This window comes from Carboxydothermus islandicus, assembly GCF_001950325.1.
In the GTDB taxonomy this organism is placed as follows: domain Bacteria; phylum Bacillota; class Z-2901; order Carboxydothermales; family Carboxydothermaceae; genus Carboxydothermus; species Carboxydothermus islandicus.
On record NZ_BDJL01000030.1, the window covers coordinates 57,672 to 115,132 of the forward strand.

Consider the following 57,461-nt stretch of genomic DNA (forward strand, 5'->3'; position numbering starts at 1 on the left):
GAAAATGCTGAAATGTATTACAAAAAGTACCATAAAGCAAAAAACGGGCTCATCTCAGCCCAAAATCAATTAAACCTCGCCCAGGAAGAATTAAATTACTATAAAACTATTCAATTTCAAATCGATGATGCCCAAAACTTAGAAGTATTAGAAGACATCAAGCAAGAGCTCGGTTTGGATGAAAATGTTAAAGTAAAAAAAACCAAAAATAATAAGCTGGACATTTTAACCTTTACTACCTCAACGGGTTTAAAAGTTTATGTAGGAAAAAGTAACCGGCAAAACGATTATTTAACTTTTAAAATAGCCAAAGAGAACGATATTTGGCTTCATGCTAAAAATATTCCGGGAGCGCATGTTATATTAAAAACTGCTGGCGAGCCGGATCACCAGTCGTTGCTGGAAGCTGCCATAATCGCAGCCACTTTTAGCCGCGCTCGCTACGGCAAAAAAATTCCGGTAGATTATACTTTGCGTAAACATGTCCAAAAACCAGCCGGAGCAAAACCGGGATTTGTAACATACCGTCAGGAAAAAACAATTTACGTTGACCCGGATCTATCACTACTTCATTTGCGACTTCCAGGCTTAACCACGGGAATTCCCTCAGCACAAAGAGGGCAGTTTTCCGGCGAATAAGTTTCTACATTTACTTTTAATAACGGGTAAAAAGGAACGCCAAAATCTACCTTGCCGCCGCTGCGGTCTACCAGGGAAGCTACCGCTACCACTTCACCACCCATGCTCTGCACTAAATCCATTACTTCCCTGGTGGATCCGCCGGTAGTAACCACATCTTCAACGACTAAAACTTTGTCATCAGGTTTTAACGTAAAACCTCGCCGAAGCCGCATTTGGCCCTCTTCCCTTTCGGCAAAAAAAGCTTTTACTTTTAACGCTCTGGCCATTTCGTAAGCTAAAATAATGCCCCCAATTGCCGGGCCGATTACAAGATTAGCTTCTATTTTATCAGCTCTAAGCTTTTGAGCAAGGGTTTCACATAGCATCTCAGCAATTTCCGGCTCGGCAGTTAATAATGCACACTGGAAGTATTTATTGCTGTGCAATCCTGATGACAATTTAAAATGCCCTTCTAAAAGCGCTTTCTTTTCTAAAAATAACTTATAAAGATCCATGCCAAACACCTTCCATCTCTTCCAAATATTTTTGGGCAGCCAATTTTCGGTTAGACGCAGCAGTAATTGGCCTTCCCACCACCAAGTAATCTGCCCCCAGTTCCAGAGCTTTTTTCGGCGTTAATACTCGCTTCTGGTCAAAATTAGCATCTTCAAACCGGCGAATTCCAGGGGTCACGGTGATAAATTCCGGACCGCAAATTTTTTTTATTAAAGAAACCTCCTGCGCCGACGCAACTACTCCGTCTAAACCTGCTTCTTTAGTTTCTTTAGCTAAAATTGCTACCAATTGGGTAAGTTCGATTTTAAAGCCAATTTGCTCCAACGTTTCCTGGTCCATGCTGGTAAGAACCGTTACCCCAAGAATTATTGGGGCTTTGCCTTTTCTTTTTAATGCCTCATCCTTTACCAGATATGCTGCTCTTAACATTTCTTTTCCACCCAGAGCATGGATGTTAACCATATCAATTTCCAAGTCTATTAAGTTTTTTAACGCTCTTCCTACGGTATTGGGAATGTCATGAAGTTTTAAATCCAAAAATACTTTCAGCCCCAAATTTTTTAGGTCAGATATTAATTTAGGCCCCTCCCGGTAAAATAACTCCATCCCAACCTTAAAAAAGGAAACCACATCCTTTAACTCTTCAACTATATCCATTGCTTTTTCCTTATCCGGAACATCTAACGCCACAATTAGTTTTTCAGACATTTTCTTCCCTCCGATGCGCAAGTCCAGTTAACTTAGCAATACCTTCAATATTTTCCTCCCGTAAATACTCTCCCAGTTCCCTTATAAGCCGCGGCATAAACCCCGGCTCGACAAAATTTTGGCTGCCGACCTGAATAGCCGTCGCTCCGGCCAGGAAAAATTCCAGGGCAGCCTCTTTGCTGTCTATTCCTCCCACCCCGATAAGGGGAATGGAAACCGCTTTAAAACAATCATATACCATCTTCACCGCCATAGGACGAATAGCAGGGCCCGAAACCCCCCCGTGTTTATTCCCCAAAACTGGTTTTTTGCTTTTAACATCAATTACCATACCGGAAAAAGTATTAATCAGGGTTAAAGCATCAGCTCCTGCATTTTCCGCAGCTTTAGCGTAAACGGTTATATCTGTAACATTGGGAGTTAGTTTTACTATTAAAGTTTTGCTGTATATTTTTCTAACGGAAGACACAATTTGTTTTAAAGCTTCCAAATCGGTCCCAAAAGCAATGCCACCCTTACTGACATTGGGACAGGACACATTTAATTCTAACGCTTTTATTTCGTCAAACCTTTGAGCTTCCCGAGCTAAATATTCAAACTCTTCAACACTCTCCCCGGCAATATTTAAAATTAAAATATCATTTAAGTCCTTTATTTGCGGCAAGATTTTTTCCCGAAAATAATCCCACCCGGGATTAGCCAGTCCAATCGAATTAATCATTCCGCAGGATACTTCATAAACCCGCGGCGGTCTGTTGCCCAACCGGGGATTTTTGGTAATAGTTTTTACCACTAACGCTCCTAAGTTTTTTAAGTCAAAAATATCTTTAAATTCTAAGCCAAAACCAAAGGTCCCCGAGGCTGGCATCACCGGATTTTTTAAAGTAAGCTCGTCAATTTTAACTTCTAAGTTCATAAAACCACTTCCTTAAAGTTAAATACAGGACCGTCTTTACATACTTTTTTATATTCAATTTCATTGTTGGAGAAAACTTTAACAACACATCCAAGACAAGCTCCAAAGCCACACGCCATATAGCTTTCCAGCGAAACTTCTACTAACCCTGAAAAGTTTTGCAAATACGGCTTTGCTGCTTGTAACATGACATTAGGACCGCAAAGGTAAATCTGGTCATAACTATTAATATCTTTGGCTTTAAGCCCGTCCAATACTAAACCTTTTTTTCCCGGTCCGGGAATTTCCGAGTATACCTCAATATTCTTAAAATTTTTGGTAATTTCCGGAATAAACATTGCTTCGTTTTTAACACCGTAAATAATACTTATTTCTCCACCTTTTTTAATAATTTCCCTGGCTAAAAAGTTTAACGGAGCAATCCCTATGCCCCCGGCAACCAGCAGGCTTTTACCGGGCATTACCGTAAAACCCCGCCCCAAAGGAAGCAGCATACTTATTTCCTGTCCGGGATGTATTTCCCGTAAAGCTCCTGTTCCCTTGCCCACCAATTTAATGTAAAAAGTAACCAAACCAGTCTTCAAATCCACATCGGCAAAGCTAAAGGGGCGACGCAAAAACACCCCTTTAGCTTCAATTTTCAACATGGCAAAACTTCCCGGAATAATTTCGGGCAAGATTTCCTCCGGTACGGAAATTTGCAGCTTATAGATTTCTTTTGTAAGAGGGATATTTTCCACCACTAAACCTTTTAGATCCTGCATAAACTCTCTCCTTAATGATAATCTTGAAGGGCATAAACTTTAATTTCTTCTTCTTTGTTGATTAAATACTCCAGCATATTGGCCATCGCCCGGGCCGTATCTAAGGATGTAAGACACGGAACACCCAGCTCAACAGCAGTACGGCGAATTCTAAAGCCTTCCTTTTCCGGCTGACTTCCAGAGGTAAGCGTGTTGATCACCAATTGAATTTGGTCATCCCGCAGTAAGTCAAGAATATTATACGTTCCCTCCGAAAGTTTTTTCACTTTAACCACATCTAACCCTTTGCTTGTCAGGAAGTTTGCCGTTCCTTCGGTGGCAAAAATTCTAAACCCTAAATCGGCAAATTTTTTAATGATAGAATATGCTTCTTCCTTATCCCGGTCGGCAATTGTAGCAAGGACGGTTCCTTTTAATGGAACTTTAATTCCCGAAGCAATCAAAGCTTTATACAATGCTTCGGGAAAAGTTTGGGCAACTCCCATGACCTCTCCCGTCGATTTCATTTCCGGTCCTAAACTTACATCTAAGTTGGTAAGCTTGGCAAAGGAAAATACCGGAGCTTTTACACCCCATAAATTTCTCGTGGGTAAAATTCCTCCCTGATAACCAACTTCTCGTAAGGTTTTCCCTAAGGATAACAGGGTAGCAATTTTAACCATGGGAACTCCGGTTATTTTACTCAAAAACGGTATCGTTCTACTTGCCCGGGGATTAACCTCAAGAACATATAGTTCGTTTTCGTAAACCACATACTGAATATTTAAAAGTCCTTTAATACCCAAGCCCAAAGCAATTTTACAGGTATACTCGTAAATTTTATCGATCATCTCGGCATCCAAATGTAATGTTGGATAAACAGCTATACTATCTCCGGAATGAACTCCCGCCCGTTCAATATGCTCCATAATCCCCGGTATAAACACTTCTTTCCCATCCGCTAACGCGTCCACTTCTATTTCCAGTCCTTCCAAGTAACGGTCAATTAAAACCGGATGCTCAGGAGAAATTTGGGTTGCCCACTTCATGTAATTTTTTAGTTCCTCTTCATTATAAACTATTTCCATGGCCCGGCCACCCAAAACGTAAGATGGGCGAACCACCACCGGATATCCAATTTCTTTAGCCGTTTGTACGGCTTCCGAAATAGCAAAAACACCTTTACCGGCAGGTCGTTTTAACCCCAAGGAGTTTAAAAAAGCGTCGAATTTTTGCCGGTCTTCGGCCGTATCAATAGCCTCTACACCGCTGCCAAACAGTTTGATCCCTGCCTGAGCAAGGGGTTTAGCTAAATTTATGGCAGTCTGTCCTCCAAACTGTACAACTACTCCTTCCGGTTTTTCATGATCAATGATATTTTTGACATCCTCAAAGGTTAAGGGATCAAAATAAAGGCGATCGGAAGTGTCAAAATCGGTACTGACCGTTTCGGGGTTGTTATTAATAATTACTGCTTTGTACCCTTCCTCTCTTAAGGTCCAGACCGCATGTACCGAACAGTAGTCAAACTCAATACCCTGTCCTATCCTAATAGGTCCGGAACCCAATACAAGAGCTTTTTTGCCTGAAGTTTCCTTGGCTTCATTTTCCTTTTCGTAGGTTGAATAAAAGTACGGAGTTTTGGCTTCAAATTCCCCGGCACAGGTGTCAACCATTTTATAAACCGGTTTTACCCCGTATTTTTCTCTTAAATTTCGAACTTCCCCTTCCGTTAAGCCTTTAAGTGCCGCAATTTCCCTATCGGAGAAATTCATTTTCTTTGCTTCTAATAAAAGTTCTGCTGTTAGGTCTTCGCGGGCGATTTTTTGCTCAAAACGTACAATATTTTCAATCTTTTTTAAGAAAAACTGGTCAATCCCCGTAATTTCCGAAAGCTTTTCAAGGCTATAACCCTGAATTATCGCTTCCCGCAGGTAAAAAAGCCGTTCATCATCGGGGTATTTTAACTTTTCCTCAAGCCTTGTAAGGTCTAAACCTTTCTTGGAAAGGCCATAAACTCCAATTTCCAGGGAACGTAATGCTTTGTTCAATGCCCCTTCAAAAGTTCGATCTATGGCCATTACCTCTCCCGTGGCTTTCATCTGGGTACCGATTCTTTTATCCATCGTCCGAAACTTATCAAAGGGCCAGCGGGGAATCTTTACCACCACGTAATCCAAAGCCGGTTCAAAAGCTGCTGTGGTTTTACCGGTTACCGCATTAGGTATTTCCGGTAAAGTTAAACCCACCGCAATTTTTGCAGCAACTTTAGCAATAGGGTAGCCGGTAGCTTTTGACGCCAGGGCACTGGAACGGGAAACCCGCGGGTTTACTTCAATAACATAGTATTTAAAACTTTTGGGATCTAAAGCAAATTGAACATTACAGCCCCCTTCTATCTTAAGAGCCCGAATTATTTTTAACGCAGCATTGCGCAAAAGCTGGTACTCTTTATCGGATAAAGTCTGGGAAGGAGCTACCACTATTGAATCGCCGGTATGCACGCCTACCGGATCGATATTTTCCATGTTACAAACTATAATGGCATTATCCATCGCATCTCTTATAACTTCGTATTCAATTTCCTTCCAGCCAGCAACACTTTTTTCTACCAAAACCTGTTGAATTAAACTTTGCTTAAGACCTCTCTGGCAAATTTCCTTAAACTCTTCATCATTATGGGCAATTCCGCCACCGGAACCTCCCAAAGTATAGGCAGGACGAATTATTACCGGATAGCCAATACTGCGCGCAAACTTAAGGCCATCCTCAACATTGGTTACAATGGTACTTTCCGGTACCGGTTCGCCAATGGCGAGCATGGTTTCCTTAAATAACTCCCGGTCTTCAGCTTTTTTGATAGCATCTAAGGGCGTTCCGAGGATCTGAACGCTCTCCCTTTGCAAAATTCCTCGCTCAAACAATTCTACCGTTAAGTTTAAACCGGCCTGCCCTCCTAAAGTAGCAACTATTCCCTGCGGCTTTTCTTGAATTATTACTTTTTCTAAAAATTCAACAGTTAATGGTTCAATATAGACCCTATCGGCAATATTAGCATCGGTCATAATTGTTGCCGGATTACTATTGACCAGCACCACTTCATATCCTTCTTCTTTTAAAGCTCTGCAGGCCTGGGTGCCAGCATAATCAAATTCCGCCGCTTGTCCAATGACAATTGGTCCTGAACCAATTACCATAACTTTTTGAATATCTGTTCTTTTAGGCATAGCCGTCCCCCTTGTCAATCATTTCTAAAAACAAATCAAAAATAAAGTCTGCATCATTGGGCCCCGGTGCCGCCTCCGGATGAAACTGTACCGAAAGAATTTTATCATGTCTACTTCGCAGGCCTTCAATGGTATTATCATTTAAATTGCGAAACCAGATTTCAAGCCCTGTTCCAACTAAGCTTTCTTCCCGCACAGCAAAACCGTGGTTATGAGAAGTTATGAAAACTCTTTTACTTTCCGTTTCGATTACCGGGTGGTTGCTACCTCTGTGGCCAAATTTTAGTTTGTAGGTTTGAGCCCCATGGGCCAAAGCTAAAAGTTGATGCCCAAGACATATTCCTAAAATGGGAAGCTTGCCGATTAATTGCCTGATGATAAAAATACTTTCCTGTAAATCCGCCGGATCACCAGGACCGTTAGAAAGTACTACCCCCTGGGGACCTAAGGCTAATATTTGTTCGGCAGGCATCAGGGGAGGTACAACATAAACCTCTGCTCCCCTTTTTAACAAAGAGTGTAAAATACTATTTTTGGCCCCGTAGTCCACCAGTACCACCCGCGGTTTTTGTCCCGGATAATAAAGGACTTCACTTCCCGCTACCTGGTAGGCAAGTTTTTGTCCGGAAATATCCGGGAGCAGCTTAACTTTTTCCTGATATTCCGTCCTTTTTTCGGGAAAAGCGGAAATGATTCCTTTCATAACTCCGTACAAGCGTAATTTCTTGGTAATTTCCCGGGTATCGACCCCCGCTAAAGTAACAATTTTTTCCTCATTAAGAAAGTGTTCTAATCGTTCTTTTTGACGCCAGTTACTGGGAAAATCACACAATTCCCGGACCACCAGCCCGCGTACAAAGCTTTTTTCCCGTTCCTTATCTTCGGGTATAAAACCGTAATTACCGATTAATGGATAAGTCATGACAACTATTTGTCCGGCATAGGAAGGATCGGTTAATATTTCCTGATAGCCGGTCATTCCCGTATTAAAAACTACTTCCCCAAAATTTTCCCCAGCATACCCGTAAATTTCTCCTTCATAGCAAGATCCGTCTTCTAAAATCAGTATCCCTTTTGGCAAGCTACTGCACTCCTTTCAATAGTCGCTGATAGGCCACTATACCCTGATAAATGGTCATTACTGGCCAACCGGTTAATGTTTTCCCGAGAAAAGGATTATTTTTTGACTTTCCAACCAGCAACTCTTCGCTTACCTTTAAGGTAAGTTTTGGATCTATTATTGTTAAATTTGCATAATTTCCCTTTTTTATATCTCCCTGCTTTGGCAGCTGCAAAATTTTTGCTGGATTAACCGTCATTTTTAAAAGGAGCTTTTCTAACGTAATCTTTTTCGTCAGCACCAGTTCGGTATAAAGCACCGGAAAAGCCGTTTCTAATCCTTCCATCCCAAAAGGTGCATCGTTAAACTCCACATTTTTTTCATAGGAAGCATGGGGAGCATGATCAGTAGCTATAACATCTATTACCCCTTCTAACAAACCTTTAAGTAAAGCTTTCTGCTCTTCTGCCTCGCGCAGAGGAGGATTTACTTTTAAATTAGTATCGTACCCGGCTAAAGCTTCATCGGTCAAAACTAAATGATAGGGTGTAACCTCAGCCGTTACTTTGAGGCCAAGTTTTTTCGCGGCCGCAACCAGCCGCACCCCTTCAGCGGTACTTAAATGGGCAACATGAAGTTTTGCTCCAGTTATTTTGGCAATTTCAATGTCCCGGTATATTGCTACATTTTCCGCAGCTTTGGGTATTCCCCTTAACCCCAGTACGGTTGACCAGTAACCTTCATTTATAACTCCCCGGTTGGCAATTGTCGGTTCTTCGGCATGAGTAATTACCAAGAGGTCGAGGGCAGCAGCATATTCCATTGCATGTCTGAATACAGCACCATTGGCAACCCAGTTCCCATCATCGGTAATGGCTACAACACCAGCTTCTTTTAATTCATGCAGTTTACTGAGCTCCTTCCCCGCTCTACCTTTTGTAATACATCCCGAAAAAAGGATATTTAAGGGGATATTTTTACTCTTCTCCTTCCAGTAATAAACTACCGTCGCGTTGTCCGGTGGCGGGTCGGTATTGGGCATCATTAAAACACCGGTAAACCCCCCGGCTAAAGCAGCTTTACTTCCGGAATGAATGTCTTCCTTGTGGGTATATCCTGGATCCCGGAAATGAACGTGCATATCAATTAATCCGGGAATTAAAAATTTTTCTTCAATGTCAATTACCTCGACATCATTGCGGTTGATTTCAGGGGAGATTTCCGCTATGATACCTTTGTCTATCAAGACATCCATTTTGCTTATTTTCCCGTCTTCAACCATTACCACATTACCGTTTTTAATCAACATTCCCACTTTCGTTCCCTCCGGCTAATAAATATAAAACCGCCATTCTAACCGCTACCCCATTGGTAACCTGTTCATTTACCACCGCATTAGGGCCATCGGCAACATAATCGTCAATTTCTACACCACGGTTCATCGGCCCCGGGTGAAGAATAAGCAATTTTTTACCTTTTAATTTTTCAAGCTTTTCCTGAGTTAAACCATACCAGTCGCGATATTCATCTAAGGTCGTTAAATATCCTGCATCCTGCCTTTCTCTTTGTATTCGTAACACATTGACAACGTCAGCCCACTCCAGAGTTCGCTGAAGATTTATTTCTACTTTTACCCCAAATTTTTCGATTTCCACCGGTATTAAAGAAGGAGGACCGCAAACGGTTACTTCTGCCCCCAATTTTATTAATCCCCAAATATTAGAGCGGGCCACCCGGCTGTGGTAAATATCACCAATTATTGCCACTTTTAAACCTTCAATTTTATCAAGCTTTTGCTTTATGGTAAATAAATCTAACAAGGCCTGGGTTGGATGCTCGTGAAACCCATCCCCGGCGTTAATAACCGACATTTTTGTATTTAAAGAAATAAACTTGGGAACTCCCGACTGCTGGTGACGTACGGCTATTATTTCAACACCCATTGCTTCCAAAGTCCGGATGGTGTCAATGAGCGATTCCCCTTTTTGCACACTGGAACTGCCAACGTTAATACTTAGTGTGTCAGCGCTTAAAAATTTGGCCGCCAACTCAAAGGAACTTCTGGTACGGGTTGAAGGTTCGTAAAAAAGGGTTGCAACCGTTTTCCCCCTTAATGTTGGAACTTTCTTTATATCCCGCATTATTATGTCACGCATCGGGCGGGCAATATCTAAGATAGTATTAATTTCTTCTTTACTTAATTCTTGAAGACCAAGCAAGTGCTTCCGTTTCATTTTATTACCTCCCTATAAAAAAACTCCCGGAGGCCTCCGGGAGTTAACAAAACCCGTCAACCCCTTTTAGGCCTCTCAGGACCTATTTAAAAGGGTCGCCATTTATTCGTCTTCTTTTTCCATTATATAAACCGCTTCATCCCCATCGATTTCAGCTAAATGCACATGAATTACTTCCTTTTTGGATGTTGGAACATTTTTACCTACATAATCGGCCCGAACCGGAATTTCCCGGTGACCCCGGTCGATTAAAACCGCCAGCTGCACTAACATGGGCCGCCCTAAATCCATTAAGGCATCTAATGCTGCCCTCACGGTACGACCGGTATACAAAACATCATCCACCAAAACAAGCTTTTTCCCCGTTACCGGAAAATTAATTTCCGTTTGGTGTACCACCGGCTGATGGCTTAACGACGAAAGGTCATCCCGATAAAGGGTAATATCCAGGATCCCCACAGGGACCTCTACCCCCTCAAACTGCTTAATTTCCTCCGCTATCCTCCGGGCAATAGGCACGCCTCTTCTTCTTATTCCAATTAAGCCTAAATTTTCTACACCATTGTTTTTCTCCACAATCTCGTGGGCAATACGCCGTATAGCCCTCCTAATCCCGTCTTCATCCATAATTTTAGCTTTAGTCTTTAAACCCATTTATACCCCTCCATATAAATTTAAAACCTGCACACGTGAGGCGTGTGCAGGTTTAGTATTGCCTTATTAAACCCTTACTAGCCTCACAGGACCAGTTTAAAGGTCATTCAGTTATACTAAGAGTAACAACTTTTTTTTTCTTTGTCAAGAAGGAAATTATCTCACAAAAGGCGAAAATAAATGTTTTAAAGAAGGAGGTACCAATCATGAAAAAAGTAGCGTTCCAAACAATAGTCTTTGATAGCGATATGAATCCGGTTGTCTTACTTGTTGATGAAAACCAGGAATTTGTCCTTCCTTTATTTTTTACTCCCAAAGAATTGGAACCCATTCTTTTTTCTTTGGAAAACTTTATTCCTGAACAGCCGGAAACTTATAATCTTCTTTTAGAAATTATCAAAACAAATAATTTAAAAGTTAAGGAGTTAACTATTACCGACATCTTCGCCGATAGAGTATTTTCTGTCTTAGCTTTAAAAAAAGGTCGGAAAGAACAGTTTTATAACTGCCGTATTAATGACGGGTTAGCTCTCGCAATATATTTCAAAGCTCCCATTTACATTACCGAAAAAGTAGAATTATCCACCTATCCTGTAACTAATTTACCCGATGACCTGGAAAAAGAGCTCCAGCCGTTAATAGAGGAATGGAAAAAATCTCTTAATTAACCTCTTAATTTGGCAAGCACCTTTTGAAAGTCTTCGGGCAATGGAGCAGTAAACTCAAGTAATTCTCCAGAACGGGGATGAATAAAAGATAGCTTTATAGCGTGAAGCATTTGTCTTTTAACCCCCAAAGGATTATTCTGTGGTCCGTATTTTAGATCTCCCAAAACCGGATGACCCAAGTAACTAAAATGAACCCGAATTTGATGGGTACGTCCCGTTAAAAGTTTAGCCTGAATTAAGGTAAATCCCCCATTAAACTCTTCTAAAACCTTATATACCGTCTGAGCCGGTTTTCCACTAGAAACTACCGCCATCTTCTGGCGATCTTTAGGATTTCGTCCAATAGGAAGGTCGATAATTCCTTCTTTATTCTTCAAATAACCATGGACAATTGTCCAGTATTCCCGAACAGCGTTTTTCGCTTTAATTTGTTCTGCTAAAGACTGATGGGCCAGATCATTTTTTGCCACCACCAGCAAACCCGAAGTATCTTTGTCCAAACGGTGAACAATACCCGGTCGCAGCACTCCGCCAATGCCCGATAAATTTTGACAATGATATAAAAGGGCATTCACCAATGTTCCGTCCCAATTTCCCTCGGCCGGGTGTACCACCATCCCTGCTTTTTTATTTACCACGACCAAATCCTCATCTTCATAAACAATGTCTAACGGAATTTCTTCGGGTTTAACTGAAAGTTCTCGGGGAGGAGGAATTAAGACGGATATAATTTCTCCTCCCCTTACTTTATAACTTGCCTTGCGACATAATCCATTAACCGTAACTTTTCCTTCTTCAATTAACTTCTTAATAAAACTTCGAGATAATTCCAATTCTTCCTGTTCAGCTAAAAACTTATCCAATCGTAAATCGCTGTACTCTGGATTTACCATTACTTTTATTTCTGTATCCATTCTTTTTACTACTCCTTTTTCAGCAAAAACTGATAAGTAAAAAGCAAAAGTCCAACGGTAATAAAACTATCGGCCAAATTAAATACAGGCCAGAAGTGAAAATCCAAAAAGTCCGTCACCTGTCCCTGCGTGAGGCGGTCGTAAAAATTTCCTAAGGCTCCTCCGAAAATAAGGGCTAATGATGTTAAAAGAAAACGATTTCTATTACCGGTAGTTACCAAATAAATTAAGATTCCGCTTAAAACAAAAATGGTTATTAATATAAATATTCCCCGTTGATTGGGTAACAAACTAAAGGCTGCCCCCGGATTTTTTACATGGGTAATGCTAAAGAAGGAGAGTATTTTAACCGATTGACCCAGGGCAAAATTTTTTATAATAAAATATTTTGACAATTGGTCCAATAAAAAAAAGACAAAAGAAAGCAGTAAAAAATACCCCACCTTTGTCAACCCCACTTTTAACGGTGTTGTGGTCTACTTTCATCATCTACCCCTTTAAAGTTTTGATATATAATTCCATCATCGCCAATTACATAGGGAATAGAATCCACCTCATCGGTACTGCTGTTTTCTTCTTCGGGCGGTAAATCTTCATAAAAAATATTTTCCCGGGTATTAAAATTGGCCACCGCCTGCCAGGAATCTTCCCCATCAAAAAGTATTTGGGAAGTATTATCAAGATTAATTTTCTCCATGAAAGGTGAAAGCACTTGTTCTTCTACCGGTCTTATAGAAGGTACAGTTCTTTCTTCCACTCGTCTTTGGCAGGTAAGACAACGAATTGCTACAGGATTGGCTAAAAGCCTTTCAACGGGAATTTTCTGTCCGCAATCTATACAGAAACCATATTTCCCTTGATTTATCAAGGCTATAGCTTCGTCAATTTGCCTTAGCTTTAATTTTAGATTATCAATGAGAGCCAGGTCTTTGCTTCGTTCAAAACTTTCACTACCTAAATCACCGGGATGATTATCGTAAAAGGAAAGTTCCTGGGTCGTTTCAAAAAAAGGGTTTTCTTTATCCTTCTTTAACTCCTGAAGTCTTTTCTCGTACTCCTCTTTTTGCTTTAAAAGCATTTTCTTAACTATTGCAATATCCATAGAAACTAACTCCTTTTTTGCGTTTAATACCCAAGTCTTAAATTAACTAACTGAATGATTTTAGCGATAAAATCACTGATAACCGGTAACTTCAAAACCAGTAAGTGCTTTAAAAGGTAAATTAAAACTACACTTACCACAGAAAATCCAATAGCAGCCCCAATCCCCCGCCCAATTCCCAAAAGAAAATTTAAAAAAATAAGTCTACCGGGATTTTCTAACATTTCAACATATTCCTTGATTTTTACCTGTTCTAACTTCACTACCAATTTCTCAGCAGCTTCGGCTATATTATCCCGCTCCACCTTTACCCCTACTTTCAAAATTATTATAACCGGTTACTTAATTTTTTAAACTTTGGATAGGAGCGGGAATTCGACCACCGCGCATTACAAACTTTTCGCTGCTAAACCGATTTACATCCATTATGACGGTACGGCCCAATAAACCTCCAAATTCCACATATTCACCCGCTTTTTTTCCGGGAACCGGAATAATGCGTACCGCCGTGGTCTTTCCATTAATAACGCCGATACTTATCTCATCAGCAATAATACCAGCAATGGTCGAAACCGGTGTCTCACCGGGGATTGCTATCATATCCAAGCCAACCGAACAAACCGCAGTCATCGCTTCTAATTTTTCTATACTAAGCGCACCCACCTCAACCGCTCGAACCATCCCCATATCCTCACTCACGGGAATAAAAGCGCCGGATAACCCACCTACCATAGACGACGCCATAGCCCCGCCCTTCTTTACAGCATCGGTTAACATCATTAAAGCAGCCGTGGTACCAGGTGCACCGCAATATTCCAAGCCCATAGCTTCAATAATTTCCGCGACACTATCACCCATGGCTGGAGTTGGTGCAAGGGATAAGTCGACTATCCCAAATTTTACCCCTAACATTTTTGCCGCTTCCTTACCGACTAACTCCCCCACCCTGGTTATTTTAAAGGCCGTTTTCTTAATCTCATTGGCCAATTCCTCCAGGTCCGCTCCAGGAAATTTTTCCACCACTCGTTTAACAACTCCAGGACCGCTTACCCCAACATTAACAACATAATCCGCTTCCCCCACACCGTGAAACGCTCCGGCCATAAAAGGATTATCCTCCGGTGCATTAGCAAAAACTACAATTTTGGCACATCCCAGTCCATCCTTTTCGCTGGTCCGTTCAGCCGTTTCCTTTATTATGCGTGCCGAAAAATTGATTCCATCCATATTAATCCCCGCCCGGGTAGTAGCAACATTAATTGAAGCACATACCCGTTCCGTCTCCGCCAGTACCCGGGGAATTGTATTTAATACATTTATGTCCCCTTTCGTAAAGCCCTTATGTACTAACGCCGAAAACCCACCGATAAAATTTACCCCAATCTCCTGCGCAATTTCTTCTAAAGCATAACCGATTTTAATTGTTTCGGTTTCCGTAAATCCCCCGGCCAAGAGCGAAACCGGGGTAACCGCAACCCGGGCGTTGACAATCGGTATTCCATACTTTACCTCTAATTTCTTGGCAGTTTCCACCAGGTACTGCCCTTTTTCCCTGATTTTCTGCTTTATATTTTCACAGGTTTTCGCAATACTGCTATCAACACAATCGAGAAGGCTTACTCCCAATGTAATCGTTCTGATATCCAGGTTTTCCTCCTGAATCATTTTAAGAGTTTCTAAAATTTCCCCAAACTTAAACATTTAATCCCTCCTATATTCGATGCATAGCTCGAAAGATATTTTCATGTTGAATCTCAATTTTTAAATTTAATTGTTCTCCCAAGTCACTCAAAGACTTTTTTAACGCTTCAAACTCAAGGTTACAATGAGTAATATCTACCATCATAATCATGGTAAAAAGTCCTCCGGTGATGGTTTGACTAATATCCAAAATATTGACGTTAGCCTCGGCTAAAAGAGTAGCCACTTTAGCAATGATTCCTACCCGATCTTCGCCGATAACCGTAATTAAAGCTTTTTCCTGCAATCTAATTACCCCTTTCTCTTTTTACTTTACTTTTTATTTTTTAACTTTAAAAAAAAACGAGGTTCTACCCTCGTATTTTGATACCTTTAACTTTTTCGCTTCGAACTCAAACGTTTTAAATCAAACCAGATAGGACTTGCATTAAATATCGATGAATAAGCACCGCTGGTTACCCCAATTAACATGGCAGTTACAAATATTTTGATACTTGATCCTCCAAAAAGCAGCAGAGAAACTAAAACAAAGATAACCGTTAATACCGTATTTATCGAGCGCGCCATTGTTTGCCACAAGCTTTTGTTGATTAAATCCTCTAAGGCCTCTCCCTTTTCCCGTTTTTTTAGATTTTCCCGAATACGGTCAAAGATAACAATTGTATCGTTAATGGAATAACCGATAATCGTTAAAATCGCAGCTACAAAACTGCTGTCCACTTCCCATTGGAATATTGAGAAAAGTCCGATGGTAACAAATACGTCATGGAGTAAAGCTATAATGGCTGCAACTCCAAAGTAAAATTCAAAGCGAAAGGTAATGTAAAGTAACATTAACACCGAAGCAATTAGTAAAGCCAAAAAAGCTTTTTGCAGCAACTCGCGGCTAACAACACTTCCAATCCGGTCTTCACGTAAAACTTCGACTTGTCCTAACTCATTTTCCAGGGCCTTGACTACAGCATCTCGTTTTGCGGTATCTAACTCCTCAGTCCTGATTAAGTAGTTTCCTTCACCCGTTAACTGAATCGAACTAACTTTAATTCCTTCCTGGGTTATAACATTTCGAATATCCTGCGAAACAACAGATTTTGTAAATTTAACTTCTAAAATCGTACCGCCGGTAAAGTCAATACCCCAGTTAAGCCCTTGAATAAAAAGGGAAATAATTCCCGGAACAATAATCAATAGCGATATAATATACCAGTATTTTCTATTTTTTATGATGTGAAACATTGCCTTACCCCCTTATGCCCCGTACAATTTAGGATTTTTGACGACTTTAGAGTCTGCCGCTAAGAACAACAGCCAGCGGGTAAAGGTTATTGCCGTAAACATACTGGCAATGATACCAATACTCAGGGTAACCGCAAATCCCCGAATTGGACCGGTACCCAAAAAGTAGAGGATTACGGCGGCAATAAGGGTGGTAGCGTTCGCGTCAAAAACCGTTAAAAAGGCCCGTTTAAATCCAGAATCAATAGCGGATCGTAAAGTTTTTCCCAACCTTAGTTCTTCTTTTAATCTTTCAAAGATTAAAATATTCGCATCCACCGCCATACCCATGGATAAAACAAAACCTGCAATTCCGGGTAAAGTTAAAGTAGCCTTAAGAGCAATCATCACTCCTAAAACAATCGTTGCATATAAAATTAGCGCAAAATCAGCGATAAATCCGGGAAAACGGTAATATAAAATCATAAACACAAAGATGGCTATCACGCCTATAATACTCGCTTTTACCGAACGTCTTAAAGAGTCGGCCCCTAAAGTTGGACCTACAACCTTCTTTTCCAATATTTCAAGTTTTAAAGGCAGGGCACCGGAACGAAGCAGTACAGCAATGCGATGGGCTTCCTCTAAATCTTTGTAACCGGTAATCCTGGCCTTACCGTCAGTTATCGGTTCCTGAATAACCGGATTTTGTAAAAGTTTGCCATCAAGATATATTCCTAAATTGCGGCCAACATTTTTAGTTGTAAAATCACCAAATTTTTTGGCACCTTCAGCATTAAAAGTTAGGTTTACTTCGGCTAATCCCGTACTGGGATCTTTGGCTTCAATGGCATCCTTTAAATCTTTACCCGAAACAATGACTTCCCCTTCAGGCGATTTAAATTCTAACACCGCCGGTTTAATTAAAGTTCTGACCGCTTCCTCGGGATTTTTATAACCAGCAATTTCAACAATGATGCGATCTTTACCCTGTTTTTGAATAATGGGTTCTGAGATACCCAGCTCATTTACCCGCGTTTCTATTATGGAAATGGTACTCTGCATAGTTTTATCGTTAACCGGACTGCCAGGAAGTTCCTTGGCCTGAAAAACTACGTGTACTCCACCCTGTAAATCAAGTCCCAAAACGGTATGTTTTACCAATGGTTGAACTGAACCAAAACCTAAAAACATGTACCACCCAATGACAAGAATTAAGATTAAAACGCCACTAAATAAGGTAAATTTCCCTAACCTCACTCCCAAATTCCTCCTCTGCAGGCATTAACAAAGCTATTATACTTTTCCTTGCCGATAATTGTCAATTTCCTAAAGCAATTTTGTTCCATTTATCACTAATTCAAATCTACACTTTAAAAACTCAGCTGCCTTCCGGCATAACACCATTCGGCTTAAAAAAATCTCAAAATACTCCATTACCGGACAAATATCGGTATTTATTATTAATTCCAGGGTAATGGTCCTTTTTTGTTCGTTGACCCAGACAAATGAATGTTCCACAGCCGAATTTACCCTGTCGTGAATATCATAGGTAGCCGGGTCTTGATTTCTCACCCGGGAGCGGTGAACATCGGACTTATCCGCCAGTATTAAAGCCGCTGCCACATTATTAACCGGTTGACCATACTGTTCCTCATGGTTTCCAATGGCAGAAATAACAATGGCAATTTCCTCGTAATCCATGCCGAGCCTTTCAAGAATTTGTGCTGCCAAAAGCGCTCCGGTTAAACCGTGTTCCTGGCGGTTAATAGCATTCCCGATATCATGAAGATATCCAGCAATTGCTGCCAGCTCTCCTTCCCGCTCCGGATGACCCAAACGGTCCAAAATGTTTTTGGCAATTGCCGCAACCAGCCCCAAATGTCTAAACCCGTGTTCGGTATATCCGAGGGTCCCAAGGTGTTCATTACTTTTTTTTATGAACGCTTCCACCATCGGATCTTTTTTTACATCGGCCAAGGTCAGCACAGAGCCACCACCCAGTTTGAATTATTCCTTGTACGGTCCGGTTATCGCGGATTTTAAAATTTCTACTTTTACATTGTCGGATAATCTAAGAATCACCGTTTTTTCTTTAATTTTTATTACCTCTCCAATTAAGCCTCCCACCGTTAATACTCTGTCGTCCACTTTAAGGGCTTTTAAAAATTCTTGATGCTGCTTTTGTCTCTGGTTTTGCGGCCGAATCATGAAAAAATAGACAATGAGAAAAAAGACCACCAGGTAAATAATTGTTACTACTTGTGGTGTAAAAATCTTACTGGACATTTATCTTACCCCCTTCTTTTGTATAAAAAACGTCTAAAGTTATATTCGACTTTTTTATTCTTTTCCCTGCTCATAATTTTGTAAAAATTCTCGGGCAAAAGCCAACAACCTCTCTTCTTTAATTGCTTTCCTGATTTCCTTCATTAAGTTTATTAAAAAATGGAGGTTATGGATGGTTGTCAGGCGAATCCCGAGTACCTCGTCATTATGCAACAAATGGCGAATGTAGGCCCGGCTGTAATTGCGGCACGTGTAGCACTGGCAGTCCTCTTCAAGCGGACGAAAATCATCTTTGTACGCAGCATTCCTTACCACTAATTTACCATACCTGGTAAAAACCGTTCCATTACGGGCAATCCTGGTCGGTAAAACGCAGTCAAACATATCTATCCCCCGGATTACCCCTTCAATTAAAGCATCTGGAGACCCAACCCCCATTAAATAACGGGGCTTGTCCTGAGGTAAATGCGGCTCCAAAACTTCTAACATCTCATACATTAAAGGTTTTGGCTCACCGACACTCAATCCACCAACGGCATATCCCGGAAAATCAAGTTCCGTTAAATACCTGGCACTTTCCACCCTTAAATCGGGATACACGCTACCCTGAACTATCCCAAACAGTACCTGGTCTTCCCGGCGGTGAGCTTCTTTACACCTTTTGGCCCAGCGGTGCGTTCTTTTCATTGCTTCCTTAGCATAAGAATATTCGGACGGATACGGAGCACATTCGTCAAACACCATAGCTATATCAGAACCCAGAGCTTCTTGAATCTTCACCGCCTTTTCCGGGCTCATAAAATGCGTACTGCCGTCTATGTGGGATTTAAAGGTAACTCCTTCTTCACTAATGGTGCGTAACGGACCTAAGCTGAAAACCTGAAAACCACCCGAATCGGTTAAGATGGCCCGGTCCCAGTTCATAAATTTATGTAAGCCGCCAGCTTTAGCAATTAACTCTTCCCCTGGACGTAAGTACAGGTGGTAAGTATTCGCTAAAATTATTTGAGCTCCGATACCCTTTAACTCTTCAGGGCTCATGGTCTTAACCGTTGCCAGGGTTCCAACGGGCATAAAAACCGGAGTCTCCACCACATTATGAAAGGTTTTTAAAAGCCCAAGCCTCGCTTTTGTACTGGGATCCTTTTTTAGCAGTTTAAAAGAAAACATCTTAAGCCTCCTTAAATTATTAACATGGCATCACCAAAGCTAAAAAAGCGATACCTTAAACTAACAGCAGTTTCGTAAGCATTAAGCACTTTTTCCCTGCCAGCAAAAGCAGATACCAGCATAAGCAGAGTTGATTTGGGTAGGTGAAAATTGGTAATTAAACCGTCGATGATTTGAAAATTAAATCCTGGATATATAAAGAGGTCGGTATAACCCTTGGCAGGAGCTACCTGTCCTCTATCGGCAACACTTTCTAATACCCTTACCACCGTGGTTCCAACAGCAATAACCCTTCTTCCCTCTCTTTTTGCTTTATTTATTTTCTCCGCCGCCTCGTTTTCAATTTCATAATACTCCTCGTGCATTTTGTGTTCGAAAATATTTTCCGTCTTTACCGGTTTAAAAGTCCCTAACCCCACATGTAGTAAAACCTCGGTAAACTCAACCCCATAATTATTTAGTTCGGAAATTAACTCCCAGGTAAAATGTAATCCTGCCGTAGGTGCAGCCGCCGACCCAGGTTCTTTAGCATAAATAGTTTGATACCGTTCCGGGTCTTTTAATTTTTCTTTAATATAAGGCGGAAGGGGAGTTTGTCCTAATTGATTTAAAATTTCTTCAAATATTCCCTGAAAGCTAAATTTAATTATCCTTCCCACTTCCGTCTGGGCTACAATTTCCCCTTCTAAAACCCCGGGAGCAAAAATAAGCCTGGTGCCAACCCGGGCACGCCTTCCGGGCTTCACCAGGACCTCCCACTCCGTTAAACTTAGCCTCTTTAATAAGAGGATTTCCACCTCTCCTCCCTGCTCACGTACCCCATAGAGTCTGGCAGGTATAACCCTCGTCTTATTTACTACTAACAAATCACCGGGTACTAAATACCTCTTTAAATTTTTAAAAATATCATGAGTAATTTCACCGGTTTGGCGATTTAAAACCAAAAGCCGCGATTCATCTCTTTTTTCCAGGGGGGTTTGGGCGATTAATTCCTCGGGAAGGTTGTAATCAAAATCCTCTAACTTCATCATTCACCTCTAATATATCTTAGTTATTTCAACACCAGTATAATAATACTTGATTATCGCCTTGTAGTCAAAGGGAGGGTGGTTTTGGGTTTGCTGCGCCATTGCCCAGGCTCCCCACTGGGACATGCCAAGACCGTGCCCCCAACCCTGACCTATAAAAGTAAATTTTTGTGGTATTTCTTCAACAATATTATATCCAGCTCCACCGTTTTCCATTGAAACTTCACTGCTTCCAATAACGTTTACAGCCTGTTTATCCACTTCTATTATTTCACCTTCACCATTTATCACGTATACCGTTTGCTGTTCACCGGTATTTAGTGGAATAAACTTTGTTTGGTACTTCTTTTCTGAAATTTTAATTGTAAAGCGCGAGCTATTTAAACCGAGAGCTTTTCTAATGGTTCCATCATATTTTAATATTTTACTACCCTTTTCCCCTGTAACCGTTACTTCCATTGCCCGTCCGGTTGATGCAGTTTTTGTTATTTTTACTTCTTTTACCTCTCCAACATCATAGCCCGATTTTTTTAACTGCTCCCGCAACTCAGAAGCCGTATATTCTTTTGTCCACCGGATAACATTATAACTGCTCGAACCTCTCGCTTGCAATAATTCCGCAGCTTCATCATCATAGATATCTTTCTTAGCTTTTAAGTACGGTAACTCCGTTGTACCGTAAATGGTATTATTGGACTCGATATAACCACCGTTACTGGAGTGAAACAAAGCAGTAATAACCTTTCCATTATAAGTTATCACTTCTCCGGCAGTTTGGTCAACCAGAGCATTTACCGAGGTAAATTCGGAGCTCAGTCCTCCGTAAACCTGACTTCTTTGATCCGGGTATAAATCAAATTCATTATCCGGGCTTAAATGGCTGTAAGCATAGGTTCTGGCAGCCAAGATTTGGGCTTTAATTGCATTAGCCGGCCAGGATGCAGAAACTTCATTGGGAACAACACCATAAAGGTATTTTTCTAAGGAAAGGCGATTAACTAATCTTATACCAGTAGCTTTTGGTATTATTATTAAATCGCCGCGGTAACGTTCCAAGCGTTGAGGTAATGTACGTTCCGGTGTTAAGTTAAAATTTTCTGTAGTATCACTGTAAGCCTGAAAAATAACAGTATTTTTAGTAACAAAAAATGGTGTCGGGTCATTATCTTTATAAAGCTCAACCCAATATTCCGAAAGATTTGTTGCGATTTCAATGGTTTTTAGTTTAATCGTCAAAATAGTTTCGTCGGAATCTTTATAAATTAAATCTTTCACATTTTTTAAGGTATTTCCGTCATAAATTTGGTATTTACCGCTTAGCTTTACCTTTTGGCTCTCGGTCCTGGGTAGATCTTTCAGCAAAATTCGAACCTTTATTTGTTCTCCCGCCAGAGTTGGCATCATCCACTGGAGAAGAGCCGCTACGGTTAACAGCAGTATCATTAAATTTTTTAGTAGTTTTTGCACTAATTTTGCCTCCTCCCCCGGTTAAAACCTTTTCCTCTTTTTTCCCTGATTCCTTTTTAATTTTATCATCTTTTGGATTTTCCCGAAAGTTTTTCCTTTTTTCCTTTGTTTCCATCTTCTCTTTCTTATTCACCTTTTCGACAGGTTTTTTACTTTTTTCAGAAGTTTTTGGTAGAAGTTGTGTTTGGGATTTGGGCTTTCGGTCTGGAAGATATTTTTGCAGTTTATGAACGTTATACTTTTTTCCGGGTAATACTTCCAGCTTAATTTCTTCGCTCGTTCCTAATTCCGAACAAACTTTAGCAATTGCCTGCTCAACCTTTAATCCTTTTAATTCAGCGAGGTATTTTTCACCCTCGGGAGAAAGGGGTAAAACTTTAATCACCTTATCCCGGTAATTTATTCCTATTTTTACTCCCTTGGTTCCACCCACGGTTAGATAGGCAACCACTTCCCTTTCCTTGGCATAGGTAAGGTATACCGGAGCAAAAAATAACAATAATGAAGCCGCCAGAGCAACAATTTTAAGGCTAAAACCCAATGGATTAACTGTCCTTTCGGGAAATTCAACTTCATCCCCAACGTTATAACTTCCAGCTAATTTCACTTGTAAAAATCGGCCATCGGACAAGATTAGGTAAGAATTTTCATTTACTTTTTCTATAATTACGCCCCGGCCCATTATGAGTCACCTCCCCAGCCAAGGTATGCCTGTAAACCGGTAAATTTCCCCCAGTAAATCAAGATAATTGCTACCAAATATTTTCGATACTTTTCAATGGATTTTTGCTTAATCTTAAAACGCTCGGAGATGCTTTGCAGAGGTAGCTTTTTAGTACGGATAAACTGTCGAACAATTTCTTCGTCTTCCGCTATCTCTTTAGCAAGCATTACTAATTTCTGCCGGCTATCTTTATGCTTGGGCGAAACTTTAACCAATTCAGCAAAAGTTATCTGAAATTGTTTTAAAAGTTTTTCATATTCTGCAATTTCCAGGCGTATATCCACTTCGTCAATTAAATTTCTTTGCGATAAAAAACTTTCATCCAGCGGCAAATTTTGCTGATAAAGCTTATTTTGCCGGTAAAAATCAATTAATCTACGCCTAATTATTTGAGCAGCAAATTTTTCAAATTCTACTCCTTTATCGGAATTATAACTTTGAATAGCCTCATTTAAAGCCAGGAGGCCAATACTGTATTCATCATCGGACTTGGTAATAAAACGGCCCGTCAATCGGGCCCCAATCCTGAAAATAAGATTTTCATGTTGGCGAATCCTTTGCTCTAATATTTCGTCATTAATTGTCTTGTTGAACTGCATAATTAACCCCCAATAAGGTATTCGTTAAGCAATAAATTTTTCATGGGGTTTTACCGTCGAAAAAGCAAGTTAAGTATTAAAGTTAACAAAAGACTTAATAATATGGAACTGGCCAGGGGAAAAAAGAAGGTAAAATTTCCCTTTCGGATTAAAATATCCCCGGGCAAACGCCCGAAGTGTAAAAATTTCTCTCCTATAAAAAAGAAAAAACCGGTGATAATTAAGATTACCCCGATTAACATTAGAAATTTTCCCATTTCTCCCATAGCTTACTTCCCTTCCTTATAGTATCTTTCTTTTTCACTAAAGATACAGCCGCAATACGGCTGCCGGTATAAATCAAGTTCTTTAGCTTTTTGATAAGCAGCCCGAAAGCCCACCCGAAAATCTTCGTAAATGAAGTTTATGCCGTATTTTTCTGCTAAGTTAAAGCCTATCTCTTTAATTAAATCGTGTTTTTGATATGGACTAACCAAAAGAGTGGTAGAAACATTATTTATTCCTAAACTTTTAGCTTTTTGAAAGCTTTTCTCCAAGCGGGTTTCATAACAAAATCCGCAGCGTACACCCGGATATTCCAAAATACCTTTAAGAAACTCGGTGAGCGGATAATCGTTTTCATAAATAACTTCCAAGTTTATTAGAGAGGCGTACTGTTTTAAAGTTTCTCGTCGTCTTTTAAACTCCTGATAGGGGTGGATATTAGGATTATAAAAATACCCTGTTATGTTATAGCCCATTTCTTTTAACCTTTCAAGGGGATAAATACTGCAGGGTGCACAGCATATTTGCAGTAAAAGTTCCATGTTTTCACCTCTACCATAGCGAAGGTTCTGCTTCATTTTTATTATAAGAAATACCTAAGTGATCATAAGCAAGCTTGGTAACTACACGCCCCCTTGGGGTTCTTTTTATAAACCCAATCTGGAGTAAAAATGGCTCATACACATCTTCTATGGTGTCAACCTCTTCCGAAATGGAAGCGGCAATTGCCTCAATTCCCACTGGCCCCCCCTGATATTTTTCAATCATTGTTTTTAAAATTAAGCGATCGGTCGGATCTAAACCCAGCTCATCAATTTCCAATAAATCTAACGCTGCCTTAGCATTATCAAGATCTATTACCCCGCTGCCCCGAACTTCTGCATAATCCCTTACTCGTTTTAATAATCTATTAGCTATTCTCGGTGTACCCCGGGAACGTTTGGCAATTTCAAAACTACCTTCAGGGGTAATTTCGGTTTTTAATAATGCTGCCGACCGATTTATTATTAACATTAATTCTTCCACCGAATAAAACTCCAAGCGGTGAACCATACCAAAGCGGTCCCGCAGAGGTGAAGTTAAAAGCCCCGCCCGGGTAGTAGCCCCAATTAAGGTAAATTTAGGCAAACTCAGCCTCAAGCTTCTGGCCCCCGGGCCTTTACCAAGCATAATATCAAGAGCAAAATCTTCCATAGCAGAATATAAAACTTCTTCGACAATCCTGGGAAGTCTATGAATTTCATCGATAAACAACACATCTTTTTCCCCGAGATTAGTTAAAATCGCCGCTAAGTCTCCGGGGCGTTCAAGGGCCGGGCCGGAAGTTATTTTAATATTTACTTCTAATTCATTAGCAATAATGGTAGCGAGAGTAGTTTTACCCAGACCGGGAGGTCCAAATAAAAGTACGTGGTCTAAGGCTTCATTTCGTTTTTTTGCTGCTTCAATAAAAATTGAAATTGTTTCTTTTACTTTATGCTGTCCAATATATTCACTTAATCTTCTCGGTCTTAAGCTAAACTCATTTTCATCTTCCGTTAACTCATATCCCGAAACCAATCTTTCCTCCATATTTTCACCTTATTTCTATTTATTTAAAAATCTTAAGGCCAGGGCAATACCTTCCTCGGGAGTTTTAACACTTTTTTTATCTATTTTACTTAAAATTTCCCTGGCTTCAGCTGCTGACAGTCCTAAACTCAGAAGTCCCTTATATACATCTCCCCACAAATCCTGGAAATTTTCCTCACCCGCTTCTTTACTTGTAAAAGAAGTATAGCCAATTTTATCTTTTAATTCAAGAAAGAGTCTTTGCGCATTTTTTTTACCGACTCCCGGTACCTTTGTTATTGCTTTTTCATCTTTATTGGCAATAACCCAATTTAACTTTTCCGGAGTAAATTCATTTAATATTGCTAACGCAGCTTTGGGACCAATACCGGAAACGCTCAGCAATAAATCAAAAAATTTCCTCGTTTCTTCATCGCTAAAACCATATAAGAACCAACCGTCTTCCCTAATTTGTAGGGAAGTATACATTACTACTTCCGAATTTAAGTTAAGACTTCCCAATTCCCGGGGAAGAACCGCTACCTTAAAACCAATTCCATTGACATCAATGATTACCGTATCAAGAGTTTTACTCAATATTTTCCCTTTTAAAACGGCTATCAAAGCAATCCCCCCATTTTTAGAAAACCTGCATAGGCAATAGCTAAAGCATCAGCCACATCATCAGGTTTGGGAGGAGTTTTAAGTCCCAAAAGCCTGGTTATCATATACTCAACCTGACTTTTAGGTGCATGCCCGTAACCGGTTACAATAGTTTTCACTTCGACCGGCTTAAGCTCTAAAACAGGAATATTATTTAAGGCCGATGCTAATAAAACCACTCCTCGGGCTTCGCCAACAGAAATTGCCGTTTTTACATTTTTACTAAAGAACAATTCTTCAACCACCACTATTTCCGGTTTTTCTTGAATAAGTATTTCATTAAGCTTTTGAAAAATTATCTTTAATCTTTTTTCTTTGTCAATTGGGGGTGTGGTTATAGCTTGATAATTTTTTACAGTAAGTTTTCCATTTTTTTTCTCAAGTACACCAACTCCAACTATAGCCGTTCCCGGATCAATACCTATGATTTTCATTTTAACCTCCAAAAAGAGAAATAAGAGCCTTGGTACGGCTCTTTTTAGTCAACCAGTTCAAAGTTGGCATAGACCTCTTGTACATCATCATGTTCTTCAAAAAGATCCAAAAGTTTTAAAAGCTTCTGAGCCTCTTCTCCAGAAACCGGTACTGTAGTTTTGGGAAGCATGGTAATCTCGGCAATGCTTGTTTTGATGTTTGCATTGTTTAAAGCATCCTTAACCTTTTCAAAAGCTTCTGGCTCAGTTATAACCTCAAACTGGTCTCCTTCATCCTTTAAATCTTCAGCGCCAGCGTCCAAAACCAAAAGCAAAATTTCTTCTTCATTAATTCCCGGGTTATCTTCTTTGGGGATGGTAATATACCCTTTTTCTTCAAATATCCACTGAACGCTCCCCGCTTCCCCCATACTGCCGCCATGCTTGGAAAAAAGATGCCTGATTTCACCGGCAGTGCGGTTACGATTATCGGTCATTATTTTTAGAAGAATCGCTACCCCTCCGGGACCGTAGCCTTCGTAAAAAACCTCTTCATAACTTTCCGCGGCTAACTCACCGGTTCCTTTCATTATGGCCCGCTGAATATTCTCGTTAGGGATATTAGCTTCCCGTGCTCGAGCAATAGCCGCTTTCAGACGGGGATTGGCTTCCGGATCTCCTCCCCCAAGCCTTGCCGCTACCATTATCTCCCGGGCAAGCTTGGTAAAAATTTTCCCCCGCAGGGAGTCCATCTTTTCTTTTCTATGCTTAATATTTGCCCATTTGGAATGCCCAGCCATAGAACAACCTCCCCCATATATTTACAGCATTGGAACCTCCGGTGTTTTCTTTTTATGCTGGGATTTTATCTGCATTCTTTTGACAAACTCCACTAACTCCGCCGAACCTTCACCGGTTAATAAATATTTATCAATATCTTTGTAAGTAAAGCCCATCTCCCCTTCATCGGTTTGGCCTTCCCATAACCCGGCAGAAGGAGCTTTAGTAATTATCTTTTCAGGAAGTCCGAGATAGCGGGCAAATTCCCAAACTTCGGTTTTGGTCAAATTACCGATAGGCAATAGGTCAACGCCGCCATCACCCCATTTTGTAAAATAACCGATTTCTAACTCTGTTCGATTTCCTGTTCCTGCAACTAAGTAATTTAAAGTTGCGGCCCAGTAATAAAGGGTTGTCATTCTTAGCCGCGGTTTAATGTTGGCCAAGGCAAGCTTTCCTGGCTCATGGGGTGTAGCATTCTTTAAGCTTGTAATCAAAGCTTGATAAGGCTCATCTAAATTTACCACAATATATTTCAAATTTAAATGCTCCGCCACCATTCGCGCATCTTTTTCATCTTCAGGGTTACTAAAGCAAGGCATAATTATACCCAGACTTTCTTCAGGAAAAGCCTTTTTAATCAAAGTCGCAACTACTGCCGAATCAACACCTCCGGACAATCCCACCAGTAGCCCATGGGCATTGGCTTCTCTTACTTTTTCCTTCAACCAGTTTACCAATTTCTCAACCTTTTCTTCCCAATTCACTCTCCTCATCTCCTTTGCGAGGAAAATTCGGATAAAGCTAAATTAATAAAGTGATTTATAAGTGGGTGTTGTTTTTTTCTCTTTAAATATAGCAAAAATAAATCCCTTTGCAAAGTTAAACCCTTAATTCTATGAACCGATACTAACCCTAACTTTGTCGCTTTTCTAACGGCAATTTCGGAGCAAAAAGCCCCTCCCAGTCCCCCTTCTACTGCCGTTAATACCGCTTGATTGCTTCCCAGCTCCATAACAATTTTAAGCTTCTTTTCCGATATCCCAAAATTTTTTAAAGCTTTTTCCAGGAACATACGGGTGCCAGAACCTTTTTCCCGCCAAATAAGCGGAATTTTTAACAAATCATCCGGTTCCAAAACTTCGTTTTGGGTGAGGGGATGATTAGCCGGCAAGATAAAAACTAACTCGTCCTTAAAAAAAGGAACAAATTCCAAGCGCGGGTTTTTTATTTCTGAACCTACCGCTCCAACATCATAGACACCATCCAAAATTTTAGCCACCACATCGCCCGTATCGCTAATCTCAAGATTTACCTTTACCTGGGGGTAAGCCGAATTATACCTCCCCAAAAGCAGTGGCAAAAGATATTGCCCGGGGATATTACTTGCCCCGATATTTAAGATTCCCTTGGGATTTTCTTTGTTTCCGGATATGTTTTGTTCTACTTCCTCAAGAATCTTTAAAATTTCTTGAGCATATTTATACAAAAGGGCCCCATCATCGGTAAGCTTAATTCCTTTTACATTTCTTTCCAATAATATTGTATTAAAATACTCTTCCAAGGACTGCAAATGTTTGGTTATAGCCGGCTGCGTTAAGTTTAAAAGCTTTCCAGCTTTACTTAAACTTTTTTCATTAACTACAGTAATAAAGGTTTTAAAATACTCTACCTTCATAAAACCCCCCGCTACTCCATTACAATATAAAAGGGATAATTTCTCTGTCCCCCGTAAAACTTTTCTACATCGCAAAAATCATACTTCTCTTCCAATAATGACACAAATTTTTCTGCTACATCTTCTAAAACTTCCTCTCCCGTAAAGACCGAAATTAAGCTGTTATCTTCACTTATTACCTTAGCAACTGCTTCCATTGAAGTTAAGATAACATCTTTTCCTGCGGCAATGATATCACCGTTAAAAATCGCTATATAATCTCCTCTTTTTATTTCTAATTCACCAAACTTTACCTCTCTTACAGCTTTGGTAACTTCAATAACTTTTAAATTTTTTAAGTGTTCGTTTATTTTAGTAATTAATTCTTCAGGTTCGGCCTTTTCATCAAAATATAAGGAAACCGCCACCGTTTGGGCCGGATTTTTTGTATTAATAATGGTAACCCTTTTATTGGTAAGATTTTTAGCCTGTTCGGCAGCCAAGATAATGTTTTTATTGTTTGGAAATACTATCACTTCCGCTGCCGGAACACGATTGATTGCCTCCACAATAGCCGATACCGGAGGATTTGCCGTTTGTCCGCCATCAACGATTTCATCTATGCCCAGCTTTTGGAATATTTCGCTGAACCCTTTACCCGGCGAAACTGCAACCATTCCTATCTTTTTGGTAGGCTTTAGCCTTTCCTGACTTTGTTCCAGCATATTATCTATTTTTATATTGTAAATTATCCCCCACCTTAACCCCAATTCTAAGGCTTCTCCGGGGTGATTGGTATGAACGTGAACTTTTACAACGTTTTCATCGCCAGCAACTATTAAAGAACCCCCAATTTCATTTAATTCCTGTCGTATTTTCTCCAGGAATAATTTTTCGCCTTTGATAATAAATTCAGTGCAGTAAATATAATCCAAACTATTCTCATTTAACTGCTGTTCTTCCTTTTTTACGGAAAAAGCTTCTTCCGGTAAATTTAAAGTAATACTTTCCTCTTTTAACCCGGCTAAACAGCCTTGCAAAAATAAAACAAGCCCCATACCACCCGAATCAACAACCCCTGCTTTTTTTAAGGCAGGCAAAAGTTCCGGTGTTTTAGCTAAAGCCACTTCCCCGTAACCAATTGCTTCGTCTAATAATTCAATAATGTTGACTTTGCTACGAATGCTTTTCTTAAATCCCTTACCGATTTCCCTTAATACCGTTAGGATTGTTCCTTCCACCGGTTGCGCCACTGCCCGGTAGGCGTAAACTACTCCGTATTGAAAAGCTTTTGATACTTCCGAAACACCGGCTTCGCGCTTGTTTTTAAATCCCCTGGCAAATCCGCGCAAAACCTGAGAGAGAATAACCCCGGAATTTCCCCGGGCCCCAAACAAAGCACCCTGCGCAACAATATCAGCCACCTTGCCCAAATGTCCATCCATCGCTTGAGATATTTTTTCCGCGGCCACCTTTAAAGTTGCCGCCATGTTTGTTCCGGTATCGCCATCGGGAACAGGAAATACATTTAACTGATTTAATTTCTCCTTATTGCGCTCAAGATTTGCAGCAGCTGCAATAATCATCTTGGCATAATCAATCCCATTAATTTTTTCCAACAATACCACTCCTTAATCCTTTGCTAAATATACTGTACCAAGAGCACCAGGACCAATATGGCTTCCAATAACAGGGCCTACGGAATGAATTTCGATATCATCCCTCTTTAATTTTTCCTTTAATTTCGCTTGCATTTTAATTGCCGCATCCCGGGCATAAAATTCCACTACTCCAGCCCAAACCGCATCTACAGGTATTAATTCGTATAATTTTTCAAAGGCTTTGTTAAAGGTTCTTATTTTTTCCACAACCTCAATTGCCCCATCCACCATGGTCAAAACCGGCTTAATTTGCAAGATACTTCCAAAAAGAGCCGCAGCACCGCCAATCCGTCCTCCCCGATGCAAAAACTCCAAACTATCGGGAACAAAATAAAGCTTCATTCTTGGAACTATACCAGTCAGTTCCTCAAAGATTTTTTTCGCTGGTTCACCCTCCCGGGCTTTTTGCACCGCATATTTTATCATGTAAGTTTCAGCTCCCACAATTGCCTTGGAATCCAAAACGTAAACTTTGTCTTTCCCCACCTCATTTGCAGCCGTAAGGGCACTATTAAACGTTCCGCTGAATTTTGAAGAAATAGTGATGCAGACTATTTCGTACCCAAGACTCAACTTTTCAATAAACACTTTTTTAAAAGCAGCAATAGACGGTTGTGAGGTAGTAGGTCGTTCTTTGGTACTCGTCAATATTTCATAAAATCTTTTGGTTTCGGATAAATCGTCAACAAAATCATATTGTCCGATATGAGCAGTAAGCGGAACTATTTCCAAGTATTCCTTATTATCCTCAACGTAATTGGAAGTCAAATAACCGATGGAATCAGCCACGATAAAAGTCTTAGACATTACTTTCCCCCATTTCACAATTATTCCAATTTTTTTAACAAAAATAAAAATTTTTTATACTACTTTAAGATTTTAATCAAACAAATACCCAAATTCAACATTTTTCATAAATCGACAATAAAATACCCTTATCAAATCAACATACCTCTGGTATGATAAAAACGGAGGTGTTAATAAATGGTTAAATTGGTAAGGGAAGGGACAACCTTCGGTCAAAAAGATGTAATTGAGCTTTTGGTTGAGTTTTCCTCTTTTAAAGACCGGGTTAATAAAAAATTTAAAGAAATCGCCCGGGAATTTGAAGGAAAAAGTAACGAACACGACCTATGGGTAAATCTTTATTTAATCGCTTCAGATTATGCCGAAGAAATGCAAAACCGTAAGGCCAAACAGGAAATGTTAAGCCAAAAAATAGGTTAAGAGTTTTTTAAGATCGAAATCTCTTCAGGAGTTAATTCCCTATATTCCCCGGGGCTTAATTTGCTATCTAAAATTAAGCCCCCAATCCTTATTCTTTTTAAGTAAACAACGGTCTTTCCCAGAGCTAAAAACATCCTTTTTACCTGATGATACTTCCCTTCGGTTATAACAATCGTTCCACTTTTATCTCCTACTTTACCGAGAAGTCGGGCAGGTTTGGTAAGGTAGTTATCTTCCAACCGGATACCGGCTTTTAACCTTGAAAAATCATCCTCTTCTAAAGGCTTATCCAGCTCAAAATAATATTCCTTCTCTACCTCTTTTTTGGGAGACGTTAAATGATGCGCTAACTGCCCATCATCGGTCAAAATAAGCAAACCTTCGGTATCAATATCCAGGCGGCCAACCGGAAATATTTCCCGATGAAACGGCACTAAATCCACAACAGTAGGATAACGCCGGTCAACGGTAGCGGAAACATATCCTTGGGGTTTGTTTAACATAAAATAAACAAAGGGTTTATATTTAACTTCTTCACCCTTAACAATTACCTTATCGGTATCCACATTCAAGTTATATCCCGGGTCTTTTACCACTACACCATTTACCTCTACTTTTTGAGCCTTCAAAAGTTTTCTAACCTCTTTGCGGGTACCATAACCCATATGAGCTAAAAATTTATCAATCCGCATTTCACTCCTCCTTTGCTTCCTCGGCTTTGATCCTGGCATTTGCAAAAATCGCCCGGTATTTCTCCATTAAAAGCGGAACTTTCCTTATGTAATTTTGCGTTTCCGAAATATAGAGATAATTATTGTTATAAACGTTGCCAGGTCCTGCATTATAAGCCGCCAAAGCTAACTGCCAGTCACCAAACCGTTTGTATTGAATTGCTAAATACCTGGCACCGCCAATAATATTTTGCTCGGGATCATAAGGATTTACCCCTAAACCCCGGGCCGTTTTGGGCATCAATTGCATGAGTCCAATTGCTCCCGCTGGACTTATCGCATTGGGATTGCCCCCGGACTCCTGCTCAATTACGGCAGCAATAAGTGCAGGGTCTATATTATAAAGTTCCGCTGCTTTAAAAATGTATTTTGACCAACGAAGAACCTTGTGTTTTTGGTCAAGATACTGCATAAAATTCCTTGAACCCACAGCAACTTTTTGTTGGTCTTGCGAAATATAAATACGCATGGTCAAAAAGTCGGCAAAAGCCGTTAAAGCGCTTTTTAAATTACTTTTAACAATAACCCCGGGAGAAAGGTCAAAATCACTTTGGCCTTTTCTTTTAAAATTCGTTAATTCATGTCCTAAAAAAGCAATGGTATCTTTCAAACCATTCTTAAATTCATAATATTTTTCCTTTTTAAAGGAAAGAGTTGCTTTTTGGTCGAGTTTAAACTCTTTCGGGACAACGCTATAAGGGGGATTGTAGTTAGCTATTTTCATAATTAATATATCTTCAAGCTTTGCCGGTGTAAAATAAAGAAAAATTACTATTAAGAGTAATATAATACCAACTACCCTGGTTAACTCTAAAAAAATCTCTTTAAATTTCTTCCAAAGTCCATTAAACGGTCTACCCATCGGAAAATTTATAACTGGTTTCAAACCTTTCTCCCCCAAAACAGCGGTTTGTTATGTTAATGTTCTACCTCTTTTCCGTTATTTCCTGCAAAAAAAGGGTGTAGCTTAAAACTACACCCTTAATCTCCTTCGCGGGAATACGGAATACCAACTGAAGCCGGTGGTTGAGCTTTTCTTACCACCCCAGCAAGAACTAATAACGTTAATACGTACGGAATCATTTTTATAAATTGATAGGGAACTACTTTACTTTGAACTACACGCATACTAATAGCCTCGGCAAAACCAAAGAGGAAGGAAGCCCAAAATGAGCCGTAAGGCATCCAGTTACCAAAGATCATCGCTGCTAAAGCAATAAATCCTTTACCCTGGGTCATGCCCTCTACATACATATGGGTGTGCTCAATCGATAGATAAGCACCGGCAAGTCCAGCAAAAGCACCGCTAATTATTACCCCTATATAACGATAAGGTATTACTTTAACCCCCAGGGTATCCGCTGCTAAGGGATTTTCCCCGACTGCTTTTAAACGCAACCCAAACACGGTTTTTTCCAATACCCAGTAAGTAACAAAAACAAGCAAAATTCCAAGAATAATTATCGGCGAGATGTCAGTAGCAATTGGCTTTAAAACACTGATATTCTTTAAAACCGGGATATCAATTTTCGGTAAACCTTCAACACTTGGACTGGTAGTAGCCATGCCAAACAAAGCAATGCTAAAAAATCTGGCTAAACCGTAAGCAAGGATATTTATTGCTACCCCCGAGACGATTTGGTCGACCCGGTAGGTAACGGTAACCACCGCGTGAATTAACGCCACTAACATCCCCATAGCAATTGCCAGTAAAAAACCGCCCACCGGTCCATAATGCAGCGCGCCGTAGGCCCCCCAAAAAGCCCCTGTCATCATCATACCTTCAAGGCCTATATTGGTAACACCGCTGCGCTCCGAGAAAATCGCACCTAACGCGGTAATCAATACCGGAATGGTCATACGAAGAGCCGAGGCTAACATTTCCATAATATCGCCCATTATTAAGCCTCCTTCTTCTCTAATCTCTTAACATAACGCCCCAAGATATTCGCTGCCACAACCACACTTAGGATAATTATTCCCTGCATGATAACAATGGTTTCCATTGGTACACCCATAAAGGTTTGAACACCCTCGGCACCCCGATTAAGAAAACCGAAAAGTAGTGCGGCTAAAACAATACCAAAGGGATTATTGTTACCCATTAAAGCAACGGCAATACCGTTAAAACCAAAGTTTTTCGGAAAGTCCAAATCCATATAGCCATAGAAACTCAGTAAATGGGAAAGACCGATCAACCCCGCAATAGCTCCGCTTAATAAGAAGCCCTTAAAATATATTTTATTTGGACTTATGCCCGCAGCTTCGGAAGCTTTGGGATTACTTCCCACCGCCCGAATTTCATACCCAAAAGGAGTGTGCCAAAGTAAATAATACATTCCCACCGCTAAAAGCAATCCAATTACAAAAAACCAGTTCAGATAAACATAGTTTGGTAAATCTATGCCGAAAAAGCTTAAAAACCCATGAAGCTTTGGCATTAAGGCCGATTCGGCAAAATGGGGCGTACGAATTAACGGACTTCCCAATCCTTCAGGTACTTTTTGGTTCCGGTCCATGAAAAGATCCGCAATCAAGTAGTGAATTAACGAATAGGCAATATAATTGAGCATGATGGTACTGATAACTTCATGAACTCCGCGGCGTACCTTTAAGTATATGGGAACAAAAGCCCATAATACTCCTCCCACCATAGCTGCTAAAATGGCCAGAGGCAAATGAATAAACGCCGGAAGTCCGGTAAAAGTAAAGCCCACGAAGGCGGCAAAAAAAGCCCCTATAAAATACTGTCCTTCTACGCCAATGTTAAAAAGTCCAACTTTAAAACTCAAGGCCACAGCTAACCCGGAAAAAATAAGGGGTGTTGCATTAAATAAAATTGCGCCAACGCTATCAGCCCTTCCCAGGCTAAACTCAATCATTGTTTGGTAAACTTCAATGGGACTTTTTCCGATTGCAACTATTAATACCGAACTTAAAACAACGGCAAACAATATGGCAACTATTGGCGTTAAAAGCTGTAGCAGTATTATTTTGAACCGCTTATTCATTAACCTACCCCCACTTCTTTATGTGCCCCGAGCATGTATTGGCCTATCTCCTCCAATTCCAGTTCACCCGGCACAAATTCTTTGACAATTTCTCCATTATACATAATACCTACCCGGTCTGAAAGGGAAAGAACTTCTTCTAAGTCGGCAGAAATTAAAAGCACAGCTTTTCCGTTATTCCGGGCTTCAATTAATTTTTTATGAACAAATTCAATGGCCCCGATATCCAAACCTCTCACCGGTTGTGCAGCAATAATCAAATCCGGCTCATAACTTAATTCACGAGCTAAAATTACCTTTTGCTGGTTTCCACCGGAAAGGTTACGAATTGCCAGCTCAATTGAGCCTAATCGGATATCAAACTCTTCAACCTTTTTACTGGTCAATGATTTGATTTTATCCCGGAAAAGTTTCCACCATCGGCTGTATTCGGGCTTGCGTTCCAGCCCAAGGACCATATTTTCCCATACGGTCATCGGTAAAACCAGCCCCCGCTGGTGCCGGTCCTCGGGGATATAACCAACCCCAGTTTCCCTTATGGCTCTGGTATCAAGTCCTTTATTACTTTTACCTTTTATTAATATTTCCCCACCATCGTAAGGTAATAATCCCATAATTGCTTCAACCAGTTCTCTTTGACCGTTCCCTTCCACACCGGCTATACCGTAAATCTCTCCGGCACGAATGGATAAACTGAGGTTATTTAACTGGTGGCGATCAATGCTGCCCTTTACTTTTAAGTTCCTTACCTCTAAAATCACATCGCCGGTTTTTACGATCGGTTTCTCAAGTCTAAACAACACGGGTCTTCCTACCATCATCTCTGCTAACTGTTTTTTACTGGTTTCGGAAGCTTTTACGGTACCAATAACTTTTCCCCGCCGCAAAACAGTAATTCTATCGGAAATTTCCAGCACTTCGTCAAGTTTGTGGCTGATAAATAAAATCGTTTTCCCTTCTTGTTTTAATTTTCTAAGGTTTACAAACAGTTCTTTAACTTCCTGAGGTGTCAAAACCGCAGTGGGTTCATCCAGGATTAATATTTCGGCGCCACGGTATAAGACTTTTAAAATCTCTACCCGCTGCTGGTGACCTACCGATAAATCTCCTACCTGGGCATTAAGGTCTAACTTAAAGTCATACAATTCACATAATTCTTCCACTTTTTTCTTGGCCTTGTCAAAATCTATCACTCCACCGGGACTATTTTCATATCCGAGAATAATGTTTTGAACCACATTAAAACGGTTTATTAACATAAAATGCTGGTGAACCATTCCGATACCTTTAGCAATAGCATCCCGGGGACCGTTAATTTTTACTTTTTCCCCTTTTAAAAACATCTCTCCCTCATCTGGCTGATACAATCCGGTAATAATTTTCATTAGCGTACTTTTCCCGGCACCATTTTCCCCAACTAAAGCATGCACTTCCCCTCTGAGGGCATCAAAAGAGATATTATCGTTGGCTACCAGTCCGGGAAAACGTTTGGTAATTCCTTTTAGTTCCAGAACTTTTTCCACCGTATTTCCCCTTTCCTCGTTTTTACCAAAAAAGCAATAAAACTAAGAAGAGGAGATGACAATGCCTGTCATCCCCCCTCGCTCATTATAATTGTTTTAATCGCTCTTGTAAAGCATTTATTACGTTAGTTTTAAGTTATTGTAACTCTTTTTTACTGGTTGGCACTTTGATTTCCCCATTGATAATCTTGGTTTTGATTTCTTCAAGTTTTGGTTTAATATCGGCAATCAGATCCTTATTGAACTCATTTTCCGCATACCCAACGCCATCTTCTTTAAGCCCAAATTCTTTGTACCCACCTTTAAAGTTGTTATCGACCATGCTTTTAATGGTCTCAAATACCGCAGTATCAACCCGTTTCAACATGCTGGTTAAAATGTAAGGTCTTTGCGCTTCAGGAGCGGTTAAAGACTGGTCAGAATCAACCCCAATAGCAAATTTCTTTTGAGAAGCAGCTGCTTCAATTACCCCTACTCCGGAAGCCCCGGAAGCATGGTAAATAACATCAGCACCGTTTTTAATTTGCTTCAAGGTCAATTCCTTACCTTTAACCGGATCCTTAAAGGCTTCACCGGTAGTACCAATGTAATCGGATAAAACCTGAATATTGGGATTAATGTATTTTGCTCCCGCAATATAACCAGCTTCAAATTTCTCAATTAAAGGAATTTTCATCCCACCAACAAAGCCGATTTTGCCTGTTTTGCTCTTTAAAGCTGCCGCAGCACCTACCAAGAAAGAGCCTTCATGTTCTTTAAAAAGCAAGCAAGAAATATTGCTGTCTTCCTTTAAATCCGGAACATAACCGTCAATTAAAGCAAACTTGGTTTCCGGAAAGTCCTTGGCAACTTTTGCAATAGAATCAGTAAACATAAAGCCTACGCCAAAAATTAAATCATATTTATCCTGGGCTAATAACCGTAAAAGTTGCTCCCGGTTTTCCCCGCCAGCCGATGGTTCAAGATACTTAACTTCGATTTTGTCGCCAAACTCTTTCTGGGCTCTTTCTAATCCAGCATAAGCTGCATCATTAAAAGATTTGTCTCCCCGACCGCCAACGTCAAAAACAAGTCCAACTTTAATTTTCTTGGTTTCTTCCTGTTTAGCAGGCTCTTCGGTTTTCTTGGCACATCCAGCTAATAACGTTGAGGCCGCAAAAACCACCAAGACAAAGGCTACTAACAAAGACTTAAATTTACGCATCCCATTTCCTCCTTTATAAATTACTTAAAATTTACTTTACATCCATTAACATAACCAAAAAAATAATTTTTTTACCCGCGTCACCTCCCACATTATAATACACTGTTTTCTACTTCAAAACATAATCTTTCGCTAACTATTATATCTTAATTCGACAAATTTTTTAATCCTCCTGCCGTAACAAAAATTTTTTATTTTTAACAAATTCGCGGTAAATTTTCCCCCAAAGGCATGTTGATAATTCTTTCACCGCCAATACGATTTTTTAGGTAAACCACTCCGGCCGGAGCTTCCCTAACTTCCCCAATTATCGCGGCATCTTTCCCTAAAGGATGAGCCCTCATTTTTTCTAATGCTTTTTCCGCAACCTCCGAAGGCATAATCATAATTACCTTTCCTTCGTTTGCTAAAGCATAAACATCCAATCCTAAATATCCGCATAAAGTTTTAACCTGCGGCCTAATGGGGACTTTCTCCTCCCAGAGCTCAATCCCCACATTGCTTTGTTTGGCAATTTCATTTAAGGTAGCCGCTAATCCTCCCCGGCTCGGGTCCCGCATAACATGAACCGGATATTCCTGAATAATAGGCTTTACAAGTTCATTTAAAGGCGCACAGTCGCTCGTAAAATCTCCCGGAATATTTTCCCGTACTGCTAAAATTGCCGCACCGTGGTCTCCTATAAAGCCGTTGACGAGAATTTTATCCCCGGGTCTGGCCTTTTTCCCTGACGGATTATTCGGGGTGCTAATTAAACCAAGACCCGCGGTATTTATATAAATTTTATCTCCTTTACCTTTTTCTACCACTTTAGTATCCCCGGTAACAATTTTTACTCCCGCTTTTTCTGCCGCTTGAGCAATTGATTGGACAACATTTTCTAGCTCGCTTAGTGCTAATCCCTCTTCTAAAATGAGTCCCAAAGACAAAAATAAGGGCTCTGCCCCCATCACCGCCAAGTCATTTACGGTTCCGTATACTGCTAATTTACCAATATCTCCCCCGGGAAAAAATAGCGGGTTTACAACAAAACTATCGGTAGAAAACACAACCTTTGTTCCAGGCAGGGATAATACCGCACCATCGTCCCCCTGCTGAAGGTATTCGTTATTTAGATATTTTTTAAAAAGGTTTTCAATTAATCGTTCGGTTAGCCGTCCCCCCGCTCCATGGGCCAGTGTTACTATTTCCATCATATTTACCTCCTACCGTATTTATAGTAAGCTGCGCAACTGCCTTCACTGGATACCATACAAGCTCCAACGGGTTTTTCCGGGGTACACCCTTTGGCAAAAAGAGGACACTCAGGAGGTAGCATCCTTCCCAACATGATTTCACCGCACTTACAACCCCGGGGAACAATCGGCGGCTTTTCTCTCAAACCATATTTTTTTCGCGCATCATATTGGGAATACCTTTCACGTATAAATAATCCTGATAACGGAATATTACCGATTCCCCGCCAATTGGCATCGCCTTTTTCAAAAACTTCCTCGATTATCCTCCGGGCTTTTTCATTTCCTTTTTCCCTTACAACATGGGGATAGGCATTATAATATTGGGGTTCTTTTTTTAAAATTGATTTAACTACCAAACTTATTCCCAATAGAAGCTCTTCGGCACTAAATCCCGTAACTGCCGCGGGTATTCGATAATTTTCGGTAATGAATCTAAAGGCTTTCGCTCCAATTACTGCTGAAACATGGCCGGGTAAAATAAATCCGTCAATTAAGCTGTTGTGCTCCACCAAATATTTAAGGGCAGGTGGCACTGTTTTTACAACTAACAACATGGAAAAATTATTAAGTTTTTTCTCATAAGCTTCCAAAATTGTCGCTCCTAAAGCCGGTGCAGTGGTTTCAAAACCGGCTCCAAAAAATACCACATCAAGGTTGGGATTTTTTTCGGCAAATTCAATTGCATTCCGGGGAGAATAAGCAACTTTTACAGAAAAACCCTGGGCTTTTAAAATACTTAAAGTTCGCCCCTCTCCTGGAACTTTCAGCATATCCCCAAAGGTAAATAAGGTAACTTTATGTTTTTCCAGGAGCTCAAAAGCCTCTACCATTATTTCCTCTCCTGTTACACATACCGGGCATCCAGGACCCGAAACAAGGTTTATATTTTGAGGAAGTAAACTCCTAATCCCATGCTCAAACAACGCCATTGTGTGCGTGCCACAAACTTCCATAATATTAATGGTTAATTCGCTTTTCGTAACTCTTTCCATAATTTCGTGAAAAGATTTTAATACGCTGTTATTTATCATTCCCATCTTAACTCCTTTAACAATTTCACAGTTTCTTGATAAGCCTCCTCGGAAATTATTTCCACTGCATAACCGGTGTGAATCAAGACGTAATCCCCTTCTTTGGCTTCAGGGACCATTATAAGGCTAACTGGTTGCCTTACTCCTCCCAAATCAACTACCCCAATATCGCCCTCTATTTTTTCAATTTTACCGGCAACTGCAAGGCACATAAACTATCACTCCTCACAAAGCTTATTTGCAAGATAGGCCTGTCCCAATGCAATCCCTTGATCATTGATGGGAATATAAGAAGGTATGATAGGTTTTAAGCCTAACCTTTTTAAACTAACAAAAGTTTTTTCCAGTAAAACACGATTTTGAAATACTCCTCCCGCCAAAATTACTTTTTGAATACCGTATTGTTTATTAACAATTTTGCCAAGCCCCGCAATCATTTCAACAATAGTATTATGAAACCTGCCGGAGATAACTTTTTTATTAACACCTTTTTTTAAATCGGCAAGAACATCAAGCAGAAGAGGTCTAAAGTCAATTTCGTAAGGAATTTTTTCCTGTGATATTGTAAAATCATAGCGTCCCCGCTCACTTCTGTCGGCAATTGTTTCAAGTAAAATTGCAGCTTGTCCCTCGTAACTTATGGTGGCTTTTAAACCAAGCAATGCACTAATGCCATCAAAAAGCCTTCCGACACTGGAAGTGAAAATCTTCTCCCGTACCAAACGTTTTTGAGCAAACTCTATCTCTTTCGCCTCAACACCCGGAAAAATAAAAAGGGACACATCCTCCTGCACCTCGTTTAATAAACTGAGGGCCGTTTTCCAGGGCTTTTTAATGGCCTCATCCCCATCCAACAAAGGAAAATATTTTAAATGGGCTATTCGCTGATAGTTTTCCGGTGTAACGGCTACAAAAAACTCGCCTCCCCAGATCCTCCCGTCTTCCCCGTAACCGGTTCCATCAAAGATTACCCCCATAAAGGGAGTTTTTATTCGTTTTTCAGCAACAACTGCAGCCAAATGGGCTTTGTGATGCTGAATTGGGCACTTTTTAAGCTCAGGAAATTTTTCGTCCACCAATTCCGCAGAAAAATAACCGGGATGCAAATCATAGGCAACTATCTGGGGAGTAAATTCAAAAAACCTGCAAAAATCGTCTATACCTTTCATGTATGCTAAGCGTGACGGTAGATTATCTAAATCGCCAAAATACTGGCTTAGATAAACATAATTATCCTTAGTGATGGCAAAACTGTTTTTTAACTGACCGCCTAAGGCCAAAATTCCTTCTTTCATTCCCCGTACTTTAAGGGGTAAAGGTGCAAGTCCCCTCGCCCGTCGTAAAATTACCGGGCTTTTTTTATAAACCATTGCCACCGAATCGTCCACCGGACGTAAAATCGGCCGATTATTAACTACAAAAAAATCGGCAATATCTTTTAACTTTAAAAAAACTTCATCATCCTGATAAACTATAGGTTCTTCTGAAAGATTGGCACTGGTCATTATTAAAGCTTCAAAAGGCTCCAACAAAAGATAATGAAAAGGGGTATAGGGAAGCATAATACCCAAATAATCGTTATCCGGGCTTACTTCTTTAACAATTTTTGAACTTTTCTTTTTCCGGCACAAAACAATCGGGCAAACATTGGAAGTTAAAAGCTTTTCTTCCGCTTTTGATATATATACATGCTTTTGGGCCGCTGTTAAATTTTTTACCATCAGGGCAAAAGGCTTTGCTTCCCGGTGCTTACGCTGTCTTAAAAGTAAAACCGCCTCAACATTAAAAGGATCAGCCGCTAAATGATAGCCACCAAGTCCTTTTAAAGCAACAATATACCCTTTTTTTAGTAATTCTTTCGTTTTATGGATAACTTCACCGTCTTTCGCCAGTAGATTTTTTTCCTTGTCGTATAAGTAAAGCTTTGGCCCACAAACGGGACAAGCAACCGGTTCGGCATGAAAACGCCTGTCTTCGGGATTCCTGTATTCTTTAGCACATTCCGGACAGAGGGGAAATTTTTTCATAGAAGTATGCCGACGGTCATACGGTAATTTTTCAATAATCGTATAACGCGGCCCGCAATTAGTACAATTAATAAAAGGGTACTGGTATCTCCGGTCAGTAGCATCTCTTAATTCCTGCAAACAGTCATCGCAAACGGGCAAATCGGCGGGAACAATCAAAACCCCCTTCCGGTCGCGCTGACTTTCAATGATTTCAAAGGTTTCAAAATTACCCGATAGGTTTAAAGGTATTACCGAAATTTTTTCAATAACTGCCAAAGGCGGTTTCTCTTTTTTAATTGCCGCAAGAAATTTATTTACATTTTCTTCCTCGCCTTCCGCTAAAATTTCTACTCCCGCCAGACTATTTTTAACCCAGCCCTTTATCCCCCACTTCCGGGCAATCCGCCAGATAAAAGGACGAAATCCGATTCCTTGTACCAATCCCGAAATTACAATTTTTTTGGAAACTCTCATTTTTTATGCGCCGCCTCTTTTGCTTCGAACCTTTTCTGCTATAAACATAATTAGCGGTTCTAACCCTTCTTCCGTGCGAGCACTTACATAAAAACGTTGCTGGTTGGGATTTATAGCTTGAAGGTCATCTTCATACTGCTTTAAATCGAAGTCAACGTAATTTAAAAGGTCAATTTTATTGAGTACCGAAACCGCTGCTTCCCGAAAAATTACCGGATATTTCAGTGGCTTATCATTTCCTTCGGTAACACTTAATACGACCATTTTCATATCCTCTCCCAAATCAAAACCAGCCGGACAAACAAGGTTTCCTACATTTTCGATAACTAATAGATTAATCTCGTCAAGGGGAATTTTTTCTAACACCTGGCTTATCATATTGGCATCAAGATGACATCCACCTAAGGTATTGATTTGCAAAGCGAAAACACCGGTTTTTTCTATTCTCTCGGCATCTTTTGTAGTTGTTAAATCACCTTCAATAACCGCTGGTTTGATATCCGGTGGAAGTTTTGGCAGTACTTTTTCCAAAAGCGTAGTTTTACCCGCTCCGGGAGAACTTATGATATTAATTACAAAAATATTTTTTTCGTTAAATATTTTTCGGTTTAGAGCTGCAATTGCATCGTTTGCTTTTAAAATATTGGTGGTCAGTTGAACCTGCATTTTTATTCCCCCTCATAGTAGTCGATTAACAATTCATCTCCAGCTATTATTTTAACATTACTACTTAAACAATGCGAGCAGTAATAATTTAACCAATCTATTGTGCTTATCTTCTGGCAATTCCGGCAAAGGATTTGAGCTTTCACCGGTTCAATTTCTAAAATAGCATCTTGAGCCAAAAGGTCTCCTTTAGCCGCTTCAAAGGCAAGCTCTAAAGCTTCCGGTAAAGCATTGGTTAGCTCCCCAACTTTTAACTTGACTTTGGTAACCTTTTGAATACCATTGGCTTTGGCACTTTCCCGGAGAATTACCAAAACACTTTCCATTAAAGCAGTTTCATGCATAACAACATTACCCTTCCCTTCAAAAAGAGAAAGCCGGGTTAATACCCGGAACTTAACTCCTTTATGATTTCTTTTTTTACTTTTTCTTTTGCAGCTTGCATTTCGGGGCTTAACTCTAACCCCCAGCCTATTTCTTTTGGCTCAACACCAAAAATAATGATTTTATTTAAGGAGGAGGGGTCCTGAAACTTAAGCATTCCCAAAACCTCCATCAAGCCTACCTGGTGTAGGGAAAGGGAAAGGGGAAAATTTATCTCAATATCGGTAGGCTTGAAGCGGTAAATTGTTCCCGGGACGCCTCCTCCCTGGACCGCATCAACAATAATGACCTTATCCTTACCTTCGATAAAATCAAGAAGGTCTAAAGAAGCGGTGCCACCATCAATAAACTCGACATCCTCTAAATGGTATTCAGCTGCTAACTCTTTAACAATGTGAACGCCAATCCCTTCGTCTTTAAATATGCTGTTACCTATGCCCAGAACTAACGTTTTTCCCAAAGAAATCACCTACAGAGTTTGCCTTAATTGTTCCTTTGTTACCACAGTTGGCTCTTCCTCATCAACGGTAACATAACCGGTAAACATCGATTTGACAATCCCCAAACCTTCGGTTAAATCGAGATACAAATGGATGGCAACCGTTATAACAAAAATCCAGTTTACTAAATAGTGAATTAGACGGGCAATGTTTAACCCACCAAAGATGGATGCTAAAGTTGGAAAGGTATCAGGTTTGTATAGGGCAAGTCCAGTCAAGATTTGAATAATCAGTAAAAAACCCCACCCCGAATAGACAAGCTTTTGTCCCGGATTGTACTTCCCCCAGTTAGGGTGTTTATCAGTCAAGAACAGATAATATCTTAAAAGGGCCGGAAAATTTTTTAAGTCTTTAAATCTAAACCAGATATTTTGATAATCTTTGGTAGCAATTGCATAGTAGACTCGAGCTAATAATCCAGCCATGACAACGTACATCATATAAAAGTGAAGCTTTCTTGCTGCATCCATAGTTGAAAAGAAATTGTACTTTAAAGGATTGTGAATATAAAAGCCTGAGATGATTAATGAAGTTATTGCTATCATATTAACCCAGTGAGTTACTCTAATAAACAAGGGATGGCGCAACACCTTCCGGGCCATACTCACACCTCCTAATAAATTTTGAACTTGCCTAAATCCTGACCCGGAGTAAACAAGTGAACAGCACAGGCAAGGCACGGGTCAAAAGCCCGAACTACACGAGCCACTTCGATTGGATTTTCCGGATCCTTTACCGGCGTCCCGATTAAAGCCTGTTCTATAGGCCCCAATACCCCATTATCATCCCGGGGAGAGGCATTCCAGGTGGTTGGCACCACCGCCTGATAATTGGCAATTTTGTAATTTTTAATTTTAATCCAATGCCCCAATGCCCCCCTGGGAGCCTCGGTAAGACCCATTCCTTCACTTTCCTTGGGAATTTCAAAAGGAGTATGGGTGGGCTTACCAGGTTCAATCTCTAACAGCCACTCTTCCATAGCATGGGCTACCCGGGATGCTTCCAGAGCTCGTGCTAAGTGACGTCCCAATACCGAAAAAGCTTTTTCACCAAGTCCCTTTACTTTCTTTTCTCCCCCAATCCACATTCTCGCCAGCGGTCCAACTTCCATCGGATGGCCATCGTAACGCGGCGCTTTCATCCAGGAATAGGCTCCATCTTTACCCGGTTTGGGGGCTGTAACCCCTTCCCTGGGATGCTTCTGGGAATTGTTATCATCAAACCAGGAATATTTTAAATGCTCGGTAATTTTTTCTGGATTTAATTCCTGTTCCTGACCTTGTAAAAATACTCCAGCTTTTAAAAATCTGTCACTTCCATCATCGCTTTGCGGGAAACCACCATAACTCATCAGATTCTGGCAACCTCTGCCGATGTCAAAATAATCTTTATAATATTCAGCAATTGTTAAAACATCCGGTATATAAACGTTATCAATAAACGAAGTAAGTTCTTTCAAACGCGAACGAAAATCAATAATCTTTTGCGCATCAACAGTTTCCGAAGACCCCCCCGGTACTATTCCTACCACATGTGGCATTTTCCCACCAAAAATCGCCAGCATCTCATGTGCTTTTTTCCTCATCTCCAAGGCTAAAATATAATGTTCAACCACTTTTTGATTAACTGCATTCGGTAACCGGTAATCCCCTTCATAACGTGGTATAAACGGTGAAGCGTCCGGCCCTTTGACATAGTCTAAAGCCGATAAGTGGTAAAAGTGAAGTATATGGGACTGCAAGTAATTCGCTCCAAAAATTAAATTTCTTAAAATCCGGCCATTTTTTGGGGGTTGAATTCCAAACGCATTATCTAAGTTAAAAGTTGAAGCCGTAGCATGAGCAGTAGGACAAACCCCACAAATCCTTTGCGTAATTTGCTGGGCATCCCGCGGATCCCGTCCTACCAAAATAGTTTCAATTCCCCGGTAAAGCACTCCCGAACTTTTGGCATCTACAACTTTACCCCCGTCAACCATTACCTCAATTTTTAAGTGTCCTTCAATCCTGGTAACCGGATCCACAACTATTTTTTGGGCCATTACTTTTCACCTTCCTTATCTTTTTTCTTATGACCACCCAAGCGACCGGTAACAATATTGCCAATTAAATGTGCCCCAAGTCCAATGGCTGTAGCTGCTCCAACCACTTCACCAAAGGTATCGGCAGAAGCGGAAATTCCCGGTAATTTAACCTCCGGCATTTTTTCGTAAATCGGACCGATTTTATCCGGGAAGCCCGGTTCAGTACAACCGATACACGGGTGACCTGCTTTTATACACCAATTTACCCCACCGTTCCAAAGCCTTGTAGGACAATCGGAGTAGGTTACAGGTCCCTTACAGCCTAAAAGAAGCAAACATCCCGGCTCGCTAAAATCCTTGGCAAAAATGCTGTTGTCAAAATACTGGCGTCGTGGGCAGTTGTCGTGAATTATACCTCCGTAAAACATCTTGGGCCGACCAAATTTGTCGGTTTTGGGAAGTTCATTGTACAAAAGCACATGCGCCAAACTTCCCACAAACCAATCAGGATGTGGTGGACAACCCGGAATATTCAGTACTTTTTTAGGGTCAATTACCTCACTTACTGGAACACATCCGGTGGGATTTGGGTCAGCGGCAGGAATACCTCCATAAGCAGCGCATGTACCAATCGCAATAACTGCTTTAGCCTTTTCTCCCAGTTCTTTTATTATTTCGCTAAAATAAAGTTCCCGACCATCTTTCTCACCAATTGAGCAGTAAACCCCGTTATCTTTAGTTGGTACCGCACCTTCTACTACCAGGAAAAATTTTCCTTTATTTTTTTCCGCTTCCCCTAAAAACGCTTCAACGGCAACGTGACCCGTTGCTGCGCTAATATTGGGATGGAATTTTAAGCTTATAATTTCCAAAAGAATTTCCTTAATATCCGGATGAACGGAGTTTAACAGGGAAATCGAACATCCTGTACAGGATGCCCCCTGAATCCAAATAACCGGCGGCTGACCCTTAGCGGCATTTTCCAGGGCATAAGCCACTTCCGGAACACTCTGAGATAACCCAAGAGTCGCAGCGGTAAACGATGCAAATTTTAAAAATTCCCTTCTGGATATTTTGTTCAAGCCCGAAACCCCCTCTTATTGATTTTCACAATAACCTTTTGTATGCAATTTTTATACCAAAATAAAAAACCCCGGAAGCCTTAATCCGGGATAATAAAACTGTCTATTTTTTAGACATTTTGCAGCAAAAATCCTTGTGTTTCATAATTTTTAATTAATTTGTCCATTTTTTAGACATGTCTATTTTTTAGACACTTAACATTTGAACCGAAACTTTCGTACAAGCTTGTGAAAATAATAATTTTCTCAGAATTCTGCTATAAATTTTATTTATATGCTTGTTTGTCCAGGTACAAGTCAAGATTTAAGCGTCAATCCCATACTCTTTGATTTTTTGATACAAAGTTGCCCGTGGAATTCCTAAAAGTTTGGCACACGCTAACTTATTATAATTAGTGGCTTTTAACCCTTCAATTATAAGTTTTTTCTCAACCTCTGCAACCGCCTCCTTAAAGGTGGTAAGTTTAGTAATTCTCTCTCCCGATAGTGCTTTTGAGGTTAATTGAGCCGGAAGGTGTTCTGGTTTTATTAAATTGCCCTCGGCCAGGTAATATGCCCGTTCAATGACGTTTTGTAACTCGCGAATGTTTCCCGGCCACGAATAATTCATTAAAATACTCATGGCTTCACTTGTTACAATTTTGGGAGCCATTTTTCTGCGCTCACAAAATTCATTCATAAATCTATTTATTAATAGAGGTATATCATCTCTACGTTCCCGTAAAGGCGGGATATTTATGTTAAAAACATTTAAACGGTAATAAAGATCCATCCGGAAACGTCCTTCTTTCACCAATTTAGCCAGAGGTTGATTGGTAGCAGCAATAATCCTTATGTTAACTTTTCTCGGCGTGTTACTACCAACCCGTTCAAATTCACGATTTTGAATAAAACGTAAAAGTTTAACCTGCATACTTAGTGGCATATCGCCAATCTCATCAAGAAATAATGTTCCCCCATCAGCCTGTTCAATTTTTCCCGCCTTGCCTCCTCTTTTAGCACCGGTAAAAGCCCCTTCTTCGTAACCAAAAAGCTCAGTTTCAAGTAAGTTTTCCGGTATTGCAGCACAATTTATGGCTACAAAAGGCTTGTCTGCCCTCTCACTTAAATAATGGATAGTCCGGGCCGCAATTTCCTTACCAACCCCACTTTCTCCCTGAATTAGCACGTTGCCATCGGACAATGCCGCTTTTTCAATTAATTTTTTTATTTCAATGATTTTTTCAGTCTGCCCGGTAATACCATCCAAATAATATTTTTTGCGATTTTCCATTTCGTATTTATTACGATAAAACTCCGCTTCACCCCGGGTTTTCTTTAATAAGAACTGAAGACACATATCGATTTCCGCAAGTCCCTGATATACAGCTATCGCCTTTTCACGACAAGAATTATATCCGCAGGCGCCGCAATTTAATTCATCTTCGGGAGTAAATTTATCGGTATAAGCCAGGATTTCTCTTATTTCTTCTTCAGTAGGCAACGGTAGTTTTCGAGCTTTTACCGTGTATCTTACCCTAAAGGTCCCAGCAGGTTTCTTGGATAAAATTGTTTTATTCCCTTTACTTAATTCTAATAAATACTGTTGCCTTTCAATATACGTTAATTCACTGTCAATCTCCGGTCCATCAATACATCCGCGGCAAAATAATAAATCGTAAAACAAAACTCCAGAAACTTTTTTTTCTTTTAAACTTTCTAAAGTTTCTATAACTTGCTCTTTTCCTTCAATAGAAATTCCCTTTTGACTTTCAATATCATAACCTCTATGTTTGAGAGATTTTATTAATCCACCAGGTAAAGGAAAAGATTGGGTAAAATTTCGTGGATATCCTGAAACCATTCGTGGAACTACCTCTTTTAACATCTCCTTAATTTCTTTAAAAGTTAATACTGCATCAATATGGCTTTCATTAAAGTTTAAAGCTTCATTTTTTTTCGCTATACAAGGACCTATGAATACCAAAAATGAATTTGGCTCCAACGTTTTTAAATACTTTGCTAAAGCTCCCATCGGTGACTTTATTGGAGCCAAATGATTAATTAATTCTGGATAATGTTTTTCAATTAATGACACAATAGCAGGACACGCCGAACTTATAACATAATCTTTAGCTTCCGCGAGATAATTACCATATTCTGGTAAAATAATTTCCACTCCGGCTGTTACTTCTTCAATTTTAGAAAAACCAAACGCCAATAGCTTTCCATGAACCTCTTCAGGTTTTAAGGGATAAAAAGATACCGGATAAGAAGGAGCTAAAAGTCCTATCACCTTATCCCCATTTTTAATTCTTGCTAAAACTTCATCTTTAAACGAATAAATTTTTTTAGCTTCCTGACTACAGACCCGAACACAACTCCCACAAGCAATACACCGTTCTTCCAGTACTTCAGCTTTTTGATCTTCTATCTTAATTGCTTTCACCGGGCAGTTACGAACACAGGCATAACATGCTTTGCACTTTTCCTTATCCGTCGAAACGATCTGCAATTTCTTCACCTCCCAGGGGCTTAAGTGCCCTTTCCAATATCCCAGCATCATACGCAAATAACATGCCGTAGTTAACTACTTTAATTCCTTGTTCCTTAAAAAAGACAACTCTCTGGTGTATCTCTTCATTTGTTAACATACACCCGCCACAATGTACCGCTAAGTCGAGTTTTTCGTTAATTTTAAATTCCCGTCCTTTATAAAGGGTATAACTAAAATTCCGCCCGGTAAGTTGTTTAAGGATTGCTGGTATTTTTTCTGATCCAATATCGTCCTTTTGTACGTGGTGGACACAGGCTTCAAAAATACCAATCTTTGCTCCTTCTCGTAATCTTTTAATTGCTTGTATTCCTTCCAAAAAAATTGAAAGTTCCCCGCGATAGCGGATCATTAAAATAGAAAAAGAAGTTAAGGAAATATTCTCTGGGAGGATATCCCGCACCTTGGCAAAAACCTGGGAATCGGTTATCACCAGACCAGGCTCCTCATTAAGCTTTAAGAGTAGTTCTCTTAAATTTTCCGGTTGTACAACATGGGTCACAATATAATTATCCAAAAGCTCTCTTAATACAAGCATTTGCGGTTGAATGATCCGGCCTTTAGGTGCACCTGCATCAATTGGTATTACTAAAACAACTGATTTTCCCTTCGGTACTAAATCAGCCACTACTGTTTTTTGAACTTTTTCCTGAAGATTTTGCACTAAAAAATTACGCACCGCTGAATTTGCACCATTTTTACAATCATGAAGTAAATAGGGAATATTAAATTTTTCAAAAAACTTTTTCCAGGATTCCAAATTTTCCGTCTTGCTTTCAACCATATTAATAATCCCAATTATCTTTTTCGTGGTTTGATTCTGTTCAATAAACTGTAATTCCCAATCCTCCGGCTTAAATCCAGTATTACCAACCAGAATAACGACACTACAGGTAGCTAAAACTTCTCGGGTTTTAGTCTTTCTTATTTCTCCCAAAACGGAAGTATCGTCCAATCCCGGTGTATCGATAAATTCAACCGGACCATAAGGTAAAAGTTCAAAAGCTCTGCGGTTAGGATCGGTAGTAGTACCAGGAATTGAAGAGGTTATGGCTTTTTCCTCGCCGATAATATTGTTTAACAATGTTGATTTCCCGGCATTACACCGTCCAAAAATGCCAATTGTTTTCCGAAAAAGTCGTAATGAATTTTCCATACCCATCACCTATAAAAATACATCTTTTTCGCCCTTTAAAATGTACTCAATAGCCCGCCCTATGTTTTCAGAGTTTGATAAGCGCTTTACCACCTGCAACAAATATCCAATACCTTTTTTATATAGTTCAGGATGCTTGTCTTTTATTTCATAAAGATATTCCGCAAAAGAGAAAAGAGCATTGGGGGTACAAAAATCTTTAATCTGCCCCCGATCAGCTAATCCCATAAACGTTTTCCCGGTTCTTCGCTTGCGATAACAGGCGGTACAAAAACTGGGAAGAAAGCCTTTCTCAATTAATACCTCAACAATTTCTGCTAAAGAGCGATGATCGGAAAGTAAAAATTGTTGTCTTTCTTCGTCTCCTCTTTTCCCCCGGTATTCTCCCGGACCGGTTCTGGATGCAGCACTCATTTGGGAAACACCAAGTTCTACTAATTCATCCCGTAAATGCTGCGGTTCCCGGGTAGATAGAATTATTCCGGTATAAGGCAGCATTATTCTAAGTATAGCCACTATCTTTTTAAACTTGTGATCACTTATCTTAAAGTCATTAGAAAGTACCGAATTCGATGCAGGCTTTAAACGCGGAACCGAAACTGTATGAGGTCCAATTCCAAATTTTTTCTTTAAATAATCAGCATGAGCAATAACCCCAAGTAATTCAAAAAGCGGATCTCCAAGCCCAAATAACGCTCCAATTCCTATATCATCAATTCCAGCTTCGATCGCCCGCTCAACAGCGGTAAGCCTCCAGTGAAAGTTTGTTTTCGGGCCATCCAGATGGACTTTGCGGTAAATTTCCCGATTATAGCTTTCCTGAAACAGCTGGTACGTCCCAATATTTAGTTTTTTTAATCGTTCATATCCCTTTAAAGTGAGAGGAGCTATATTTACATTTATTCGCCGAATATCTACCTCGGAATAGATGGCAGGAATTATTTCCTCTAAATAAGATAAGGTTTTATCTTCCGGTTCTTCCCCCATAACTAACAGGATGCGCGTATGTCCCATCTCCCGGATAGCTTTAGCCTCCTCCACCGCCTCTTCTAAACTCAAGCGCACCCGTGATAAATCCTTATTTTCCCGACGAAAGCTGCAGTAACTGCAGTTATTGATGCAAATATTGCTTAAATAAAGGGGAGCAAATAAAACAATTCTTTTACCGTATATCTCTTCTTTTACCTTCCTGGCCTGCCAAAATAAAATTTGATCTAACTCCTCAGTATCAGTGGCAAAAGCTATGCCTGCTTCAAGCAGGCTAAGGCGCTCCCCCTTTTGCAATTTCTGGATTATTTGGAAAAGCTCCTCCTTTGGATTCCGGTTAATTTTTTTTACAATTTCATAAGTCCTTTGCACTATCGTAGCAATTTCCTGAGTCATCATTTAATCCCTTCTTTTTTTGATACTTTTTATTAATAATAACTTTTTTTTAACAAAAAAAAAAGAGCGCTGATTTGGCTCTTTTAGGGTTAAATATTTCTAAAAACTAATTATCTATTGCCGATAGAGTTTTACTCACCAAAACCATTTTTTTGTGATTTTTGGAACTTTTTAAAGCAAAATATAACCCGCCAATTCCAACAATTCCGTTTATAACCACAAGACAAAGCATTAGAAATACAATTATATAAACAACCATCGTCATGCACCTGCCTTTTGTTTAAATATCATTTTTCCAAAACTTTCTTCTACTTATATTGTAAATAAAGTTTGTTCTTGTGTCAACTTTCACTTAAGATTTTTTACTTTAAAATTTTTCTGATACGACCTTAAAAAAAGCAGGGCAGTTAGCCCCGCGTTGTATCAATAATCTTCGCCACTAATTAACCCCTGCATTATCAAGACTCCAGAACTGGTCCCCAGTCTCGTTGCCCCGGCTTCGATCATTTTAATGGCATCAGCTAATGACCTTATTCCTCCGGATGCTTTAACTTCTGCTTTTTCCCCAACAGTACGTTTCATTAAACGAACATCTTCAACGGTTGCCCCTCCGGTTCCAAACCCCGTTGAAGTTTTTACAAAATCTGCACCCGCCTCAACCGCCAGTTCACAAGCTTTAATTTTTTCTTCATCTGTTAGGTAACAGGTTTCGATAATAACCTTGACCACAACGTTGGGATTTTTTCCCTTTGCCGCACTTACTACCTCTTTTATGTCCGTTAAAACTTCATCGTACCTTCCCGCTTTTAAGGCACCAATATTAATTACCATATCTATCTCCGTTGCTCCATTATCAACGGCCCAGGAAGTTTCAAATGCCTTTACCGCAGTGCTGGTTGCCCCCAAGGGAAAGCCAATTACAGTACAAACTTTAATTTCAGTGTCTTTTAATATTTGGAAAGCAAACGGTACAAAAACAGGATTAACACAGACACTCTTAAAGTTAAACTGCTTGGCTTCTTGACATAACTTTTCAATATCGGTATAAGTTGCCGTTGCTTTTAATAGGGTATGGTCGATCCTTTGCGCAATGTCAGTAGGATTTACCATTAATTTTCCTCCTTCTCTAAAGTAAAATAATAAGGTAAAATTTGCTCTAAGGTAAATTCTTTTATGTCCCCTGCCAGATTGGCTAAGTAAATTGTTTCAATCTTAAATTCGGCCATGAACTGACGGCAAGCGCCGCAGGGCGAAATAGGTTCTGGGGTATCCCCTATTACCAGGATAGCTTTTAGCTTTTTTTCACCTTCACTTACCGCTTTTGTTATGGCTACTCTTTCCGCGCAAATTGTAAGTCCATACGAAGCATTTTCTATATTAGCCCCTTGATAAATTTTTCCCGTCTCTCCTAATACTGCGGCACCAACTTTAAACCCCGAATAAGGAACATAAGCGTTTTCTCTGGCTTCTTTGGCTTTTTCATACAATATATTTTTTAAATCAGACATATCTCTCTACTCCCTTAGACGTCACCACAGCTTTAATAAATGGAGCCTTTTGAGGTGGCCTACTATCAATTTTAAAAGCTGCAAATACAATTTTTTGCGCATCTTCCAAATTCTTTTCATCATTATAGTGAAGTTCGGCTAAGACATCTCCTTCCTGCACTTCATCTCCAACTTTTTTCCGTAAAACAACCCCAACACTGTGGTCTATTTTGTCTTCCTTCGTTGCCCTGCCAGCTCCCAAGTACATGGCCCCTAAACCAATCTTTAACGCATCAACCTCAATTACAAAACCATCATTTTCCGCTTTAATCTGATATACCTTTTGAGCTTTTGGTAAAAGCGCAGGATCATCAATCTGGTGCACATCGCCTCCCTGGCTTTTAACAAACTCTTTTAACTTGGCAAAAGCCTTACCCGATTGCAAAGCTTCTTTTAACATCTCCTTACCGGTTTCAAAAGTATCTGCCTTCCGGGCGAGATAAACCATATATCCCCCTAAGGTAAGACAAAGTTCTGTTAAATCCTCCGGTCCTTCACCCTTTAAGGTTGCTATTGCCTCCTTCACTTCCAGGCTATTACCCACGGCAAATCCCAAAGGTTCACCCATTTCTGATATAACTGCGACCGTTTCTCGCCCAACCCTCTCGCCGATCTTCACCATAGCCTGTGCCAACCGAATGCTTCCTTCTAAATCCTTCATAAAGGCACCGCTGCCGGTTTTCACATCTAAGACTATGGCATCGGCGCCACCAGCAATTTTTTTGGACATGATGCTGGAAGCAATCAGCGGCAGACTATCCACCGTAGCCGTAACATCCCTTAAAGCGTACATTTTGCCATCGGCAGGAGCAAGTTTTGCCGTCTGCCCAATAACCGCTATACCTATATCATTAACCTGCTTTATAAACTCTTCCGGGGATAAAGCTACATTAAAACCGGCAATGGATTCTAATTTATCTAAAGTTCCACCGGTGTGCCCCAGGCCGCGTCCGGACATTTTGGCAACCGGAACGCCAACCGCAGCCACAAGCGGTGCTAAAACTAAAGTTGTTTTATCACCTACACCTCCGGTACTATGCTTGTCAACCTTTATCCCGGAAATTGCTGAAAGATCTACTTTATCCCCCGATTCCACCATTGCCATGGTCAAATCAGCAACTTCTTCTTCGTCCATTCCTTGAAAATAAACTGCCATTAGGAAGGCTGCCATTTGGTAGTCAGGAATCTCACCCCGGGTAAAACCATGGACAAAAAAGTAAATTTCCTCTTTAGAAAGTTTTTCTCCGTTCCGTTTTTTCAAGATAATGTCGTACGCTCTCATTTTTTATCCCTACCTTTGCCCGTATTTATTTAAATAAAAATCATGCATTACCTGAATTTCTTCCGGTTCCAATAGTACCGGATCACCAATAATTGTCGAAAGAAGAAAAACTTTTGCTCCTTTTTCCACTACCCGTACAACTCGCAAAGCTTCCTCCATATTCCTTCCTACTCCTACTACGCCATGATTGGCTAAAAGAACGGCAAATTTGTTTCCCAAAGCTATTACGGCGTTTCGAGCCAGCATTTCCGTCCCCGGCAGCGCATATTCAGCAACTTCTACATCTCCCCCAACAATCTGGGCTAAATCTTCAATCACCGCCGGCAACCGTTTGCGGGCTACAGCAAAGGCAGAAGCATACGGACTGTGGGTATGTACAATCGCCCGAATATCCCTTCTGGCCTTGTAAATTTCCAGGTGCAACTGATACTCCGATGAAGGCTTTAGCTTTCCCTGTTTGATACTCCCATCCAAGCCGACCTCAACTAAGTCCTCCAGGTTCATAGTCTTATAATCCACACCGCTTGGGGTAATAAGAAAAGAAGTATCGCCAGTTCTAAGGCTTAAATTTCCCCAAGGAGAAACCACCAGACCTTCCAAAACCACCTCTCGGGCGGCAGCTAATAACTCTTCCCGGCTCATCTTAATTACCTCCAAAGAGTTTTTTAATATTTTCTCTATAGGGAGGACGAACAATTCCTCTATCGGTTATTATTCCGGTAATATATTTTGCCGGAGTTACATCAAAAGCAGGGTTAAAAACTTTAACCTTAGAGGGCGCTATTAACCGGTCGCCAATTTTCCGAACTTCATCGGGATTTCTTTCTTCAATGGGTATATCTTTTCCTGAATTTAAATTTAAATCAATAGTAGAATAAGGAGCAGCAACATAAAAAGGTATCCCATGTTCTTTAGCTAAAATCGCCAAAGAATATGTACCAATTTTATTGGCTACATCACCGTTTGCGGTAACCCGGTCTGCCCCAACAACAACTAAATCAACCAGCCCAAGGCTCATCACATAACCGGCCATGTTATCGCATATTAAAGTAACATCAATTCCATCTTCTAAGAGTTCAAAAGCAGTTAAACGCGCACCCTGCAGTAACGGCCGGGTTTCATCGGCAAAAACCCTCTTTAATTTTCCCGCTGCAAAAGCGGCCCTGACAACACCCAAGGCTGTCCCATATCCAGCAGTTGCTAGGGCACCGGCGTTACAGTGGGTTAAAATTGAGGCATTTTCAGGAACAACTTCTAAACCATAAGCCCCAATTTTTTTGTTAAGTTCAATATCTTCGTAAAATATACTCTTAGCTTCATTTAAAAGAGCCTTAGCTATTTCCTCGAAGTTCTGATTTTTTACTTCAAGGTATTTTTTCCACATCCGGTCTAAAGCCCAAAATAAATTAACAGCCGTTGGTCGGGTATTTTTTAGCGTCTCATAAACATTTCTTAGATAATTATCTAAATTCTGATCATTCCTAAAGCCCATAACCCCCAGAACCATACCGTAAGCTGCCGCAGCCCCGATGGCCGGTGCTCCGCGGACCTTCATCGAGACAATAGCTTCTGCCACCTCTTCATAAGTTTTAAGTTTAACATATGTAACTTCGATAGGTAATTTCGTTTGATCTAATAAAAATAAAGTATTATCTTTCCAATACATTGTATCCATTATACTCTCACCCCTTTCCTCTGTTATTATAACACTTTTCCTATCTTCCCAAACACCAATTTTAGGGACGGTTCTGATATTTGCGTCTATACGCCAAAAAAAAGAACCGTCCCTATTTTTGGCGGATGAAAAAAGGGATAGGCAAGTTGCCTATCCCTTTTATAGTTTTTTCCGGCAGCGACCTACTCTCCCGGGACCTAACGTCCCAGTACCATCGGCGCTGGAGGGCTTAACTGC

At 40.2% G+C, this 57,461-nt stretch carries 62 protein-coding genes (1 of these 62 only partly in view); 3 read left to right on the forward strand and 59 right to left on the reverse strand.

Features of this window, described 5'->3' with window-relative positions:
- Nucleotides 1–639 carry the end of an Rqc2 family fibronectin-binding protein gene (locus tag ciss_RS05040; protein WP_075865205.1) on the forward strand. It extends 1,113 nt beyond the left edge of the window, so the window shows 639 of its 1,752 coding nt (coding positions 1,114–1,752); its start codon lies off the left edge, out of view; it ends in the stop codon at nt 637–639.
- Here ciss_RS05040 and pyrE read toward each other — a convergent pair.
- From pyrE to pyrR, 9 genes are all read right to left on the reverse strand, one after another.
- The gene (gene pyrE, locus ciss_RS05045; RefSeq protein ID WP_075865206.1) at nt 570–1,136 is read right to left on the reverse strand and encodes an orotate phosphoribosyltransferase; all 567 of its coding nucleotides are present in this window, start codon (nt 1,134–1,136) and stop codon (nt 570–572) included. The genes ciss_RS05040 and pyrE overlap by 70 nt on opposite strands.
- The gene (pyrF, locus tag ciss_RS05050) at nt 1,123–1,845 is read right to left on the reverse strand and encodes an orotidine-5'-phosphate decarboxylase (RefSeq protein WP_075865207.1); all 723 of its coding nucleotides are present in this window, start codon (nt 1,843–1,845) and stop codon (nt 1,123–1,125) included. The genes pyrE and pyrF overlap by 14 nt, the downstream gene beginning before the upstream one ends.
- Nucleotides 1,838–2,761 (reverse strand): dihydroorotate dehydrogenase, encoded by a 924-nt coding sequence (locus ciss_RS05055; protein ID WP_075865208.1) that lies wholly within the window; start codon nt 2,759–2,761, stop codon nt 1,838–1,840. Before ciss_RS05055 ends, pyrF begins: the two co-directional genes overlap by 8 nt.
- The gene (locus ciss_RS05060; RefSeq protein WP_075865209.1) at nt 2,758–3,525 is read right to left on the reverse strand and encodes a dihydroorotate dehydrogenase electron transfer subunit; all 768 of its coding nucleotides are present in this window, start codon (nt 3,523–3,525) and stop codon (nt 2,758–2,760) included. Before ciss_RS05060 ends, ciss_RS05055 begins: the two co-directional genes overlap by 4 nt.
- 11 nt (nt 3,526–3,536) lie before the next feature.
- Nucleotides 3,537–6,731, reverse strand: coding sequence for a carbamoyl-phosphate synthase large subunit (carB, locus tag ciss_RS05065; RefSeq protein WP_075865210.1), 3,195 nt, complete (start codon nt 6,729–6,731; stop codon nt 3,537–3,539).
- Nucleotides 6,724–7,812, reverse strand: coding sequence for a glutamine-hydrolyzing carbamoyl-phosphate synthase small subunit (gene carA / locus ciss_RS05070; RefSeq protein WP_075865211.1), 1,089 nt, complete (start codon nt 7,810–7,812; stop codon nt 6,724–6,726). Before carA ends, carB begins: the two co-directional genes overlap by 8 nt.
- Nucleotide 7,813: 1 nt before the next feature.
- Nucleotides 7,814–9,100 carry a dihydroorotase gene (locus ciss_RS05075; protein ID WP_077177461.1) on the reverse strand — a complete coding sequence of 429 codons (1,287 nt, stop codon included), beginning with the start codon at nt 9,098–9,100 and terminating at the stop codon, nt 7,814–7,816.
- Nucleotides 9,090–10,025, reverse strand: a complete 936-nt coding sequence (locus ciss_RS05080) for an aspartate carbamoyltransferase catalytic subunit (protein ID WP_075865213.1) — start codon at nt 10,023–10,025, stop codon at nt 9,090–9,092. The genes ciss_RS05075 and ciss_RS05080 overlap by 11 nt, the downstream gene beginning before the upstream one ends.
- A gap of 102 nt (nt 10,026–10,127) precedes the next feature.
- Complete coding sequence (gene pyrR, locus ciss_RS05085; protein WP_075865214.1) at nt 10,128–10,679, reverse strand: bifunctional pyr operon transcriptional regulator/uracil phosphoribosyltransferase PyrR; 552 nt, start codon at nt 10,677–10,679, stop codon at nt 10,128–10,130.
- Between the two features lie 206 nt (nt 10,680–10,885).
- On the opposite strand from pyrR, the gene ciss_RS05090 reads away from it, so the two are divergent.
- Nucleotides 10,886–11,347, forward strand: a complete 462-nt coding sequence (locus ciss_RS05090; RefSeq protein ID WP_075865215.1) for a bifunctional nuclease family protein — start codon at nt 10,886–10,888, stop codon at nt 11,345–11,347.
- Here the strand turns inward: ciss_RS05090 and ciss_RS05095 are convergent.
- The 25 genes from ciss_RS05095 to ciss_RS13015 form a co-directional block, all read right to left on the reverse strand.
- On the reverse strand, nt 11,344–12,261 hold the full coding sequence (locus ciss_RS05095; protein WP_075865216.1) for an RluA family pseudouridine synthase: 918 nt from the start codon (nt 12,259–12,261) through the stop codon (nt 11,344–11,346). The two genes, ciss_RS05090 and ciss_RS05095, sit on opposite strands and share 4 nt — an antisense overlap.
- 8 nt (nt 12,262–12,269) lie before the next feature.
- Nucleotides 12,270–12,704, reverse strand: a complete 435-nt coding sequence (lspA, locus tag ciss_RS05100) for a signal peptidase II (protein WP_075865217.1) — start codon at nt 12,702–12,704, stop codon at nt 12,270–12,272.
- A 17-nt stretch (nt 12,705–12,721) separates the two neighbouring features.
- Nucleotides 12,722–13,363: a yteA family sporulation protein gene (locus ciss_RS05105; protein ID WP_075865218.1), complete on the reverse strand. Its 642-nt coding sequence runs from the start codon at nt 13,361–13,363 to the stop codon at nt 12,722–12,724.
- Between the two features lie 23 nt (nt 13,364–13,386).
- Entirely contained in the window at nt 13,387–13,668 is a 282-nt protein-coding gene (locus ciss_RS05110; RefSeq protein ID WP_075865219.1) for a DUF5665 domain-containing protein, read from the reverse strand.
- 37 nt (nt 13,669–13,705) lie between these two features.
- Nucleotides 13,706–15,064: a PFL family protein gene (locus ciss_RS05115; RefSeq protein ID WP_075865220.1), complete on the reverse strand. Its 1,359-nt coding sequence runs from the start codon at nt 15,062–15,064 to the stop codon at nt 13,706–13,708.
- A gap of 10 nt (nt 15,065–15,074) precedes the next feature.
- Nucleotides 15,075–15,350, reverse strand: coding sequence for an ACT domain-containing protein (locus ciss_RS05120; protein WP_077177452.1), 276 nt, complete (start codon nt 15,348–15,350; stop codon nt 15,075–15,077).
- An 86-nt stretch (nt 15,351–15,436) separates the two neighbouring features.
- On the reverse strand, nt 15,437–16,300 hold the full coding sequence (secF, locus tag ciss_RS05125) for a protein translocase subunit SecF (RefSeq protein ID WP_075865222.1): 864 nt from the start codon (nt 16,298–16,300) through the stop codon (nt 15,437–15,439).
- Between the two features lie 12 nt (nt 16,301–16,312).
- On the reverse strand, nt 16,313–17,539 hold the full coding sequence (gene secD / locus ciss_RS05130) for a protein translocase subunit SecD (RefSeq protein WP_075865223.1): 1,227 nt from the start codon (nt 17,537–17,539) through the stop codon (nt 16,313–16,315).
- Between the two features lie 69 nt (nt 17,540–17,608).
- Nucleotides 17,609–18,268: an HD domain-containing protein gene (locus ciss_RS05135; RefSeq protein WP_174574963.1), complete on the reverse strand. Its 660-nt coding sequence runs from the start codon at nt 18,266–18,268 to the stop codon at nt 17,609–17,611.
- A gap of 21 nt (nt 18,269–18,289) precedes the next feature.
- Nucleotides 18,290–18,568: a preprotein translocase subunit YajC gene (yajC, locus tag ciss_RS05140; RefSeq protein WP_075865224.1), complete on the reverse strand. Its 279-nt coding sequence runs from the start codon at nt 18,566–18,568 to the stop codon at nt 18,290–18,292.
- A 54-nt stretch (nt 18,569–18,622) separates the two neighbouring features.
- The gene (tgt, locus tag ciss_RS05145; protein ID WP_075865225.1) at nt 18,623–19,738 is read right to left on the reverse strand and encodes a tRNA guanosine(34) transglycosylase Tgt; all 1,116 of its coding nucleotides are present in this window, start codon (nt 19,736–19,738) and stop codon (nt 18,623–18,625) included.
- 11 nt (nt 19,739–19,749) lie between these two features.
- Nucleotides 19,750–20,766: a tRNA preQ1(34) S-adenosylmethionine ribosyltransferase-isomerase QueA gene (gene queA, locus ciss_RS05150; RefSeq protein WP_075865226.1), complete on the reverse strand. Its 1,017-nt coding sequence runs from the start codon at nt 20,764–20,766 to the stop codon at nt 19,750–19,752.
- A 9-nt stretch (nt 20,767–20,775) separates the two neighbouring features.
- A complete protein-coding gene (locus ciss_RS05155; protein WP_369689014.1) occupies nt 20,776–22,170 on the reverse strand; it encodes a SpoIID/LytB domain-containing protein in 1,395 nt (464 codons plus the stop codon).
- Nucleotides 22,076–22,915, reverse strand: a complete 840-nt coding sequence (locus ciss_RS13530; protein ID WP_075865228.1) for an anti-sigma factor domain-containing protein — start codon at nt 22,913–22,915, stop codon at nt 22,076–22,078. Before ciss_RS13530 ends, ciss_RS05155 begins: the two co-directional genes overlap by 95 nt.
- Nucleotides 22,915–23,556, reverse strand: a complete 642-nt coding sequence (gene sigI / locus ciss_RS05165) for an RNA polymerase sigma factor SigI (RefSeq protein WP_075865229.1) — start codon at nt 23,554–23,556, stop codon at nt 22,915–22,917. Before sigI ends, ciss_RS13530 begins: the two co-directional genes overlap by 1 nt.
- 50 nt (nt 23,557–23,606) lie before the next feature.
- Nucleotides 23,607–23,822, reverse strand: coding sequence for a DUF2905 domain-containing protein (locus tag ciss_RS05170; RefSeq protein WP_075865230.1), 216 nt, complete (start codon nt 23,820–23,822; stop codon nt 23,607–23,609).
- Nucleotides 23,823–23,825: 3 nt separating this feature from the next.
- Nucleotides 23,826–24,362 carry an epoxyqueuosine reductase QueH gene (locus ciss_RS05175; protein WP_075865231.1) on the reverse strand — a complete coding sequence of 179 codons (537 nt, stop codon included), beginning with the start codon at nt 24,360–24,362 and terminating at the stop codon, nt 23,826–23,828.
- A gap of 10 nt (nt 24,363–24,372) precedes the next feature.
- Entirely contained in the window at nt 24,373–25,392 is a 1,020-nt protein-coding gene (gene ruvB / locus ciss_RS05180; protein ID WP_075865232.1) for a Holliday junction branch migration DNA helicase RuvB, read from the reverse strand.
- A gap of 15 nt (nt 25,393–25,407) precedes the next feature.
- Nucleotides 25,408–25,995: a Holliday junction branch migration protein RuvA gene (gene ruvA / locus ciss_RS05185; RefSeq protein ID WP_075865233.1), complete on the reverse strand. Its 588-nt coding sequence runs from the start codon at nt 25,993–25,995 to the stop codon at nt 25,408–25,410.
- Complete coding sequence (ruvC, locus tag ciss_RS05190) at nt 25,992–26,468, reverse strand: crossover junction endodeoxyribonuclease RuvC (RefSeq protein ID WP_075865234.1); 477 nt, start codon at nt 26,466–26,468, stop codon at nt 25,992–25,994. The genes ruvA and ruvC overlap by 4 nt, the downstream gene beginning before the upstream one ends.
- A gap of 44 nt (nt 26,469–26,512) precedes the next feature.
- Entirely contained in the window at nt 26,513–27,247 is a 735-nt protein-coding gene (locus tag ciss_RS05195) for a YebC/PmpR family DNA-binding transcriptional regulator (protein WP_075865235.1), read from the reverse strand.
- A gap of 21 nt (nt 27,248–27,268) precedes the next feature.
- Nucleotides 27,269–28,003: an NAD+ synthase gene (locus ciss_RS05200; RefSeq protein ID WP_075865236.1), complete on the reverse strand. Its 735-nt coding sequence runs from the start codon at nt 28,001–28,003 to the stop codon at nt 27,269–27,271.
- On the reverse strand, nt 28,000–28,905 hold the full coding sequence (locus tag ciss_RS05205; RefSeq protein WP_075865237.1) for a selenium metabolism-associated LysR family transcriptional regulator: 906 nt from the start codon (nt 28,903–28,905) through the stop codon (nt 28,000–28,002). Before ciss_RS05205 ends, ciss_RS05200 begins: the two co-directional genes overlap by 4 nt.
- 11 nt (nt 28,906–28,916) lie before the next feature.
- Nucleotides 28,917–30,503 (reverse strand): DAK2 domain-containing protein, encoded by a 1,587-nt coding sequence (locus ciss_RS05210; RefSeq protein ID WP_077177455.1) that lies wholly within the window; start codon nt 30,501–30,503, stop codon nt 28,917–28,919.
- 12 nt (nt 30,504–30,515) lie between these two features.
- Entirely contained in the window at nt 30,516–31,352 is an 837-nt protein-coding gene (locus ciss_RS13015) for a DegV family protein (RefSeq protein ID WP_077177456.1), read from the reverse strand.
- A 177-nt stretch (nt 31,353–31,529) separates the two neighbouring features.
- Here ciss_RS13015 and ciss_RS05215 point away from each other — a divergent pair, with 177 nt between their 5' ends.
- The gene (locus tag ciss_RS05215) at nt 31,530–31,772 is read left to right on the forward strand and encodes a hypothetical protein (RefSeq protein WP_075865238.1); all 243 of its coding nucleotides are present in this window, start codon (nt 31,530–31,532) and stop codon (nt 31,770–31,772) included.
- On the opposite strand, the gene ciss_RS05220 is transcribed toward ciss_RS05215, so the two are convergent.
- The 25 genes from ciss_RS05220 to mtnA form a co-directional block, all read right to left on the reverse strand.
- Nucleotides 31,769–32,464: a pseudouridine synthase gene (locus ciss_RS05220; protein WP_075865239.1), complete on the reverse strand. Its 696-nt coding sequence runs from the start codon at nt 32,462–32,464 to the stop codon at nt 31,769–31,771. The genes ciss_RS05215 and ciss_RS05220 overlap by 4 nt on opposite strands.
- Before the next feature lies 1 nt (nt 32,465).
- A complete protein-coding gene (locus ciss_RS13915) occupies nt 32,466–33,389 on the reverse strand; it encodes a lytic transglycosylase domain-containing protein (RefSeq protein WP_075865240.1) in 924 nt (307 codons plus the stop codon).
- Nucleotides 33,390–33,484: 95 nt separating this feature from the next.
- The gene (locus ciss_RS05230; protein ID WP_075865241.1) at nt 33,485–34,402 is read right to left on the reverse strand and encodes an ABC transporter permease; all 918 of its coding nucleotides are present in this window, start codon (nt 34,400–34,402) and stop codon (nt 33,485–33,487) included.
- Between the two features lie 2 nt (nt 34,403–34,404).
- Entirely contained in the window at nt 34,405–35,514 is a 1,110-nt protein-coding gene (locus ciss_RS05235; protein WP_075865242.1) for an ABC transporter permease, read from the reverse strand.
- Nucleotides 35,514–37,037: an ABC transporter ATP-binding protein gene (locus ciss_RS05240; RefSeq protein WP_075865243.1), complete on the reverse strand. Its 1,524-nt coding sequence runs from the start codon at nt 37,035–37,037 to the stop codon at nt 35,514–35,516. Before ciss_RS05240 ends, ciss_RS05235 begins: the two co-directional genes overlap by 1 nt.
- 136 nt (nt 37,038–37,173) lie before the next feature.
- Nucleotides 37,174–38,241 carry a BMP family lipoprotein gene (locus ciss_RS05245; RefSeq protein WP_075865244.1) on the reverse strand — a complete coding sequence of 356 codons (1,068 nt, stop codon included), beginning with the start codon at nt 38,239–38,241 and terminating at the stop codon, nt 37,174–37,176.
- Between the two features lie 197 nt (nt 38,242–38,438).
- Nucleotides 38,439–39,434, reverse strand: coding sequence for a hydrogenase expression/formation protein HypE (hypE, locus tag ciss_RS05250; RefSeq protein WP_305764290.1), 996 nt, complete (start codon nt 39,432–39,434; stop codon nt 38,439–38,441).
- 5 nt (nt 39,435–39,439) lie between these two features.
- Nucleotides 39,440–40,510, reverse strand: coding sequence for a hydrogenase formation protein HypD (gene hypD, locus ciss_RS05255; RefSeq protein WP_235837248.1), 1,071 nt, complete (start codon nt 40,508–40,510; stop codon nt 39,440–39,442).
- Nucleotides 40,507–40,722 carry a HypC/HybG/HupF family hydrogenase formation chaperone gene (locus ciss_RS05260; protein ID WP_075865247.1) on the reverse strand — a complete coding sequence of 72 codons (216 nt, stop codon included), beginning with the start codon at nt 40,720–40,722 and terminating at the stop codon, nt 40,507–40,509. The genes hypD and ciss_RS05260 overlap by 4 nt, the downstream gene beginning before the upstream one ends.
- A gap of 6 nt (nt 40,723–40,728) precedes the next feature.
- Nucleotides 40,729–42,993: a carbamoyltransferase HypF gene (gene hypF, locus ciss_RS05265; RefSeq protein ID WP_075865248.1), complete on the reverse strand. Its 2,265-nt coding sequence runs from the start codon at nt 42,991–42,993 to the stop codon at nt 40,729–40,731.
- 3 nt (nt 42,994–42,996) lie between these two features.
- Nucleotides 42,997–43,659: a hydrogenase nickel incorporation protein HypB gene (hypB, locus tag ciss_RS05270; RefSeq protein WP_075865249.1), complete on the reverse strand. Its 663-nt coding sequence runs from the start codon at nt 43,657–43,659 to the stop codon at nt 42,997–42,999.
- A 2-nt stretch (nt 43,660–43,661) separates the two neighbouring features.
- Nucleotides 43,662–44,003, reverse strand: a complete 342-nt coding sequence (locus ciss_RS05275) for a hydrogenase maturation nickel metallochaperone HypA/HybF (RefSeq protein ID WP_075865250.1) — start codon at nt 44,001–44,003, stop codon at nt 43,662–43,664.
- A 38-nt stretch (nt 44,004–44,041) separates the two neighbouring features.
- A complete protein-coding gene (locus tag ciss_RS05280; protein WP_075865266.1) occupies nt 44,042–44,503 on the reverse strand; it encodes a HyaD/HybD family hydrogenase maturation endopeptidase in 462 nt (153 codons plus the stop codon).
- 9 nt (nt 44,504–44,512) lie between these two features.
- Nucleotides 44,513–45,145: a Ni/Fe-hydrogenase, b-type cytochrome subunit gene (cybH, locus tag ciss_RS05285; RefSeq protein WP_075865251.1), complete on the reverse strand. Its 633-nt coding sequence runs from the start codon at nt 45,143–45,145 to the stop codon at nt 44,513–44,515.
- Nucleotides 45,146–45,156: 11 nt separating this feature from the next.
- Nucleotides 45,157–46,584 carry a nickel-dependent hydrogenase large subunit gene (locus tag ciss_RS05290; RefSeq protein WP_075865252.1) on the reverse strand — a complete coding sequence of 476 codons (1,428 nt, stop codon included), beginning with the start codon at nt 46,582–46,584 and terminating at the stop codon, nt 45,157–45,159.
- Entirely contained in the window at nt 46,584–47,648 is a 1,065-nt protein-coding gene (locus ciss_RS05295; protein WP_075865253.1) for a hydrogenase small subunit, read from the reverse strand. The genes ciss_RS05290 and ciss_RS05295 overlap by 1 nt, the downstream gene beginning before the upstream one ends.
- Nucleotides 47,649–47,952: 304 nt before the next feature.
- The gene (locus ciss_RS05300) at nt 47,953–50,151 is read right to left on the reverse strand and encodes a sigma 54-interacting transcriptional regulator (protein WP_077177458.1); all 2,199 of its coding nucleotides are present in this window, start codon (nt 50,149–50,151) and stop codon (nt 47,953–47,955) included.
- A complete protein-coding gene (gene hydF / locus ciss_RS05305; protein WP_075865255.1) occupies nt 50,120–51,337 on the reverse strand; it encodes a [FeFe] hydrogenase H-cluster maturation GTPase HydF in 1,218 nt (405 codons plus the stop codon). Before hydF ends, ciss_RS05300 begins: the two co-directional genes overlap by 32 nt.
- A gap of 9 nt (nt 51,338–51,346) precedes the next feature.
- On the reverse strand, nt 51,347–52,723 hold the full coding sequence (gene hydG, locus ciss_RS05310) for a [FeFe] hydrogenase H-cluster radical SAM maturase HydG (RefSeq protein ID WP_077177460.1): 1,377 nt from the start codon (nt 52,721–52,723) through the stop codon (nt 51,347–51,349).
- Between the two features lie 103 nt (nt 52,724–52,826).
- Nucleotides 52,827–52,979, reverse strand: coding sequence for a hypothetical protein (locus tag ciss_RS13295; protein ID WP_166503988.1), 153 nt, complete (start codon nt 52,977–52,979; stop codon nt 52,827–52,829).
- 164 nt (nt 52,980–53,143) lie between these two features.
- Nucleotides 53,144–53,830, reverse strand: coding sequence for a deoxyribose-phosphate aldolase (gene deoC, locus ciss_RS05315; protein ID WP_075865257.1), 687 nt, complete (start codon nt 53,828–53,830; stop codon nt 53,144–53,146).
- Entirely contained in the window at nt 53,830–54,228 is a 399-nt protein-coding gene (locus ciss_RS05320) for a cytidine deaminase (protein WP_075865258.1), read from the reverse strand. Before ciss_RS05320 ends, deoC begins: the two co-directional genes overlap by 1 nt.
- Complete coding sequence (locus ciss_RS05325; protein WP_075865259.1) at nt 54,221–55,549, reverse strand: pyrimidine-nucleoside phosphorylase; 1,329 nt, start codon at nt 55,547–55,549, stop codon at nt 54,221–54,223. Before ciss_RS05325 ends, ciss_RS05320 begins: the two co-directional genes overlap by 8 nt.
- Before the next feature lie 9 nt (nt 55,550–55,558).
- Nucleotides 55,559–56,191 (reverse strand): class II aldolase/adducin family protein, encoded by a 633-nt coding sequence (locus ciss_RS05330; RefSeq protein WP_075865260.1) that lies wholly within the window; start codon nt 56,189–56,191, stop codon nt 55,559–55,561.
- Between the two features lies 1 nt (nt 56,192).
- Entirely contained in the window at nt 56,193–57,224 is a 1,032-nt protein-coding gene (mtnA, locus tag ciss_RS05335; protein WP_075865261.1) for an S-methyl-5-thioribose-1-phosphate isomerase, read from the reverse strand.
- Nucleotides 57,225–57,461 lie beyond the last annotated feature (237 nt).

Coding starts and splice junctions, on each gene's coding strand:
- pyrE (WP_075865206.1), bottom strand. CDS start 1,136: ATGGATCTTTATAAGTTATTTTTAGAAAAGAAAGCGCTTTTAGAAGGG.
- pyrF (WP_075865207.1), bottom strand. CDS start 1,845: ATGTCTGAAAAACTAATTGTGGCGTTAGATGTTCCGGATAAGGAAAAA.
- ciss_RS05055 (WP_075865208.1), bottom strand. CDS start 2,761: ATGAACTTAGAAGTTAAAATTGACGAGCTTACTTTAAAAAATCCGGTG.
- ciss_RS05060 (WP_075865209.1), bottom strand. CDS start 3,525: ATGCAGGATCTAAAAGGTTTAGTGGTGGAAAATATCCCTCTTACAAAA.
- carB (WP_075865210.1), bottom strand. CDS start 6,731: ATGCCTAAAAGAACAGATATTCAAAAAGTTATGGTAATTGGTTCAGGA.
- ciss_RS05075 (WP_077177461.1), bottom strand. CDS start 9,100: ATGTTGATTAAAAACGGTAATGTGGTAATGGTTGAAGACGGGAAAATA.
- ciss_RS05080 (WP_075865213.1), bottom strand. CDS start 10,025: ATGAAACGGAAGCACTTGCTTGGTCTTCAAGAATTAAGTAAAGAAGAA.
- pyrR (WP_075865214.1), bottom strand. CDS start 10,679: ATGGGTTTAAAGACTAAAGCTAAAATTATGGATGAAGACGGGATTAGG.
- ciss_RS05090 (WP_075865215.1), top strand. CDS start 10,886: ATGAAAAAAGTAGCGTTCCAAACAATAGTCTTTGATAGCGATATGAAT.
- ciss_RS05095 (WP_075865216.1), bottom strand. CDS start 12,261: ATGGATACAGAAATAAAAGTAATGGTAAATCCAGAGTACAGCGATTTA.
- ciss_RS05105 (WP_075865218.1), bottom strand. CDS start 13,363: ATGGATATTGCAATAGTTAAGAAAATGCTTTTAAAGCAAAAAGAGGAG.
- ciss_RS05115 (WP_075865220.1), bottom strand. CDS start 15,064: ATGTTTAAGTTTGGGGAAATTTTAGAAACTCTTAAAATGATTCAGGAG.
- secF (WP_075865222.1), bottom strand. CDS start 16,300: ATGTTTCACATCATAAAAAATAGAAAATACTGGTATATTATATCGCTA.
- yajC (WP_075865224.1), bottom strand. CDS start 18,568: ATGTCCAGTAAGATTTTTACACCACAAGTAGTAACAATTATTTACCTG.
- tgt (WP_075865225.1), bottom strand. CDS start 19,738: ATGTTTTCTTTTAAACTGCTAAAAAAGGATCCCAGTACAAAAGCGAGG.
- queA (WP_075865226.1), bottom strand. CDS start 20,766: ATGAAGTTAGAGGATTTTGATTACAACCTTCCCGAGGAATTAATCGCC.
- ciss_RS05155 (WP_369689014.1), bottom strand. CDS start 22,170: ATGATGCCAACTCTGGCGGGAGAACAAATAAAGGTTCGAATTTTGCTG.
- ciss_RS13530 (WP_075865228.1), bottom strand. CDS start 22,915: ATGGGCCGGGGCGTAATTATAGAAAAAGTAAATGAAAATTCTTACCTA.
- sigI (WP_075865229.1), bottom strand. CDS start 23,556: ATGCAGTTCAACAAGACAATTAATGACGAAATATTAGAGCAAAGGATT.
- ciss_RS05170 (WP_075865230.1), bottom strand. CDS start 23,822: ATGGGAGAAATGGGAAAATTTCTAATGTTAATCGGGGTAATCTTAATT.
- ciss_RS05175 (WP_075865231.1), bottom strand. CDS start 24,362: ATGGAACTTTTACTGCAAATATGCTGTGCACCCTGCAGTATTTATCCC.
- ruvB (WP_075865232.1), bottom strand. CDS start 25,392: ATGGAGGAAAGATTGGTTTCGGGATATGAGTTAACGGAAGATGAAAAT.
- ruvC (WP_075865234.1), bottom strand. CDS start 26,468: ATGAAAATCATAGGTATTGATCCGGGAACGGCTATAGTTGGAGTTGGT.
- ciss_RS05195 (WP_075865235.1), bottom strand. CDS start 27,247: ATGGCTGGGCATTCCAAATGGGCAAATATTAAGCATAGAAAAGAAAAG.
- ciss_RS05200 (WP_075865236.1), bottom strand. CDS start 28,003: ATGAGGAGAGTGAATTGGGAAGAAAAGGTTGAGAAATTGGTAAACTGG.
- ciss_RS05205 (WP_075865237.1), bottom strand. CDS start 28,905: ATGAAGGTAGAGTATTTTAAAACCTTTATTACTGTAGTTAATGAAAAA.
- ciss_RS13015 (WP_077177456.1), bottom strand. CDS start 31,352: ATGTCTAAGACTTTTATCGTGGCTGATTCCATCGGTTATTTGACTTCC.
- ciss_RS05215 (WP_075865238.1), top strand. CDS start 31,530: ATGGTTAAATTGGTAAGGGAAGGGACAACCTTCGGTCAAAAAGATGTA.
- ciss_RS05220 (WP_075865239.1), bottom strand. CDS start 32,464: ATGCGGATTGATAAATTTTTAGCTCATATGGGTTATGGTACCCGCAAA.
- ciss_RS05230 (WP_075865241.1), bottom strand. CDS start 34,402: ATGGGCGATATTATGGAAATGTTAGCCTCGGCTCTTCGTATGACCATT.
- ciss_RS05235 (WP_075865242.1), bottom strand. CDS start 35,514: ATGAATAAGCGGTTCAAAATAATACTGCTACAGCTTTTAACGCCAATA.
- ciss_RS05245 (WP_075865244.1), bottom strand. CDS start 38,241: ATGCGTAAATTTAAGTCTTTGTTAGTAGCCTTTGTCTTGGTGGTTTTT.
- hypE (WP_305764290.1), bottom strand. CDS start 39,434: ATGGAAATAGTAACACTGGCCCATGGAGCGGGGGGACGGCTAACCGAA.
- hypD (WP_235837248.1), bottom strand. CDS start 40,510: ATGATAAATAACAGCGTATTAAAATCTTTTCACGAAATTATGGAAAGA.
- ciss_RS05260 (WP_075865247.1), bottom strand. CDS start 40,722: ATGTGCCTTGCAGTTGCCGGTAAAATTGAAAAAATAGAGGGCGATATT.
- hypF (WP_075865248.1), bottom strand. CDS start 42,993: ATGAGAGTTTCCAAAAAAATTGTAATTTCGGGATTGGTACAAGGAATC.
- hypB (WP_075865249.1), bottom strand. CDS start 43,659: ATGCAGGTTCAACTGACCACCAATATTTTAAAAGCAAACGATGCAATT.
- ciss_RS05275 (WP_075865250.1), bottom strand. CDS start 44,003: ATGCATGAAACTGCTTTAATGGAAAGTGTTTTGGTAATTCTCCGGGAA.
- cybH (WP_075865251.1), bottom strand. CDS start 45,145: ATGGCCCGGAAGGTGTTGCGCCATCCCTTGTTTATTAGAGTAACTCAC.
- ciss_RS05290 (WP_075865252.1), bottom strand. CDS start 46,584: ATGGCCCAAAAAATAGTTGTGGATCCGGTTACCAGGATTGAAGGACAC.
- hydF (WP_075865255.1), bottom strand. CDS start 51,337: ATGGAAAATTCATTACGACTTTTTCGGAAAACAATTGGCATTTTTGGA.
- hydG (WP_077177460.1), bottom strand. CDS start 52,723: ATGATGACTCAGGAAATTGCTACGATAGTGCAAAGGACTTATGAAATT.
- ciss_RS13295 (WP_166503988.1), bottom strand. CDS start 52,979: ATGGTTGTTTATATAATTGTATTTCTAATGCTTTGTCTTGTGGTTATA.
- deoC (WP_075865257.1), bottom strand. CDS start 53,830: ATGGTAAATCCTACTGACATTGCGCAAAGGATCGACCATACCCTATTA.
- ciss_RS05320 (WP_075865258.1), bottom strand. CDS start 54,228: ATGTCTGATTTAAAAAATATATTGTATGAAAAAGCCAAAGAAGCCAGA.
- ciss_RS05325 (WP_075865259.1), bottom strand. CDS start 55,549: ATGAGAGCGTACGACATTATCTTGAAAAAACGGAACGGAGAAAAACTT.
- ciss_RS05330 (WP_075865260.1), bottom strand. CDS start 56,191: ATGAGCCGGGAAGAGTTATTAGCTGCCGCCCGAGAGGTGGTTTTGGAA.
- mtnA (WP_075865261.1), bottom strand. CDS start 57,224: ATGGATACAATGTATTGGAAAGATAATACTTTATTTTTATTAGATCAA.